The sequence below is a fragment of the Elioraea sp. genome, assembly GCF_022842375.1.
GTDB lineage: Bacteria > Pseudomonadota > Alphaproteobacteria > Acetobacterales > Acetobacteraceae > Elioraea_A.
Genome location: NZ_JALHPR010000005.1, coordinates 111,939 through 167,587 on the forward strand (window position 1 = coordinate 111,939; position 55,649 = coordinate 167,587).

General features: G+C 68.7%; 54 protein-coding genes (2 of these 54 cut by a window edge). 24 read left to right on the forward strand and 30 right to left on the reverse strand.

Annotated features, from left to right (window positions below):
* The 4 genes in view from Q0C38_RS06575 to Q0C38_RS06590 are tightly spaced (at most 30 nt apart) and all read right to left on the reverse strand, a layout consistent with a single transcriptional unit that may run on beyond the window.
* A protein-coding gene (locus tag Q0C38_RS06575) for a TRAP transporter large permease subunit (RefSeq protein ID WP_291296272.1) crosses the window boundary here: on the reverse strand, window positions 1-263 show its 5' portion. Its footprint begins 1,051 nt before the window's first position; only the first 263 of its 1,314 coding nucleotides appear in the window; it begins with the start codon at window positions 261-263; its stop codon lies off the left edge, out of view.
* The gene (locus Q0C38_RS06580) at window positions 264-743 is read right to left on the reverse strand and encodes a TRAP transporter small permease subunit (protein ID WP_291296273.1); all 480 of its coding nucleotides are present in this window, start codon (window positions 741-743) and stop codon (window positions 264-266) included. It abuts the gene before it with no gap.
* The gene (dctP, locus tag Q0C38_RS06585) at window positions 740-1,750 is read right to left on the reverse strand and encodes a TRAP transporter substrate-binding protein DctP (protein ID WP_291296274.1); all 1,011 of its coding nucleotides are present in this window, start codon (window positions 1,748-1,750) and stop codon (window positions 740-742) included. The genes Q0C38_RS06580 and dctP overlap by 4 nt, the downstream gene beginning before the upstream one ends.
* 30 nt (window positions 1,751-1,780) lie before the next feature.
* On the reverse strand, window positions 1,781-2,662 hold the full coding sequence (locus Q0C38_RS06590; RefSeq protein ID WP_291296275.1) for a 3-keto-5-aminohexanoate cleavage protein: 882 nt from the start codon (window positions 2,660-2,662) through the stop codon (window positions 1,781-1,783).
* Window positions 2,663-2,829: 167 nt separating this feature from the next.
* Between Q0C38_RS06590 and Q0C38_RS06595 the strand changes: the two genes are divergently transcribed.
* Complete coding sequence (locus tag Q0C38_RS06595) at window positions 2,830-3,666, forward strand: PAS domain-containing protein (protein ID WP_291296276.1); 837 nt, start codon at window positions 2,830-2,832, stop codon at window positions 3,664-3,666.
* Here Q0C38_RS06595 and Q0C38_RS06600 read toward each other — a convergent pair whose 3' ends face one another.
* The 4 genes from Q0C38_RS06600 to Q0C38_RS06615 form a co-directional block, all read right to left on the reverse strand.
* Window positions 3,667-5,043, reverse strand: coding sequence for an LLM class flavin-dependent oxidoreductase (locus tag Q0C38_RS06600; protein WP_291296277.1), 1,377 nt, complete (start codon window positions 5,041-5,043; stop codon window positions 3,667-3,669). It abuts the gene before it with no gap.
* Window positions 5,040-5,528, reverse strand: coding sequence for a Cu(I)-responsive transcriptional regulator (gene cueR, locus Q0C38_RS06605; protein WP_291296380.1), 489 nt, complete (start codon window positions 5,526-5,528; stop codon window positions 5,040-5,042). Before cueR ends, Q0C38_RS06600 begins: the two co-directional genes overlap by 4 nt.
* A 19-nt stretch (window positions 5,529-5,547) precedes the next feature.
* The gene (locus tag Q0C38_RS06610; protein ID WP_291296278.1) at window positions 5,548-7,836 is read right to left on the reverse strand and encodes a heavy metal translocating P-type ATPase; all 2,289 of its coding nucleotides are present in this window, start codon (window positions 7,834-7,836) and stop codon (window positions 5,548-5,550) included.
* A 96-nt stretch (window positions 7,837-7,932) separates the two neighbouring features.
* Complete coding sequence (locus tag Q0C38_RS06615; protein ID WP_291296279.1) at window positions 7,933-8,919, reverse strand: tripartite tricarboxylate transporter substrate binding protein; 987 nt, start codon at window positions 8,917-8,919, stop codon at window positions 7,933-7,935.
* Window positions 8,920-9,000: 81 nt separating this feature from the next.
* On the opposite strand from Q0C38_RS06615, the gene Q0C38_RS06620 reads away from it, so the two are divergent.
* Genes Q0C38_RS06620 through Q0C38_RS06630 form a run of 3 tightly spaced genes read left to right on the forward strand, consistent with a single transcriptional unit; the run spans window position 9,001 to window position 12,109 of the window.
* Window positions 9,001-10,275, forward strand: coding sequence for a M20 family metallopeptidase (locus Q0C38_RS06620; protein ID WP_291296280.1), 1,275 nt, complete (start codon window positions 9,001-9,003; stop codon window positions 10,273-10,275).
* A complete protein-coding gene (locus Q0C38_RS06625) occupies window positions 10,275-11,096 on the forward strand; it encodes a D-glutamate cyclase family protein (protein ID WP_291296281.1) in 822 nt (273 codons plus the stop codon). Before Q0C38_RS06620 ends, Q0C38_RS06625 begins: the two co-directional genes overlap by 1 nt.
* 32 nt (window positions 11,097-11,128) lie before the next feature.
* On the forward strand, window positions 11,129-12,109 hold the full coding sequence (locus tag Q0C38_RS06630; RefSeq protein WP_291296282.1) for a tripartite tricarboxylate transporter substrate binding protein: 981 nt from the start codon (window positions 11,129-11,131) through the stop codon (window positions 12,107-12,109).
* Window positions 12,110-12,118: 9 nt separating this feature from the next.
* On the opposite strand, the gene Q0C38_RS06635 is transcribed toward Q0C38_RS06630, so the two are convergent.
* The 4 genes from Q0C38_RS06635 to Q0C38_RS06650 are packed head-to-tail and all read right to left on the reverse strand — an operon-like array spanning window position 12,119 to window position 16,216.
* Window positions 12,119-13,213, reverse strand: coding sequence for an ABC transporter ATP-binding protein (locus Q0C38_RS06635; RefSeq protein WP_291296283.1), 1,095 nt, complete (start codon window positions 13,211-13,213; stop codon window positions 12,119-12,121).
* Window positions 13,210-14,001 carry a BtpA/SgcQ family protein gene (locus tag Q0C38_RS06640; protein ID WP_291296284.1) on the reverse strand — a complete coding sequence of 264 codons (792 nt, stop codon included), beginning with the start codon at window positions 13,999-14,001 and terminating at the stop codon, window positions 13,210-13,212. Before Q0C38_RS06640 ends, Q0C38_RS06635 begins: the two co-directional genes overlap by 4 nt.
* On the reverse strand, window positions 13,998-15,062 hold the full coding sequence (locus tag Q0C38_RS06645; protein WP_291296285.1) for a carbohydrate kinase family protein: 1,065 nt from the start codon (window positions 15,060-15,062) through the stop codon (window positions 13,998-14,000). The genes Q0C38_RS06640 and Q0C38_RS06645 overlap by 4 nt, the downstream gene beginning before the upstream one ends.
* Window positions 15,059-16,216 (reverse strand): SIS domain-containing protein, encoded by a 1,158-nt coding sequence (locus tag Q0C38_RS06650; protein ID WP_291296286.1) that lies wholly within the window; start codon window positions 16,214-16,216, stop codon window positions 15,059-15,061. The genes Q0C38_RS06645 and Q0C38_RS06650 overlap by 4 nt, the downstream gene beginning before the upstream one ends.
* A 236-nt stretch (window positions 16,217-16,452) precedes the next feature.
* Here Q0C38_RS06650 and Q0C38_RS06655 point away from each other — a divergent pair, with 236 nt between their 5' ends.
* From Q0C38_RS06655 to Q0C38_RS06670, 4 genes are read left to right on the forward strand one after another with little or no spacing between them, the layout of a single operon-like run.
* Window positions 16,453-17,454, forward strand: coding sequence for an isopenicillin N synthase family oxygenase (locus tag Q0C38_RS06655; protein ID WP_291296287.1), 1,002 nt, complete (start codon window positions 16,453-16,455; stop codon window positions 17,452-17,454).
* Window positions 17,455-17,510: 56 nt separating this feature from the next.
* Window positions 17,511-18,551, forward strand: coding sequence for an extracellular solute-binding protein (locus tag Q0C38_RS06660; protein WP_291296288.1), 1,041 nt, complete (start codon window positions 17,511-17,513; stop codon window positions 18,549-18,551).
* Window positions 18,548-19,381, forward strand: coding sequence for an ABC transporter permease (locus Q0C38_RS06665; RefSeq protein ID WP_291296289.1), 834 nt, complete (start codon window positions 18,548-18,550; stop codon window positions 19,379-19,381). Before Q0C38_RS06660 ends, Q0C38_RS06665 begins: the two co-directional genes overlap by 4 nt.
* Window positions 19,378-20,175 (forward strand): ABC transporter permease, encoded by a 798-nt coding sequence (locus Q0C38_RS06670; protein WP_291296290.1) that lies wholly within the window; start codon window positions 19,378-19,380, stop codon window positions 20,173-20,175. The genes Q0C38_RS06665 and Q0C38_RS06670 overlap by 4 nt, the downstream gene beginning before the upstream one ends.
* A 4-nt stretch (window positions 20,176-20,179) precedes the next feature.
* On the opposite strand, the gene Q0C38_RS06675 is transcribed toward Q0C38_RS06670, so the two are convergent.
* The 8 genes from Q0C38_RS06675 to Q0C38_RS06710 form a co-directional block, all read right to left on the reverse strand.
* Window positions 20,180-21,772 carry an amidohydrolase gene (locus Q0C38_RS06675; protein WP_291296291.1) on the reverse strand — a complete coding sequence of 531 codons (1,593 nt, stop codon included), beginning with the start codon at window positions 21,770-21,772 and terminating at the stop codon, window positions 20,180-20,182.
* Between the two features lie 15 nt (window positions 21,773-21,787).
* Window positions 21,788-23,380 (reverse strand): ABC transporter substrate-binding protein, encoded by a 1,593-nt coding sequence (locus Q0C38_RS06680; protein WP_291296292.1) that lies wholly within the window; start codon window positions 23,378-23,380, stop codon window positions 21,788-21,790.
* A gap of 136 nt (window positions 23,381-23,516) precedes the next feature.
* Window positions 23,517-24,275 carry a sulfur oxidation c-type cytochrome SoxA gene (gene soxA / locus Q0C38_RS06685; RefSeq protein ID WP_291296293.1) on the reverse strand — a complete coding sequence of 253 codons (759 nt, stop codon included), beginning with the start codon at window positions 24,273-24,275 and terminating at the stop codon, window positions 23,517-23,519.
* Window positions 24,272-24,595 carry a thiosulfate oxidation carrier complex protein SoxZ gene (gene soxZ, locus Q0C38_RS06690; protein ID WP_291296294.1) on the reverse strand — a complete coding sequence of 108 codons (324 nt, stop codon included), beginning with the start codon at window positions 24,593-24,595 and terminating at the stop codon, window positions 24,272-24,274. The genes soxA and soxZ overlap by 4 nt, the downstream gene beginning before the upstream one ends.
* Window positions 24,596-24,597: 2 nt before the next feature.
* On the reverse strand, window positions 24,598-25,044 hold the full coding sequence (locus Q0C38_RS06695; RefSeq protein WP_291296295.1) for a SoxY-related AACIE arm protein: 447 nt from the start codon (window positions 25,042-25,044) through the stop codon (window positions 24,598-24,600).
* A 9-nt stretch (window positions 25,045-25,053) separates the two neighbouring features.
* A complete protein-coding gene (gene soxX / locus Q0C38_RS06700) occupies window positions 25,054-25,503 on the reverse strand; it encodes a sulfur oxidation c-type cytochrome SoxX (protein WP_291296296.1) in 450 nt (149 codons plus the stop codon).
* Entirely contained in the window at window positions 25,500-27,653 is a 2,154-nt protein-coding gene (locus Q0C38_RS06705) for a molybdopterin cofactor-binding domain-containing protein (RefSeq protein ID WP_291296297.1), read from the reverse strand. Before Q0C38_RS06705 ends, soxX begins: the two co-directional genes overlap by 4 nt.
* A 50-nt stretch (window positions 27,654-27,703) precedes the next feature.
* The gene (locus Q0C38_RS06710) at window positions 27,704-28,174 is read right to left on the reverse strand and encodes a (2Fe-2S)-binding protein (protein WP_291296298.1); all 471 of its coding nucleotides are present in this window, start codon (window positions 28,172-28,174) and stop codon (window positions 27,704-27,706) included.
* Between the two features lie 243 nt (window positions 28,175-28,417).
* Between Q0C38_RS06710 and Q0C38_RS06715 the strand changes: the two genes are divergently transcribed.
* Together Q0C38_RS06715 and Q0C38_RS06720 are read left to right on the forward strand one after the other, a co-directional pair.
* Window positions 28,418-29,323, forward strand: a complete 906-nt coding sequence (locus tag Q0C38_RS06715) for a DUF3445 domain-containing protein (RefSeq protein ID WP_291296299.1) — start codon at window positions 28,418-28,420, stop codon at window positions 29,321-29,323.
* Window positions 29,324-29,331: 8 nt separating this feature from the next.
* Window positions 29,332-30,966: a phosphoenolpyruvate hydrolase family protein gene (locus tag Q0C38_RS06720; protein ID WP_291296300.1), complete on the forward strand. Its 1,635-nt coding sequence runs from the start codon at window positions 29,332-29,334 to the stop codon at window positions 30,964-30,966.
* On the opposite strand, the gene Q0C38_RS06725 is transcribed toward Q0C38_RS06720, so the two are convergent.
* A complete protein-coding gene (locus Q0C38_RS06725) occupies window positions 30,930-31,544 on the reverse strand; it encodes a phosphoenolpyruvate hydrolase family protein (protein ID WP_291296301.1) in 615 nt (204 codons plus the stop codon). The two genes, Q0C38_RS06720 and Q0C38_RS06725, sit on opposite strands and share 37 nt — an antisense overlap.
* 128 nt (window positions 31,545-31,672) lie before the next feature.
* On the opposite strand from Q0C38_RS06725, the gene Q0C38_RS06730 reads away from it, so the two are divergent.
* The 8 genes from Q0C38_RS06730 to Q0C38_RS06765 all read left to right on the forward strand — a co-directional run bounded on the left by Q0C38_RS06730 (window position 31,673) and on the right by Q0C38_RS06765 (window position 39,395).
* Window positions 31,673-32,548, forward strand: coding sequence for a branched-chain amino acid ABC transporter permease (locus tag Q0C38_RS06730; RefSeq protein WP_291296302.1), 876 nt, complete (start codon window positions 31,673-31,675; stop codon window positions 32,546-32,548).
* On the forward strand, window positions 32,541-33,539 hold the full coding sequence (locus tag Q0C38_RS06735; RefSeq protein ID WP_291296303.1) for a branched-chain amino acid ABC transporter permease: 999 nt from the start codon (window positions 32,541-32,543) through the stop codon (window positions 33,537-33,539). Before Q0C38_RS06730 ends, Q0C38_RS06735 begins: the two co-directional genes overlap by 8 nt.
* Window positions 33,540-33,608: 69 nt before the next feature.
* Complete coding sequence (locus Q0C38_RS06740; RefSeq protein WP_291296304.1) at window positions 33,609-34,892, forward strand: ABC transporter substrate-binding protein; 1,284 nt, start codon at window positions 33,609-33,611, stop codon at window positions 34,890-34,892.
* A gap of 66 nt (window positions 34,893-34,958) precedes the next feature.
* Window positions 34,959-35,720, forward strand: coding sequence for an ABC transporter ATP-binding protein (locus tag Q0C38_RS06745; protein WP_291296305.1), 762 nt, complete (start codon window positions 34,959-34,961; stop codon window positions 35,718-35,720).
* Window positions 35,720-36,427, forward strand: a complete 708-nt coding sequence (locus Q0C38_RS06750) for an ABC transporter ATP-binding protein (RefSeq protein WP_291296306.1) — start codon at window positions 35,720-35,722, stop codon at window positions 36,425-36,427. Before Q0C38_RS06745 ends, Q0C38_RS06750 begins: the two co-directional genes overlap by 1 nt.
* 11 nt (window positions 36,428-36,438) lie before the next feature.
* Window positions 36,439-37,635: a Tm-1-like ATP-binding domain-containing protein gene (locus Q0C38_RS06755; RefSeq protein WP_291296307.1), complete on the forward strand. Its 1,197-nt coding sequence runs from the start codon at window positions 36,439-36,441 to the stop codon at window positions 37,633-37,635.
* A 1-nt stretch (window position 37,636) separates the two neighbouring features.
* Complete coding sequence (locus Q0C38_RS06760; RefSeq protein ID WP_291296308.1) at window positions 37,637-38,467, forward strand: phosphoenolpyruvate hydrolase family protein; 831 nt, start codon at window positions 37,637-37,639, stop codon at window positions 38,465-38,467.
* A gap of 10 nt (window positions 38,468-38,477) precedes the next feature.
* Window positions 38,478-39,395, forward strand: a complete 918-nt coding sequence (locus tag Q0C38_RS06765) for an SRPBCC family protein (protein ID WP_291296309.1) — start codon at window positions 38,478-38,480, stop codon at window positions 39,393-39,395.
* A 40-nt stretch (window positions 39,396-39,435) separates the two neighbouring features.
* Here Q0C38_RS06765 and Q0C38_RS06770 read toward each other — a convergent pair whose 3' ends face one another.
* Window positions 39,436-40,722 (reverse strand): amidohydrolase family protein, encoded by a 1,287-nt coding sequence (locus tag Q0C38_RS06770; protein WP_291296310.1) that lies wholly within the window; start codon window positions 40,720-40,722, stop codon window positions 39,436-39,438.
* 321 nt (window positions 40,723-41,043) lie between these two features.
* On the opposite strand from Q0C38_RS06770, the gene Q0C38_RS06775 reads away from it, so the two are divergent.
* From Q0C38_RS06775 to Q0C38_RS06785, 3 genes are read left to right on the forward strand one after another with little or no spacing between them, the layout of a single operon-like run.
* Window positions 41,044-41,775: a peptide deformylase gene (locus Q0C38_RS06775; RefSeq protein WP_291296311.1), complete on the forward strand. Its 732-nt coding sequence runs from the start codon at window positions 41,044-41,046 to the stop codon at window positions 41,773-41,775.
* An 8-nt stretch (window positions 41,776-41,783) separates the two neighbouring features.
* A complete protein-coding gene (locus Q0C38_RS06780; protein WP_291296312.1) occupies window positions 41,784-43,349 on the forward strand; it encodes an ABC transporter substrate-binding protein in 1,566 nt (521 codons plus the stop codon).
* Between the two features lie 5 nt (window positions 43,350-43,354).
* Window positions 43,355-44,764, forward strand: a complete 1,410-nt coding sequence (locus tag Q0C38_RS06785; RefSeq protein WP_291296313.1) for an amidase — start codon at window positions 43,355-43,357, stop codon at window positions 44,762-44,764.
* Here Q0C38_RS06785 and Q0C38_RS06790 read toward each other — a convergent pair.
* On the reverse strand, window positions 44,761-45,441 hold the full coding sequence (locus Q0C38_RS06790) for an RraA family protein (protein WP_291296314.1): 681 nt from the start codon (window positions 45,439-45,441) through the stop codon (window positions 44,761-44,763). The genes Q0C38_RS06785 and Q0C38_RS06790 overlap by 4 nt on opposite strands.
* 148 nt (window positions 45,442-45,589) lie before the next feature.
* On the opposite strand from Q0C38_RS06790, the gene Q0C38_RS06795 reads away from it, so the two are divergent.
* Window positions 45,590-46,465, forward strand: a complete 876-nt coding sequence (locus Q0C38_RS06795; RefSeq protein ID WP_291296315.1) for a TauD/TfdA family dioxygenase — start codon at window positions 45,590-45,592, stop codon at window positions 46,463-46,465.
* Complete coding sequence (locus Q0C38_RS06800; protein WP_291296316.1) at window positions 46,465-46,839, forward strand: RidA family protein; 375 nt, start codon at window positions 46,465-46,467, stop codon at window positions 46,837-46,839. Before Q0C38_RS06795 ends, Q0C38_RS06800 begins: the two co-directional genes overlap by 1 nt.
* Window positions 46,840-46,851: 12 nt before the next feature.
* Here Q0C38_RS06800 and Q0C38_RS06805 read toward each other — a convergent pair whose 3' ends face one another.
* The 3 genes from Q0C38_RS06805 to katG form a co-directional block, all read right to left on the reverse strand.
* Complete coding sequence (locus Q0C38_RS06805) at window positions 46,852-47,604, reverse strand: SDR family NAD(P)-dependent oxidoreductase (RefSeq protein ID WP_291296317.1); 753 nt, start codon at window positions 47,602-47,604, stop codon at window positions 46,852-46,854.
* Window positions 47,605-47,631: 27 nt separating this feature from the next.
* Window positions 47,632-48,702, reverse strand: a complete 1,071-nt coding sequence (locus Q0C38_RS06810) for a serine hydrolase (protein WP_291296318.1) — start codon at window positions 48,700-48,702, stop codon at window positions 47,632-47,634.
* Between the two features lie 110 nt (window positions 48,703-48,812).
* A complete protein-coding gene (gene katG, locus Q0C38_RS06815) occupies window positions 48,813-51,020 on the reverse strand; it encodes a catalase/peroxidase HPI (RefSeq protein ID WP_291296319.1) in 2,208 nt (735 codons plus the stop codon).
* 316 nt (window positions 51,021-51,336) lie between these two features.
* On the opposite strand from katG, the gene Q0C38_RS06820 reads away from it, so the two are divergent.
* Window positions 51,337-52,242: a LysR substrate-binding domain-containing protein gene (locus Q0C38_RS06820; protein ID WP_291296320.1), complete on the forward strand. Its 906-nt coding sequence runs from the start codon at window positions 51,337-51,339 to the stop codon at window positions 52,240-52,242.
* Window positions 52,243-52,255: 13 nt separating this feature from the next.
* Here the strand turns inward: Q0C38_RS06820 and Q0C38_RS06825 are convergent, their stop codons facing one another.
* From Q0C38_RS06825 to Q0C38_RS06840, 4 genes are all read right to left on the reverse strand, one after another.
* Entirely contained in the window at window positions 52,256-52,639 is a 384-nt protein-coding gene (locus Q0C38_RS06825) for a c-type cytochrome (protein ID WP_291296321.1), read from the reverse strand.
* A gap of 85 nt (window positions 52,640-52,724) precedes the next feature.
* Window positions 52,725-54,107: a molybdopterin-dependent oxidoreductase gene (locus Q0C38_RS06830; protein WP_291296322.1), complete on the reverse strand. Its 1,383-nt coding sequence runs from the start codon at window positions 54,105-54,107 to the stop codon at window positions 52,725-52,727.
* 157 nt (window positions 54,108-54,264) lie between these two features.
* The gene (locus tag Q0C38_RS06835) at window positions 54,265-55,635 is read right to left on the reverse strand and encodes a sigma-54 dependent transcriptional regulator (protein WP_291296323.1); all 1,371 of its coding nucleotides are present in this window, start codon (window positions 55,633-55,635) and stop codon (window positions 54,265-54,267) included.
* Window positions 55,601-55,649, reverse strand: the final stretch of a protein-coding gene (locus Q0C38_RS06840) for a HAMP domain-containing sensor histidine kinase (RefSeq protein WP_291296324.1). The gene runs 1,385 nt beyond the window's last position; the window shows 49 of its 1,434 coding nt (coding positions 1,386-1,434); the start codon falls outside the window, past its right edge; it ends in the stop codon at window positions 55,601-55,603. The genes Q0C38_RS06835 and Q0C38_RS06840 overlap by 35 nt, the downstream gene beginning before the upstream one ends.

The window sequence follows — 55,649 nt, forward strand, 5'->3', positions numbered from 1 at the left end:
AAGGCGGTGTAGAGATCCCGCGCCAGCCCGCTGCGCTCCAGGATCGAGGCCATCAGCACGAACAGCGGCACGCTGACGAGAACGTAGCTGTCGAGGAACGAGTAGGTGCGCGATGACAGCAGCATCAGCGCATCGGGCCCGAAGATCCAGAGCGTCAGCGCAACGGCGATCGCGCCCGAGGAGAAGGCGAGCGGAACGCCGATCAGCAACGTGACGAGGATGCCGCCGATGATCAGCAGCGTGACGAGCTCGATCGGTGGCATTCAGCGCCGCCGCACCAGGCGCTGGGCGACCACGAGGAGGAACAGGAACGCGCCCACGGCGAGCCCTGTCCGCACGATGGCCGGCAGCGGCCAGTTGGGCGGACCGGCCGTCAACTCGGGTGCCCACGACCCTGCCTCGAACCGCCACACCGCCTCGATCGCCTGGCCGAGTGCCGCGTGGAACAGCCCGGCGAGGTAGATCACGCCAACCACGAGCGCGATCACCTCGCACGCCGCCCTTCCGCGCGCTGGCAGGCGATCGACCAGCACGGTGATGCGGATATGCTCATTCCGCACGAAGGCGTAGGCACCGCCGAGAGCGAAGCCGACTGCACAGAGCGTGGTGGTCGTCTCATGGGCCCAGCGCGTCGGCGCGCCGAACAGGTAGCGGGCCGTCACCTCCCAAACGGTCACGGCGACGGCGGCGAGGAACACCCAAGCCGCCGCCCGCCCGATCGCGAGCGTTGCGCGATCGATCATGCGCGCGCGCGGAACGCCCGGAGACTGTCGAGAATCTGCTTCGCCTGCGGGCTGCGCGGCGCGTAGGTGTCCTGCACCGCGGCGGCGATCGCGGCGAGCTTGTCGATCTCGGCGGTGGGCCACTCGATGATGGTGATGCCATCGGCCCGCATCTTCGCGAGCGCCTCCGCATCGTCGCGCTCGATCGCTGCCTTGTGCGCGGCCGACATCTTCTTCACCGCCGCGCCGATCGCCTGGCGCGCGTCGGCCGGAAGCCCGTCCCAGCGCCGCTTGGAGAAGGAGACCTCGCAGGTCGGCATCGAGTGGTTGGCCGCGACGCTGAACCGCGCGTAGCGGTAGAGGCCGACGGCGAAGTTGAGCCCGGGGTTCGCCTGGTCCGCTGCGTCGACCACGCCGGATTGCAGCGCGTTGAACAGCTCCGGCAGCGGCAGGTTCACCACTGATGCGCCTGCACGCCCGAACACCTCGGCGATCATCCCGGGCGGGCAGCGCACCTTCAGCCCCCTGAGGTCCTCCACCGTATTCAGCGCGCGGCGCGAGGGGATGTGCTCGCCCGGCCAGTAGAACTGGTCGACATAATACAGGCCGAAGCGGTCATAGAGGGCGCGGCCGAGCTCGACGCCACTGCCCTCGCTGAACCACCGGTCGCGGGCATCCACTGACGGGAAGGTGGCGCCCGTGTCGCCGAGGATGACGAAGCCAGCATCCTTGCTGGCGAACCACGACGGGGCGGCGAACTGGCCATCGAGGATGCCGTTGCGCACGGTGTCGAGCAGTTCCGTTGGCGCAACGACAGCGCCGCCGGGCAGGACCGAGATCGTCACGCGCCCACCGGTTGCCGCGCGCACATCCTCGGCGAACTGGGTGGCGACGATGTGCAGCGCCGAGTTCGTGCCGAGGAAGTGCTGCATCCTGAGCGTGGTGCCCTGGGCCAGCGCCGGTGGCGCGACATAGGGCAGGGCGAGGGTTGCGGGTGCTGCGGCGAGCAGCGTGCGGCGCTTGAGCATTGTGACGTCTCCCACGTGTCGGTGTTGCGATCAGCGCATGCCGAGGATGGCGCGCGCCTCTTCGGGTGTGGCGACCTCGCGGCCGAGGTCGCGTGCGATCTCGCCGATGCGGCGGATCAGGTCGGCGTTCGTTGGCTGGCCGAGCTCGCTGTAGGTGTAGTCGCCGAGGCCGATGGCGATGTGGCCGCCCTGGGCGATGATGGCAGCGGCAAGCGCGAAAAGGTTTCCGCCGAAATTCACCACCGTCCATTCGATGTGCCGGCCTTCGGGCAGGAAATCGAGATGCGCCTGGAGGCCGCGCAGCGTGCCGGGGTGGCCGCCGAGGAAGGTGTTGTCGGTCAGGCAGAGGCAGAGGAAGCCGGGCTCGTCGAGCAGGCCCATCTCCATGAAGGCGCCGACATAGCGCGTGAACCCGACGGTCCACGAGACGAGGTAGGGCTTCAGCCCCGCACCACGGATTTCCTTGGCGAAATGCATCAACGTGCCGGTCGAGTTCCGGTAGACGAGCTCGGTCGTCTCGAAGCGGCGTCCCTGGGCGTTGTAGCGATCGACGTTGACCGAGCCCATGTCCATCGGCGCGAAATGCGGCGCGGTTGCGGGGTCCTTGGCCATCGCGATCACGTGCGCGAGCCGCGCTTCGGGCGTGGCGTCGAGCGTCACGTACCCGAGCGTCGGGTGCACCAGGATGTCGGATGCCGCGCGGATGCGGCGAACCGTCTCGGCGTAGCTCGCGGCCTCATGGTCGGGCGCGCCGTCCGGCTTGCGGGCGTGGAAGTGCAGGATGGAGGCACCCGCATCGCGGCAGGCGACGGCATCGCGGGCGATCTCCTCCGGCGTGTACGGCACGTGCGGGTTGCCCTGCTCGCGCAGCATGTACTCGTTCACGCGCGCCTCGATGATCAGCTTGCGCATCGGCTGTCACAAATTGATATGGCGAAAGGCATATCATAGGTCCCCGGAATCATTTCTTTCCCCGAGTACATGACAGGTTTTGGAGGACCCATGTCAACGCTGTTGCCGTGCGGCGCAGCAATTTCAGCGGACTGGCGCAAATATGCTAAAGTGCATATCATGAACCGATGCAAGCCGCTAACCGCCCCCCCGCCCGCCCCAATCTCCACTCGGTGCTCGAGCATGTCGGCGCGCTGTTTCCCGGCCACGCCATGCGCCGGCTTCGATTGCCGGACGGAACGTTCCGCTACACCTATGCCAGCCCACATCTGCGGCAGAGCTTCGGGCTCGACGTCGCTGCCATCGTCGCGCAGCGCCCGGCCGAGCACGAGTGGATCCATCCCGACGACCGTGAGCGCTTCGTCGCTGCACTGCATCGTTCGGCTGACGAGCTGTCACCGTTCGATGAGGAGGTGCGCGTGCTGACGCCCGATGGCGGTGTGCGATGGGTGCGCAGCATGAGCCAGCCGGCCTGCCTGGCGGATGGGACGATCGCGTGGGATGGGATCGCGCTTGACGTGACAGAACGGCGAGAGGCGACCGCAGCACTCGAGCGGGCGGTGGCGCTTGCGCGCGCGGCCGAGGCGCGATCGTTCCGACCCGGCCCGCCTCTGGAACCAGACCTCATCGGCGCGATCGCCGATGCAGCCCGCGTGCTGGCCGGCGAGGTGAGGACGCGGCGGGGCAAGGAGGCGGCCGAGCGCCTGCGATCGCTCCTCGCCAGCATCCCGGCCGATCAGCCGGCCCCGCCACTCGCGCTTGCTCCTCTGATCGCTGCGCTGTCGCCGCGGCGGCGCGCTGTCGCGGCGCTGCTGGCAGAGGGGCTGTCGAATCGTGACATCGGCCTTCGGCTGGGCATCACCGAGGGCACTGCTAAACTGCACGTTACAGCCGTGCTGCGACACCTCGGCGTAACGCGGCGTGCTGCTGTTGCGGCGTTGCTCGCGAAAGCGTCGGCGCGCTGACTACGGCCAGTGTCGGTGCCTTGCCGCGACGTGGCTCTCGGGCAGGCGAGGGCCCGCGCGGAACAGCTTCTCCCGATAGCTGCCTTCGGCGTATGACGATTTGTATACACCACGCTCCTGGAGCACGGGCACCACGAGGGCGATGAAGGCCTCCAGGCATTCCGGCATCACCGTGCGCGACAGGTTGAAGCCATCGACGTTGGCCTCATCCACCCAGGCCTGAAGCGCATCGGCAACCTGGTGCGGATCGCCGACGATGGGCGGCTGGCGGCTGCCGAGCACGGATTGCGCGAGCAGCGTCCGCTTGGTCCAGGCAGGCCCGGCGACCTTCACCATCGCATCGACGTTCGAGCGGATCGCCTGCGTCGGCGCGGCCGCGATCGGCTCATCCATCCCGTAGCGGGCGAAGTCGATGCCCAGCGATGCCGAGGCGTGGGCGAGCGTGGCCTCCGCGCTCGCATGCGCCGCGTAGTCGGCGAGCAGGCTCTGTGCCTCCCGCTCCGTCCGGCCGACGACCACGGTCGCGCCGACGAAGACGAGGATCTGGCGTGGTGCCGCGCGCGCCCTGAGGTCATCGACCAGTGCGCGCACGACGGAGGGCTTGCTGCCGTTGACGAACACGCATTCGGCATGGGTCGCGGCGAAGCGCCGGCCACGATCGCTCGCGCCGGCCTGGTAGAGCACCGGCGTTCGTTGCAGTGACGGTTCGCAGAGGTGGATCGCGTTGATCCGATACTGCCGGCCCTCATGCACGACCGCGCGCACGCGGGTTGGGTCCGTGTAGCCATTCCCCGCGGCATCGCGCCGAACGGCATCGTCCGCCCAGCTGCCTTCCCACAGCGCGTACACCGCCTCCATGTACTCATCGGCAAGGTCGTAGCGATCGTCGTGCTGCATCTGTCCGTCATAGCCGAGCGCGCGGGCAGCGCTGTCGAGATAGCCGGTGACGATGTTCCAGCCGACGCGACCGGCAGTGAGATGGTCGAGCGTGCTCATCCGCCGCGCGAACAGGTAAGGCGGTTCGTAGGCGGTGTTCGAGGTGACGCCGAAGCCGAGCTCTGTCGTGACCGCCGCCATCGCAGGAATGGTGAGCATCGGGTCGAGCAACGGCACCTGCACGCCGCCGCTGAGCGCCGCATCGCGGTTCCCGCCATGGACATCGTAGACGCCAAGCACATCGGCGAGGAACAGCCCGTCGAACAGCCCGCGTTCGAGCCTGCGCGCAAGGTCGGTCCAGTGGCCGATCGTCGTGTAGCCGCGGCTGTTGTCGCGTGGGTGCGTCCACATCCCCTGCTGGATGTGCCCCGGCGTCGCCATGTCGAACGCGTTGAGGCGGATTTCCCGTGGCTGTCGGTCCGGCACTGTTCGCTCCGTCATCGCGCCGTGCTGCGCTGTGCGCGCCTGCGTGCCGGCATGTCCCGCGTCATCGTCGCTGCTCCTTCCTCGTGTCGCGTGGTGTCGTGAGGCTGTGTCCCGCTTTCTGCAAGGTCCAGCAGGATCGGGCAATCGGGACGCTGGTCGCCGTGGCAATGCGTGGCGAGTGCCGCGAGGGTCGCTGCCATCGCCTCGAGGGCCGCGATGCGACCGCGCAGCGCTGCGACATGCCCGAGCGCGATCTCTTTCACATCGGCGCTGTGGCGGGAACGGTCATGCCACAGCGCGAGAAGCTCGGCGATCGCATCCGTTGTGAAGCCGAGGTCGCGGGCGCGGCGGATGAAGCGGAGCGTGTGCACATCCGCTTCCGTGTAGTGACGGTAACCCGCACCCGAGCGCGTCGCCCTGGCGATCAGCCCCGTCGTCTCGTAGTAGCGGATCATCTTCGCCGAGACGCCTGATGCTGCCGCAGCCTCGCCGATCGTCATCGCCATTCCTGCCACCCCCTCACGCAGCGCCAAGGCGCACGCGGCGAAGCCTGAGCGCATTGGCGACGACGAACACGCTCGACAGCGCCATCGCGGCCGCGGCCAGCATCGGTGACAGCAGCACGCCCCAGAGTGGATAGAGGATGCCTGCGGCAACCGGGATCAGGGCTGCGTTGTAGGCGAAAGCCCAGAACAGGTTCTCGCGGATGTTGCGGATCGTTGCCTGCGACAGCGCGACGGCGGTGACGACACCGGCGAGATCGCCCGAGATCAGCACCACGTCGGCTGCCGCGATGGCAATGTCGGTTCCCGTGCCGATCGCGATGCCGACATCGGCTGCCGCAAGCGCCGGCGCATCGTTGATGCCGTCACCCACGAAGGCGATCGCGCCGTGGCGGTCGCGCAAGCCCTGCAAGGCGTCGACCTTGCCGCCAGGCAGTACCTCGGCCACCACGGTGTCGATGCCGAGCTCCCGCGCGATCGCCCCTGCTGTGCGCGCATTGTCGCCGGTGATCATTGCGACGGTGAGGCCGAGGCCGCGCATCGCATCGATGGCCGCGCGCGTCGTTGGCTTCACCGCGTCCGCCACCGCGATCACGGCAGCGAGCCTGCCGTCGACCGCGGCGTAGAGCGTCGTGCGCCCAGCATCGGCGAGACGCTCCGCCTCCGCGCCGAGATCGCCAAGTTCCACGCCCACGCTCGCCATGAACCGCGCCGTGCCGATCTCGACGCGCGCTTCCCCAACCATGCCGCGTACGCCCATGCCGGGGAGCGCGGTGACGGCGGTGGCATTGGGCACGGTGATGCCGCTCTCGCGGGCTGCGGCAAGGATGGCCTTGGCGATCGGGTGCTCCGATCGGGCCTCGACCGCCGCCACCTGGGCCAGCAGCGCTTCACGCACGATGCCATCGGCGAGGATCAGGTTGGTCATCTCCGGATGGCCCTTTGTGAGCGTGCCGGTCTTGTCGAGTGCGATGATGCGCGCATCCTTCAGCGCCTGCAGCGCCTCGCCCTTGCGGAACAGCACGCCAGCCTCTGCCGCCCGCCCTGTGCCGACCATGATCGAGGTGGGCGTCGCGAGGCCCATCGCACAGGGGCAGGCGATGATGAGAACGGCGATGGCGTTGACGAGCGCGAGCGCGAACCCACCCTCCGGCCCGAGCACGAGCCACAGCACGAAGGTTGCGGCTGACATTGCCATGACGGCAGGAACGAACCACAGCGTCACGCGATCGACCATCGCCTGGATCGGCAGCTTCGACGCCTGTGCGTCACCGACCATCCGGATGATCTGCGCCAGCAGCATGTCGGCGCCCACCTTGGTGGCGCGGAACGAGAACGCGCCACTCTGGTTCACCGTGCCGCCGACCACCGCCGCCCCTGGCCCCTTCGCCGCCGGGATCGGTTCGCCGGTGATCATCGCCTCGTCGACGAAGCTCTCCCCCTCGATCACCTGGCCATCGACCGCGATGCGCTCGCCAGGCCTCACCTCGACGATGTCGCCACGCTGCACGTCAGCGATCGGCAGATCAGCCACGATGCCGTCGCGGCGGACACGCGCGGTGTGCGGCTGCAACGCCACGAGCCGCCTGATCGCCGCAGATGTCCGCCCCTTCGCGCGTGCCTCGAGCAGGCGGCCGAGCAGGATCAGCGTCACGATCACGGCGGCCGCCTCGAACCAGACATGCGCCGTTCCCTCTGGCAAAATGGAGGGGGCGAGCGTGGCGACCACGGAGAACCCATAGGCCGCGCCCGTGCCGACGGCGACGAGGGAGTTCATGTCGGGCGCGCCGTGCAGCAGGGCCGGGATGCCAATGCTGAAGAATCGCCGACCGGGGCCAAGCAGCACGATCGTCGTGAGCGTGAGTTGGATCAGCCGGTTCGCCTGCTCGCCGATCGTCTCGCCGATGAGGTGATGGACCGCCGGCACGAGATGGGCGCCCATCGCGAGCACGAACACCGGCAGCGTGAGCACGGCTGCGATGATGAGCGAGCGCGTCAGCGCCGCCATCTCCGCTGCGTGCCGCTCATCCGCCTCGTCGGATGCTTTCTCCGGCGAGACGATCGGTGCGGCGCCGTACCCCGCCCGCTCGACGGCGGCGACGAGGGCAGTGGGCGCGACGCGGCCCGCGGGGAAGGTGACGGTCGCACGCTCGGTCGCGAGATTGACGATCGCGTCCGACACGCCCTCGACCGCCCGCAGGGCCCGTTCGGCGCGGCCGACGCAGGAGGCGCAGGTCATTCCCGTAATTGTGAGGTCGACGCTGTCGCGCCGCGTCGCGTCACGGATCTGTGCAATGGCGTTCACGGCGCTCTCCACGATCGTTCAAGGACCGCGAGAACAGATGAGGCTTCCCATGATGGGAAGGTCAAGCCTGCGATTGCTCCCTTTCCGGGGGAGCGGTCAATTCGCCTTGATGCCGCGCTCCTGGATCAGCCTGCCCCAGGCCTGCATCTCGCCTGCCATGAACCGGGCCAGGTCGTCGGGGGTTCCCGGGGCTGCCTGGATGCTGAGTTCGGCGAACTTCGCCCGGACCGAGGGGGCATTGAGCGCCGCACCGAACACCGTATTGAGCCGCGCGACGACGGCATCCGGCGTTGCTGCCGGGACCACGAGCGCCGACCACGCGACGGCGCCGTATCCGGGCACGCCGGCCTCGGCGATGGTCGGCACGTCCGGCAGTGCCGTCGAGCGCTCGGCCGAGCTTACGCCAAGCGCCTTGAGGCGGCCGCCCTGGATGTGCGCGAGTGCCTCCGGCACGCTGACGATCATGGAATCGACCCTGCCGCCGATGATGTCGGGCAGCGCGGCGGTGGAGCCGCGATACGGCACGTGCTCGATCCGCACATCGGCCATCGCCTTGAACATCTCGCCCGCGAGGTGCGAGGCGGAGCCGACACCGGAGGACGCCATCGTCAACCGCCCCGGCGTCGCGCGGGCCAGCGCCAGGAAGGCCGCGACGGAGGTGGCATCGACGCTCGGGCCGATGACGAGCACGTTGGGAACGATGCCGGCCATGATCACCGGGCGGATGTCGGTGCGCGGGTTCCAGCCCAGGTTGTCGATCAGGAACACGTTCGATGCGCAGCCGAGCGTGCACATCAGGATGGTATGGCCATCGGGCGTGGCCCGTGCGCCAGCCTGCATGCCGATGTTGCCGCCGGCGCCGGTGCGGTTCTCGACCTGCACGGGCTGGCCGAGCATCGGTGCAGCCTGCTCCGCGAGCAGGCGGGCGACGATGTCGGGTGCGCCGCCCGGTGCGAAGGGAACGATGATGCGCAGCGGTTGCGTCGGGAAGCCCTGGGCCTGCACCTGGGCCTGCACCGGCGCGGCGCCGGGCGCGAGCACCGCCGCGAGGCCGATGAGTGCTGCCATCACACGCTGTCGCATCCGCACTCTCCCCGACTTGCTGCCCAGAGTGTTGCTCCGCCGGCACTTCACAGCGCGACGGAAATCACTGAACATTGCGCGATGAACACGGTCAAGGGGGACGGGATGGACGTCGGGGCGATGTCGGCGCGCGCGCGTGCGGCGATCGACACGGACGGGATGGTCGACCTCCTGCGCAGCATGATCGCGATCCCGAGCCAGCATTTCGAGGAGGCGGCGGTCGCTGCCTTCATGACCGCGCGGATGCGCGAGGTAGGCTTCGCGATCACCGAGATGGACGTGCACCACCCGCTGCAGGAAGGCCGCGTGACGCGCCAGGCGATCGGGCGCCTCGCGGGTACAGGCGGCGGGCCGACGGTGATGGTCAACGGGCATCTCGACGTGAACGTGCTGATGCCCGGCTGGACGGTCGATCCGCATTCCGCACATTTCGAGAACGGATGGATCTGGGGCCTCGGCGCGCAGGATGACAAGGGCGGGCTTGCCGCTGCCTTCTGCGCCATCCTCGCCATCCAGCGCGCCGGCATCGCGTTGCGCGGCGATGTGCTGTTCTGCCCCGTCGCTGCCCACAAGGTGGGCGGAACCGGCACGCGCACCCTGGTCAAGCAGGGCGTGACGGCGGATTACTGCATCAACCTCGAACACTCCGCCAACACGATCGGCTCCGTCATCGTCGGCTCCGTTCGCGTGCGCCTCCGCACGCGCACGCCGGGCCTGTTCTTCCGCTTCACAGAGGAGGCGCGGGCCGGCTACTTCAACCCGATCGAGCAGCATGCCGTTCTCATCGGCGCGTTCGGGCCGAGCCTCACGCCGCTGCCCCACAACGGCTGGGCGCGGTTCCGCCCGCACCCGCAGCTGCCGGGCTTCCCGATGATCCGCTACGATGCCGTGACGAAGGACCATTACGGCACGGCGGCCGACCTCGTGTTCCAGGTGCGCACGGTGCCAGGCATGACGCTCGAAAGCGTCACGCAGGACGCGCTGGCCGTCGTCGCCCGGCTGAAGGAGCAGTATCCGGCTCTCGACTGCGAGGTGATCGTGCCGGCGAACGGGCCGAACGACCCATTCTTCATGGAGCCGACGGCGCTCGAGAACGACCATCCCCTCGTTGCCGCGATGATCGATGGCTACCGCCACGCCACGGGGCAGGAGCCGCAGGTGGGCGGCGTCGAACGCATCGGCAATTTCGGCGATGGCAACGTGCTTCAGGCCGCCGGCATCCCCTCCGTCCAGTTCGGGCCGGGCGACATCAAGCGCTATCCCGAATGGCCCGCACCCGATGAGCGCGTGCATGTCGATGAGCTTGTGACGACGGCGCGCACGGTAGCCCACACCCTCGTCGCCCTCTGCGGATGATGGACGGGGTGCCGCCCGTGCTGGACCGCGAGGCGCTGAGCCGGGCGCCGCCGCACGCGGTGCGCGAAGCGATCCGCGAACGGCGGTGGACGGGCAACACCAAGCGCCTCGCGCTCGGCTTCCACCAGGCGAACGTGACGATCGTGCCCGAGCGCCATGCCTTCGACTTCATGCGCTTCTGCCAGCGCAACCCACGCTCGCTTCCCCTCCTCGACGTGACCGATCCTGGGGATCCTTCGCCCCCGATCGCCGCACCGGGCGCTGACCTTCGCACCGACATCCCTGCCTTCTGCATCTATCGCAACGGCGTGCTTGCGGAACGTGTCACCGATCTCAGCGCCGTATGGCGAAGCGATCACGTGGCGTTCCTCACCGGCTGCAACCTCTCCATGGACCAGGTGCTGATCGAGGCCGGCATCGCGTTCCCGCATCTCGTGCGCGAGGATGCATTCCCCGCGCAGTATCGCTCCAGCCTCGCGGCACGCGCGGCGGGCGTGTTCCAGGGGCCGGTGGTGCTGAGCTATCGCCCGGTGCCGGAGGCGCAGCTTCTCCGCGTGATCGAGCTGACCTCGCGCTTTCCGCTCTGCCATGGCGGGCCGGTGCATATCGGCGACCCATCACGCGTCGGCATCACCGATCTCGCCGCGATCGACTGGGGCCGGCGGCCCGACCCCGCACCCGGCACCGTGCCCTGCTTCTGGGCGTGCGGCATCACCGCCCAGGCCGCAGCGGAGGCAAGCGGCATTCCCGAAATGATCACGCACGCCCCCGGGCACATGTTCGTGACCGACCTTCCCGTATCGGACCGCAGCTTCGGCTGAGCGGCAGCGACGCGCTGCACAGGAGAGAGCCCATGTTGAGACGCACAATCCTCGCCGCTTCGCTGGCAGCCCTTGCCGGCGCTGCTCCCGCACCGGTGCTGGCGCAGGCCGAGCCATGGCCAACGCGGCCGGTGCGCCTTGTGCTTCCCTTCGCCGCCGGCGGGGCGGCGGACGTGGTGATCCGCATCGTCGGTGCTGCCGTCGCGGAGCGCACGGGACAAAACATGGTGGTGGAGAACCGCACGGGCGGCAGCGGCAATATCGGCACCGAGGCCGTCGCGCGCGCGCCTGCCGATGGCTACACCTTTCTCGTCGGCAGCCCGGGGACGCTCGCGATCAACCCGCACATGTTCCAGCGCCTGCCGTATGACGTGCGGCGCGATTTCGTCGCGGTGTCGCACGTCGCGAGCTTCCCGCAGGTCCTCGTCGTCCACCCGGGTGTGCCGGCGACGACGATCGAGGAGTTCATCGCGCTGGCCCAGCGCTCTCCGGGAACGATCAACTATGGCTCGGGCGGCAATGCATCGACCGGCCATCTCATCACCGAGATGTTCCGCAGCCAGGCCGGCATCCAGATCGAGCATGTGCCGTTCCGGGGCGGCGCGCCGGCCGCACAGGCGCTGATCGCCGGCACCGTGCAGATGGTGATCGATGGCTTGCCGACCTGGCTGAGCTACATGGGTGGCAACCAGATCAGGATCCTGGCTGTCACGTCGGGCCAGCGCTGGCCTGGCCTGCCCGACGTCCCCGCGATCGGTGAACGCGCCGTTCCCGGGTTCGACCTCGGCTCATGGGTGGTGCTCGCCGCTCCCGCCGGAACGCCGCCCGCCATCCTCGCGCGCTTCGCCGCCGAGATCGACCAGGCACTCGCGCGCGACGACGTGCGCCAGCGCCTCGCCCAGGCCGGTGCGCTGCCCGCTGGAGGGACGCCGGAGGTCGCGCAGGCCTTCCATCTCCGAGAGCTCGAGAAGTGGAAGCGCGTGGTCGAGGTCTCGGGCGCGACGATCAACTGAGCTGGGCGTTCAGCCAGCAGCGCCGGCTGGGAACACGAGCGTATCGACTGCCGGCCATGACAGCGTGACCGTTTCGCCGGACGCCGCCTCAGCGTCGGCGGCATCGAGCTCTGCCAGCAGCCGTTCACCCGGTCCTGCCGCCAGCGTCATGACGAGGCGGGAGCCGAGGAAGATCCGGTCGGTCACGGTCGCGGTGATGCTGTTCATGCCGCCATCCGATCCGCGCCCGAGGCGCAGCGCCTCGGGCCGGAGGCCGATCTCGACCGCGGCACCGCTCATGAATGACCCAGGTGCCTGGATGCGCCCGTGCGCCGTGTCGACAGAGACCAGGCCCTCTGCTGTTCCGACGACACGGCCTGCGATCAGGCATGACCGACCGACGAAATCGAGAACGAAACGGCTGCGTGGCTTGGCATAGAGCTCGCGTGGTGCCGCGAGCTGCTCGAGCCTGCCCTGGTTCATCACGCCGATCCTGTCGGCGAGGATCAGCGCCTCCTCCTGGTCATGCGTGACGAACACTGTCGTGATGCCCAGGCGTCGGATGAGCTGGCGAAGCTCGACCTGCACGCTCTCGCGCAGCTTGCGGTCGAGCGCGGCGAGGGGCTCGTCGAGCAGCAGCAGGCTCGGCGCGAAGGCAAGCGCGCGGGCGAGAGCCACGCGCTGCTGTTGTCCGCCCGAGAGGGCGCTGATGCGCCGGGCGGCATAGTCCTCCATCTGCACCAGTCGCAGGGCCTCGGCCACGCGCGGCGCCCGGTCCGCCCGCGCGACGCGGCGGACGGCAAGGCCGAACCCGACATTCTCCGCGACGGTGAGGTGCGGAAACAGCGCATAGTTCTGGAACACGACGCCGATGTTGCGCCGGTGCGGCGGCAGGCGAGTCACATCCTTGCCCGCGAGTATCACCGTTCCCCCATCCGGCTGGACGAGACCGGCGATGATCCGCAGCAGCGTCGTCTTGCCGCAGCCGGAGGGGCCAAGCAGCGCGATGAACTCGCCCTTGTCGACGGCGAGATCGACCCCGTCGAGCACCACGGCTGCGCCATAGGCCTTGTCGACCTGCGTGATGCCGAGATACGCCGCAGCGGGCTGGCTGGCGGCGCTCACGCCGGCCTCGCGCTGCGTGCTGCGTCCATGAAGGCGCGGCAGCGTGCCGCGTCCCAGAGAACGTTGCCCTTCGCCTGCCTGGCGCGAAGCGATGTCGAGACGATCACGCCGTCTGCGGTGCCGAGTGCGGCGCCGACATTCGTTTCGTCGACGCTGCCGCCGATCACGATCGGCCGCTTCGTACCTGCCGCGCGTGCCACTGCGATCCGCGCGAGGGTGTCGGCGAAGTCCGACCCGGTGATCACGAGCGCATCGGCGCCAAGCCCCTCGTTCCAGAGTGCTGCGCGTTCCGCGGGCACGTCGCCGAGCGGAACCGATGTTCGGTCCTGCACATCGGCGAGGATGGCGATGTCAGGCCGGCCCAGGGCGGCGCGATAGGCGGTTGCCGTTGGGCCGAGCGCCTGGCGCGTTCCCTCTGCCGTCACGGCCGCTCCGGCGAAAACCTTCAGCCGCACGAAGCTCGCGCCGGCCGCGTGGGCGATGGCGAGCGGCGCGGCGGCATCGTGTGCCTGCACGATGATGCCGACGGCAAGGCCAGGAAAGCTGCGGCGGACGAGGGCGGCGAGCATCGCCGTGACGGCGATGGTCTCTGCGGTCGCCTCCGCCGGCACGCGCGTCTGGTCCTGGATCTTGACGGCCGGGATGCCGGCATCGTGGAACACGCGCGCGTTGGCGAGCACGTAGTCCTCGAGTTCAGCGATGTCGCGCGCACCGCCGGGTCCGAGCGCAGGCAGGTGCAGCGCAGCGATCACCAGCGGTGGCGCCGAGAACAGTGGATGCGCGGTCATGCGGCGACCCTTGCGGCAGTGGTGAGTGTGGGGGGACGTGCGATCCCGAGTGTGGCAAGCAGTGCCGCGAGCCGATCCGCCGCGACCGGGCGATCGGCGTCGAGCACGGTCTCGACCCCGAAGCCTTCGACGGCGAAGGATGCAGAGACACTGCCGCAGCAGGCGGCGAGCACGGCATCGCCGGTCGCAGCGAAGGCAGCGAGGAAGCCGCCGCAGAAGGCGTCGCCGGCCCCGGTCGGGTCGCGCGGCGTGACAGGAACGGCAGGAACGGCGAGCGGGGTATCCTTTGCGCGGTCCCAGACAAGGCAGCCGCGGGGCCCACGCTTGACCACCAGGGTTGCCGTGCTGCGCGAGGCGAGGGCCGCGAGCGCATCCTCTGCCGGCAGGCCTGGCAACAGCGCGGCAAGCTCGCGCTCGCTCGGCGCGAACACATCGATGAGGGCGAGCAGTTCATCGACCCGCGCGGGCGCCCAGGCGGCGCGGCCCATGCCGGGATCGAGCGAGATGCGCGCACCACCTTCGCGGAACATGCGCGCGAGCATCGCCTGCATGCCGGGCAGGTCAGGCGCGAGGTGGATGGCGCGCGCGGCAGGGAAATGCGGCGGGACCTGCTCCTCCGTCACCGGGTTGGCGCGGCGGAAGGCGCCGTAGGAGTGTGCTGTGGAAGGGGTGGCGCGCAGCGCATCTTCGAGCGCGGCGATCCCTGCCGCGTCCAGGCGGTCGCGCGGCAGGCCGAGGCGATCGAGGATCGCCGCCGGCGCGTCGACATGATCGAGGCGCGATCCATCGGCGCGGTGAACGAGCCAGCCCGGCGCGTCGATCGCGGCGGCAACGGGGACGATGCCGCGAAGGTCCATCCCCGCCGCCGCAAGACGCGACAGCCAGGGCTTCGGGTAGGCTTGGGGGATGCGGCCCAGCAGCCCGATTGAGGGTGCCCAGAGCCGCGCGCCCGCGGCCGCGTAGGCGGCATTGCCCCCCATGACGTTGAGCCCGAGCGTGCCGTCGAGACCGACGACGCAGTCGATCGTGAAACCTCCGGCGACGACGATGCCGGGGCTCACGGCGCCGCCGTGCCCTCGGGGAACGCGCCGGGATAGCCGAGGCCCTGCGCGAAGCGTGCGATCGCGAAATGATAGGCGAACAGGTGAAGCGGCACGGCATGGATGAGCGGGGCGATGATGTCGGGTACGACAGGCAGGCGCACCACGTCATCGGCGAGCGCCGCGATCTCGGTCTCGCCTTCCGGCAGCAGGGCGACGAGCCGGCCGCTGCACCCGCGCGACATGATCGCGGTATCGAGCGCGCGCGCATGGCTCGCCGCATCGGGCGCGACCATCACCAGCACGTCGCCGGGCTTCTGGGAGCGGTAGTGGTGATACTCCTCGAGTGGCATGGCTGCCGCGTGGATCGGCGAAAGCTCACGCACCTTCGCGGCACCGAAGGCAGCGGCGGCGAGATGCGGCCCGGCACCGGTGAATTGCAGGTAGCGCACCCGCGCGAGCGAGGCGGCCAGCGCCGCCATCGGAGCGTCCGTCGCCGCTGCGGTCGCGTCCATCAGGCCGGGCAGGGCTGCCAGCGCCTGCCGCGCCGGGTCTGCGGCAGAAGCGCGCCCGCGCGAGGCTGCCAGGGCGGCCGCGATGGCGATCAGCAGTGCGGCGGCTGCGGTGCTCGACTGCGTCGGCCAGCCCTTGCGGGTGGCCTTGATCAGGAAGCCATGGTCGTAGTCGGTCAGCAGCGGGCGGTCGGGCGTGTTCGAGAGGCCGATCGTCATCGCCCCGCGTGCCTTCGCCTGGTTCAGCGCCTCCTGCACCGGCGGCGTCGCGCCGCTCGCGCTCAGCCCGAACACGATCGTGCCCGCATCGGCCGTCACAGCGGCGTAGTGCGCCCAGTCGAAGGCCTGCGCGGGTTCGAGCGGGACCCCGAGGCAGCGCTCCCACGCCAGGCGCACGGCGGTGCCGACGATCCACGAATCGCCGCAGCCGACGACGACGGCCCGGCGCAGGTCCCGCCCCGCGGCGGCCGCGGCGAGGTCCGCGATGCCGGGTGCGGCGGCGGCCAGCGTCTCGCTGATCGCCGAGCCCTGCACGAGCGCTTCCTCGCGCGTTCTGTCCACCCTGGCGCGGCGATGGGGGTCATTGCCCTCGTCGGTCGAGGGTTCCGCGCGCAGGGCCCGGAACCGCTCGATCAGCGCGGGGGGGAGCTCATCCTTGGTCACGTGGCCACTGCCTCTCTTTTTGCCGCCGCTGCACACGCGATAGCCAGTGCTCGCCCGGCAGCGCCGCAGCGCCCTGCCGTCTCAGCAGGCCGTGCCACGGTGAATTCTCCTGCCATCCCGTGTCGCTTGGTGGTGAAGCAATTGGTCTGCCAGGGCAAGGCTGTGCCCGCTGGCGATGGCATGCGGCTTGCCAATCGCAGGGGGCGTTGCCGGCAGATCGCCGGGAAGGGGGGGCAATGTCCGGGTACGTTCCGCTGATCGATATCTCAGGTTTCGCACGTGGCGACGCCGCTGCGAAGGCGGCCGTGTCGGCAGAGGTCGATCGTGCGTTCCGCACCTCCGGCTTCCTCGTCCTCACCGGCCATGGCGTTCCGGGGGAGGTGATCGATGCCGCCTTCGACCGCGCCCATGCCTTCTTCGCCCTGCCGGTCGAGGAAAAACTCCGCGCGGCGCCACCCTCCGTCGACATTTTCCGCGGCTACAATGGCATCGCGAGCCAGCGCAGCGGCAATGACTATACAAAGGCGCTGCCGCCGGACCTGCGCGAGAACTTCATGATGAGCCGGATCGATGTCGCCGATCCATATTTCCGAATGCCTGGCTTCGGGAAGACCTATGCTCCCAACATCTGGCCTGCGCGCCCGGATGACTATCGGGAGGTGTGGGAGCGCTTCTACCGCGAGATGGACGGGCTGGCGAAGCGGCTGATGCGCATTGCCGCGACGGCGCTGTCGATGCCGGAGGGTTTCTTCGAGGCGTCGCTCGACCGCTGCTCCTCCACCTGCGTGGCCAACCACTACCCTGCCCAGCCGGAGGAGCCATTGCCCGGCCAGGTGCGCGCCGGCGCGCATTCCGATGTCGGCAGCGTCACGCTGCTTCTGCAGGAGCGCAGCCGAAGCGGGCTGCAGGTGCTCGGCCGCGACGACACGTGGCATGACGTGGTTGCCGCCAGGAATGATGTCATCGTCAATGTTGGTGACCTGCTGGCACAGTGGACCAACGACGTGTGGGTGTCGACGCGCCACCGCGTCGTGAACCCGCCGAGGGAGCAGGCGAACACCGCGCGGATGTCGCTCGCCTTCTTCCAGCATCCGAACTACGACGCCGAGATCGCGCCGATCTCGAGTTGCGTGACGGCGGCGCGCCCGGCGCGCTATGCACCCATATCCGCCGGCGAGCACATGCACCGGCGCATGATGCAGGCACGGACCTGGACGACCGACGCTGCTGCCGATTGATCGACCACCCCCGCGTGCTGATGCGCGCGGCTCATGTTCAACCAAGGGGGCTCCGCATGATGTTCCGTCCCAACCGCCGCAGGCTTCTCGGCCTCGGCACCGCTGCCGCGGCGGCATTGGCCGCTCCGTCGCTCGTGCGTGCGCAGGCGCGTGAGATCGTCGTCGGCGGTCCCGCCGGGATGGCTGGCCTGATGCGCGACGAGGTGATCCCGCCCTTCGAGCGGGCGAGCGGAATCCGCGTCCTCTATGAAGGCTCACGCTCGGCCGTGAACCTGCAGAAGCTGCAGACGCAGAAGGACCGGCCGCAACTGTCGGTTGTCATGATGGACGAGGACATCATGATGCGGGCTGGCAACGAGCAGTTGCTGACAGCCGCGGCGACGGCAGGGGTGCCGGAGATGGGCCGCATCATGCCTGCCTCGATCGCGCGCGACGGGCTCTGGATCCGCTACAAGACCCCGCGCTCGGCGATCGCGTACAACACCCGCCGCGTGCCTGGCGGCATCGCCTCGTGGGCGGCCGTGTGGGGGCCTGAGTTCCGCGGGCGGCTGATGGTGCCGCACATGAGCATCACCAGCACGGTGCAATTGCTGTGCGTCGCGGCCCATCTTGCCACCGGCAAGCCATTCCAGGAGGCGCAGTACGAGGTCGACGCCGGCTTCCGCAAGCTGCGCGAGATCAAACCGAACGTGCTCGGCTTCTACACGGCCGGCCAGCAGGCGCAGACGTTGCTCGAGCAGGGCGAGGCCTTCGCCGTGCCGGCCGAAATCTCGTCCTACGTGCTCATGCGGAAATCCGAAGGCGTGCCGATCGACCTCAACACGCCGACGGAGGGCTCCTTCGCGCTTCCCTCCGCCATCGCGCTGGTCAATCGCGGGCCGCAGCAGGATGGCGCGCAGGCCTTCGTCAACCACATGCTGACGGTGCCGATCCAGCGCCTCTGGGCGACCAGGCTGTTCGACAGCCCCGCCCACCCGGGCGTCGATGCCGGCCCGGGTATCCTGCCCGCGGATCGGATGTTCAACATGGACTGGGAGTTCGTCTCGACCAACCGGCCTGCCTGGATCCAGCGTTTCGACCGCGAAATCGCTGCGTGACGCAACAGAGGATCGATCCCGTCGCCTGGCTCGCGGCACCTGCCGCGGCCTACTTCCTCGTCGTTCTCGGCCTGCCGCTGGCGCTCCTGCTGGCGGCGAGCTTCAGGACGGGCGACGGCATCGGCCTCGCGCACTACGCGCGCATCCTCGGCGATCCGTTCGAGCGCGGCGTGATCCTGGCGACGCTGCGCTACGCAGCGCTCGTCACCCTCGCCTGCGCGGTGTTCGGCTATGTCTACGCCTACGCGATGGCGCGTGCCTCCGCTGCCGTGCAGGCGCTGCTGCTGGTCGCCATCGTGCTGCCGATGACGGTGTCGGTCATCGTCAAGACCTTCGGGTGGACGATCCTGCTCCGCTCGAACGGGCCGGTGAACAGCGCGCTGCTGGCCATCGGCGCGATCGACGAACCGCTGCGGCTGCTGTTCACCGAGACGGGACTGGTGTTCGGCACGGCATCGATCCTGCTGCCCTACATGGTGCTGCCGGTGTTCGCCGTGCTGCGGCAGATCCCGCCCGAGCAGCACGACGCGGCGGCAACCCTCGGCGCGGCACCGGTCGAGGCGTTCATCCGCGTGGTGCTGCCGCTGACGCTGCCTGGCGTGATCGCCGGTGTCGCGATCGTCTTCTCGATGACCGTCTCCGCCTACGTGATCCCGAGCCTGCTGACGGGGGCCGGCTACAAGACGCTGTCGAAGGCGATCGCGAACGCATTCCTCGTGATCTACAACCCCGGCCTTGGTGCGGCGGCTGGCGTGATCCTGCTCGCCATCGCGATGGCAATCGTGATGGCCGCTGGTGCGGCCGCCGCGCGGCTGGGCCGCACGGCATGAAGATGGCCAACCCGTTCACGCCGCTGCTCTGGGCGGTGACGCTGCTGATCGTCATGATCCAGATCGCGCCGCTCGTCGTGGTCGTCCTCGTCTCCTTTGCCAACTCGCCCGTGTTCGAGGTGACGTTCGGCAACTGGTCGCTCCGCTGGTGGGAGAGGATGGCGACGGCCCGTGGCTTCTGGGCGGCGATGGAGCTTTCCGCCCGGCTCGCCGCTCTCTCGACGGCCGTGGCCCTCGTGCTCGGCACGGCGGCGGCACTTGCCATCCACCGCGGGCGCTTTCCCGGCGCGGCGCTGCTCGGCACCATCCTGCTGTCGCCGCTGATGCTGCCCGGCATCGTGCTCGGCATCGCCGTGTCGCAGATGTTCCGCGCCTATGGCGTGACGGATGCGTTCACCGCACTCGCCATCTCGCACGTCGTCGTCGTCATGCCGTTCGTCGTGCGCATCATGCTGTCGAGCCTGGCGCTGTTCGACTTCACGATGGTGGAGGCCGCGCGCACACTCGGCTGTTCCTATGGCTCGGCGATCCTCCGCGTCGCCGTGCCGAACCTGGCACCCGGGCTCGTCACGTCGGCGGTGTTCGGCTTCATCGCCTCGTTCGACAACTACCCGATGTCGATGTTCCTCGTCGATGCGCGCACCAAGACGCTGCCGATCCAGATGTTGGAGTTCCTGGAGGAATCGCCGAACCCGACGATCGCTGCCGTCTCGACGCTGCTGCTCGTGCTGACGGCGATGCTGCTGCTCATCATCCACCGCGCCAGCGGGTTGCAGCGCGCCGTCATCCGCTGAACGATCAGAGAGCCTCGCCCATGCCTGTGCCCTCGGCCGGTGTCGGGATGCACCATTCGCGACCACGTGCGGTAGTCACGTATTCCGGCCACCAGAGATCGACCGGCGGAGCGATATCGCGCGGCAACAACGGCGGCACCCACTTCGTGCCGCCGACGCCGCCGCCGGTGCGCTCGCGGAACTCGCCCTGCGCGGCTGCCAGCACCTCGGGCCGCGTTGCGAGGTCGACGAGCGTCAGCGCCATCGTCCTGGCCGCGACGAACATGCCAGGGTCGACTGCCGCGGGAAGCCCGCCGATCGCGTTGTAGGCCCAGTTCGGATAGGCGTAGCCGGGCGAGGGCGGCCGAAGTCGGGGGCGCGCGGCCAGCAGCCGGACGGTCGGTGCGTGCCAGCAATATTCCACGTAGTCATCGGCGCTCAGATGCTTCTGCCACGGCGGGAGGCCTGAGCGCAGCCGCGCCTCGTTCTCCTCGGGCGGCATCAGGCGTGTCACGTTCTCGATGAACGGATCATCCATCGGTGCGAGGCCGAGCTCACGCTGGATCGCCCGGCCGAAGGCAAGCGCCTCCTCGCCATAGCGCGGCGCGCCGACGGCCTGGAGGTTCGCCCAGGTGAGGTCGGTCATCACCGTGTTGGGCAGGCCGACGCGCGTCTTCGTCACCCAGCGCACGAAGGCGCGGCAGCCGGTGGTGGCAGCCGCATGGCGCGCGTTGTTGGCGAGCACGCGCCAGATCTGCTCCTGGATGCCAAGGGAGGAGGACCGCCAGGCGTACTGGATCTGGGAGAAGCGCGGGGGCAGGTTGTCCGATGTCGCCCCGCCGTCGCCCAGCACGAACTCGTTCAGCGTCCACGATCCGGCGTGGGGGAACATCGCCTCCTTCGTGTACTTGGTCATGGTGTACATGAGGCAGAGTGCGTCGAGCGCGCCTGGGCAGCGCGCCTGGGCATGTGCGCCCTCGATGGGCACCAGCGTGGGGTCGATCCATTCCTCCGGCGTGTCGGCCTCGAAGGTGATCACGGCACTCCAATAGGCGCCGAAATGCGTCTCGCCGGTGACGGTGTTCGCCGGCCACGGGTGCCACACGACGGCGGCATCGAGCCCGTCATAGTAGCCCTTCGCGGCGTGTATCGGCTTCGAGCCGCAGACCTTCTCGGCGGGTTCGCCAAACAGCTTCAGCGTGCCGGCGATGCCGTTGCCCGCCATCGCCGCCTTCGCCGCGAGAATGGCCGCGAGTGCTGCGGTCCCCAGCACCGAGTGCGGGTCGGTGTGGCCGGCCGCGTACGGATGAACCCCGTCGCGCGGGGCGCGCCGCGGGACTACAGCCTGCGCGTTGCCCGGCACGGCATCGTATTCGGCGAAGCTCGCCAGCACCGGGCCGCCCTTGCCCCACGTTGCGACGAAGGCCGTCGGCATCCCGCCAGAGCCTTCCTCGACCTCGAACCCCTCGGTCCGCAGCAGCGCGACATAGTCACGCACCGAGAGGTACTCGCGCCAGGCGGGCTCCGCATGCGCCCAGATGCCGGCGTTGAACGCCGACATGCGGGCCTCGTTCGCGGCGATCCAGCCGAGTGCGGCCGCGCGCGCCGTGTCGTTCACGTTCACTGCCTGTCCCTATGTCCGCCGCACGTTCCAGAAGGTCGCGAACCCATCGAGGATGCCGGTGAGGTTGCTGCGATGCGCCGTTGGCTGCAGGTACTGGCCGATGGGATAGTAGGGAACCTCGCGCATCGCCTCGAGCTGGATCTCGCGGCAGATCGCCTTCTGCGCCGCCTCGTCGGGTGCGCGGAACCAGTCATCGCGCAGCGACTCGATGCGCGGCATCGTCGCCCAGCCGGCGAAGCCTGCCTCGCCATTGCCGCGCAGCGCGATGTGGCCTGCTGGGCTCAGCCAGTCGGACCCCGCCCAGTTGGTGATGAACGCGCTCCACCCGCCCTCGGACACGGGGCCCTTGCGGTTGCGCCGCTGCAGCATGGCGTTGAACTCGACCGAGAAGACCTCGACGTTCATCCCGGCACGCTTGAACTGGTCCTCGATCACAGGGCCCATCATCGCGTTCGGCTGCGAGGTCGAGGGGATCATGAACACGATCTTCTCGCCGTTGTAGCCGGCCGCACGCAGGTCGGCGCGCACCTTGTCGTAGTTGCGCGGGCCGACGAAGGGTTCGAGCCCGTCCGTCGAGGCCATCGGCGTTCCGGGCGCGAAGAAGCCGAGCGGCACGTGATAGAGGCCGGTCTCGGCGGGGCCGACGAGGGCCTGCATGCACTGCGTCTGGTCGATCGCGCCGATCAGCGCGCGGCGGATGGCGGGGTTGTTGAAGGGCGGCTGCAGGTGGTTCACCCGCACCATGCCGACAAAGCCTGTCTGATCGAGCACGCGGACGGTGACGTTGCGCGCACGGCGCAGGACAGAAAGCAGGTCATGGTAGGCGTATTCCTGCCAATCCTGCTCGCCGGCGATCAGCGCGTTCGTCGCGGTGCCCGTGTCGGGCATCACCTTCCACTCGACCCTGTCGAAATGCACCACCTTCGGCCCCGAGGTCCAGGCCAGCTGCCCGTCGCGCCGCGGCACGTAGCGGTCGAACTTCGTGTAGACGATCTGTGCGCCTGCGATGCGCTCATCCGCCTTGAACCGGAACGGTCCGCTGCCGATGAGCTCGGGCACTTGGCGGAACGGGTCTGTCTCGGCCAGCCGCGCCGGCATCATCGCGCAGACGGGAACCGAGGCTTTGCCGAGCGCGATCGGCAGCAGGGGGAAGGGGCGCTTCAGCCGGAAGCGGATCGTTCGGTCATCGGGGGCGGAGAGTTCGTCCGTCGCGTCCATCAGCGTCTGGCCGAACGGGTCGCGCCGCGCCCAGCGGCGGATGCTCGCCACGCAGTCACGCGCCAGCACACGCTCGCCATCGTGGAACAACAGCCCTTCGCGGAGCGTCAGGTCCCAGCGCCTGCCGTCATCCTCGATGCGGTGGCCGTCGACCATCTGCGGCGTCGCCTGGTAGTTGGCGTCCATGCCGTAGAGCGTGTCGAACACCATGTAGCCGTGGTTGCGCGAGACGTAGGCCGTGGTGGTGACCGGGTCGAGCGTGACGAGGTCCTGCTGCGGCGTGAAGCGCAGCGTCGTCGCCGCCTGGGCGCGCAGGAGCGATGGCCGTGCAACGCTCGCCGCGAGCCCCGCGCCGGCAGCCTGGAAGAGGGTTCGACGTCGCATGGGCGGTGCTCCTTAGGGAAGGCGAGGGCGCGCGCCAGCAGATCGCCCCCGCATCGTTTCGCCGCCAGCATGGGGGACAAATCCGCGCTCGGGCAATCCCCTTTCGGAAACCGTTGCGCGGCCGTGGCGGCGCGGCTCAGGGCCTGACGGCTGGCGTCTCGACGGGCATGCCGGCGGCGCGCGACATCAGGTAGGCCTCGAGCGCGATGGCATCGTGCGAGCCGGGGGCGAAACTCTCCGCCCGCACGCCCGTCGTGCAGCCGCGCAGCCGCCGTTGGAGCGAACCGAGACCCTGCCACTCCAGGCGGTAGAGCGGATAGCCCGTGGGGTGGCCCTGGGGGATCACGCTGCCGGCGAGCCGCCGCCCGGCATTGTCGTCATGGCACTGGGCGCAGGAGAGGTTCAGTTGCCCACGCCGCATGCGATAGAGTGCAGCTCCCTCCGCTTGCAGCAGGGCGATGCGCGGATCATCGGGTGGGGCGATCGGCAGGCCGCGCGACTGGTGCGCCACGAAGGCCGTGAGCGCGAGGCTCGCCTCGCTCTCGCGTGGCGCCGGGGTCGCCTCCTGGTGGCGGGTCTGGCAGAGGGCGATGCGCCCGGCGAGGTCGACCGCCTCGCCGCGCTCGGCATCGATCGCCGGATAGCGGGCGGCGACGCCGCGCATCGATGCCGCCGCCTCGCCGTGGCAGTCGGCGCAGGACCGCTCTGTCCGCCCGGCCTTGCGCGACCATCGCCCCTCGCCATCGAGAACCCACAGCATGCCCGGGTTGGCTGCATCGTCGGCCTGCATCGCCTGCGTCGCCGCGCTCATGTCGGCGAAGCCAGACCGCCGCTCCTCCGCGCCCGCCGCCGGCATCGCCGCAAGCAGGAGCGCGGCAAGCACGGCAGCCCTCATGGGGTGACGGTGATGCGGCGCGTCTCCGTCTGCGCGAAGCCGTTGTCGCCTTTCCACGTGAAGGTGAGTGTGCCGCTCTCTGTCGCGATCGTGGTGAAGGCGAGATAGGGGTTGGCGGCGATGGCGGGGTGCAACTCGGCGCTGAACACCTCCTCGCCGTCCCACGCGCAGGCGAAGCGGCGGATGATGTCTCGCGGCAGCACCTCGCCGCTCGAGCCGGGGCGGAAGCCTGTCTCCATCGGGTGCTGGATCAGCGCGCGAAGCTCGATCACGCTCCCGCGCACGGCGGTGGCCGGCACCTGCAGGATCACGCGCGCCATGCTCAGCCCTCCACGCAGGCAGCGAGGGTGACGACCACCTCGGTGCTCTCCGACCAGAACGAACCATCGCTCATCGCCGCGATCGCGATGATGCGCTGCGACGTCGCGAGCCGCATGCGCGTGGTGATGGCCGCGCGCCCCGCACGCGGCCCGAGATGGGCGACGATCACCTGCGGCAGGGGGTTGCGCTCGGTGAACACGCCGATGCGCTGCACGTGGTCCTGCGGCGTCATCGGGCTCTCTACCGTGATGGCGATGGGCACGGTATTGCCGTTCTCGACCAGCGGCGGGATGTCGATCGCCACGCGCCCCTCGCGCAACGTGCCGCCCTCCCCGAGGAAGGCCGCGATCGCGTCGCGCATCGTCGCCGGCGTGGCCGAGGCCGGGCGCGTGGCGCTGAGCGCGAGGAGGGCAGGGGCGGCGGCCAGCATGGCGCGGCGTGACGGCATGGGCTGCTCCTACTCCTTGAGCGTCACGAGGAAGGCCACCACGTCCTCGACCTCTCCGGCGGTCAGCACCGGCCTGCCGCGCCAGGCGGCGCCGACGGCGGAAAGCCCCTCGGTGCGGTGATAGGGTGGCATGATCGTGTCCGGGTTCACCCGCGCACTGTCGACGATACGAAGCCGCAACTGTCCCTCCGAGAGCCTGCTGCCGGCGCCGGCGAGCGAAGGGGCGAGGTTGCCCTGGAACCGCTCCTCCGGGAACGGCCCGGCATGGCAGAGCAGGCAAAGGCCCCGCTGCCTGTCGGCGACGATGGCACGGCCCCGCGCCGCGTCGCCCGGCCTGCCGGTGAGCGATGCCGCGATCGCGTCGCCGCCGATCATGACAGGCCGTGGCTCGTCCGCCGCGGCGGGCATCGTGGCCAGCAGCATGGCCACGATGGCGCCACGACGGAGCCCCCCGCTCACGCGCGCCGAAGGTCCGCGTGCTTGAGCGGGAGCGAGCGCACCCGCTTGCCCGTGGCGGCGAAGATCGCATTCATCACGGCCGGTGCGGCCACCGCGATCGTCGGCTCGCCGACGCCGCCCCAGAACCCGCCGGACGTGATGATGATGGATTCCACCGCCGGCATCTCGGCCAGCATCAGTGACGGATAGGTATCGAAGTTCTCCTGCTCGACACGCCCGCCCTTCACCGTGATCTCCTGGTGCAGCGCCGCGCCCAGGCCATAGACGAACGAGCCCTCGATCTGCGCCTCGATCTGCTGCGGGTTCACCGCATGGCCGCAATCGGTCGCAGCCACGATGCGGTGGATCGAGAGCTTGCCGTCGTTCGAGACCGAAACCTCGGCGCAGGCAGCGACGTAGCTGCCGAAGCCGTGCGTCTGGGCAAGGCCGCGGAAGCGCCCGGCAGGCGCGGGCGTTCCCCAGCCGATGCGCTCCGCCACCGCGTTCAGCACCGCCAGATGCTTCGGATGGTTGGTCATGAGCGCGCGGCGGAAGGCGAGCGGGTCCTTCCCGGCCGCGTGGGCCAGTTCGTCGATGAAGCACTCGAGGTAGATCGCGTTCTGGTTCAGGTTCACCCCGCGCCAGAACCCTGGCGGAACCGATGGGTTCCGCATCGCGTGGTCGATCAGCAGGTTCGGGATCGTGTAGCCTATATCGGCTTCGCCGCCGCTGGCGTTCAGCCCCTGGAACACGACCGGGTCGCGCCCGTCGCGGATGTTCTGCGGGAAGGTGCCAGCGACGATCGACTGCCCCGAGATGCGCATGGTGAGGCCGACGAGGTTGCCCTGCGCATCGAGCCCGCCGACGAGCTTGCACTGCGTCACCGGGTGGAACCTGCCCTGCAGCATGTCCTCCTCGCGCGACCAGATCATCTTGATCGGCGTTCCCGGCATCTGCTTGGCGATCAGCACCACCTGGGTCACCCAGTCATGCACGGCGCCGCGCCGGCCGAAGCCGCCGCCGAGGTGGATCTTGTGCACGTCGCACTGGGTCGCCGGAAGGCCTGATGCCGCCGCGGTTGCCGCGAGCGCCGCCTCGCCGTTCTGCGTCGGCGTCCACACCTCGCAGCGATCGGCCGTCCAGAGGGCCGTGGCGTTCATCACCTCCATGCACGCATGGTTCTGGTGCGGATACGCGTAGACAGCCTCGATCCGCTTCGCCGCACCCGTGATCGCTGCGCGCGCATCGCCCGCACGGTTGCCGACGACAGCCTCCGGCGCATCGAGCCCTTCCTTGAGCCAGGCAGCGACGGCCTCTGAGGAGGCGTTCGCGTTCGGCCCCTCGTCCCACACGATCGGCAGCGCATCGAGCGCCTTCTTCGCCCGCCACCAGGTATCGGCCACGACCGCGACCGCGTTGTCGCCCACCGGGACGACGCGCTTGACGCCCGGCATCCCTTGCACGGCCGCGGCGTCGAAGCTCCTCACCTTGCCGCCGAAGATGGGGCAGGCCCGCACGGCGGCGTTGAGCATGCCCGGCAGGGTGAGGTCCATGCCGTAGACCTGCGAGCCGTTCGTCTTCTCGACCGTGTCGAGGCGCGCGACCGACTTGCCCGCGATCTTCCACGCGCGTGGATCCTTCAGCGGAACGTTCTCCGGCGGCGTCAGCCTGCCGGCCGCCTCGGCAACGCGGCCATAGGTGGTCGTCCGCCCCGTCGGGGTGTGGGTGATCACGCTGTTCGCGGCCGAGCATTCAGCCGCCGGAACGTTCCACGCCGTGGCGGCTGCCTGGACGAGCATCATCCGCGCCGCCGCACCGCCCTTGCGCACGTAGTCCTGGCTTTCGCGGATGCCGCGGCTGCCGCCGGTGGAGAAGTTCCCCCAGACGCGGCGTCGGGCGAGGTTCTGCCCCGGCGTCGGATACTCCGTCGTCACCTTCGCCCAGTCGCACTCGAGCTCCTCGGCCACGAGCTGCGCCAGCCCGGTGAGCGTTCCCTGCCCCATCTCCGACCGGGCGATGCGGATCACAACGGTGTCGTCGGGCCTGATCACCACCCAGGCATTGACCTCCGGCGGGATTGCGGGTGCGGCGCCCTGCGCGACGGCGCTGCGCGTCAGCGGCACGTGGAAGCCGAGGGTGAAGGCGCCGGCAGCAGCCGTGGCTGTGGCCATCAGGCCGCGGCGGGAGAGTGTGCTCTCTGTCGTCATGTGCCCGTTCCCCCTCAACCGCTCGTCGCCGGGCCGCCCTCGGCGGCCCGCTTGATGCCCGCGAGCACCCGGTTGTAGGTGCCGCAGCGGCAGATGTTGGTGATCTCGGCGCGGATCTGGTCCTCGGTCGGCTTCGGCGTCTGCGCGAGCAGCGCGGCCGCGGCCATCAGCATGCCCGACTGGCAGAAGCCGCATTGCGGCACGTCGAGCTCGACCCACGCCTTCTGCAGCGGATGCTGCGTCCCCGCGGGCGCGAGGCCCTCGATCGTCACGATTTTCTGCGCCTCGGTGAAGGCGGAGACGGGCGTCGCGCATGAGCGCACGGCCACGCCGTCGACATGCACGGTGCAGGCGCCACAGGCGGCGACGCCGCAGCCATACTTCGTTCCGGTCAGCCCGATCTGCTCGCGCAGCACCCAGAGGAGCGGCGTGTCGTCCTCGACCGCCACGTCGATCGTTCGTCCATTGACGTTCAGCTTGGCCATGTCGCTCCCCGTTCGTTGGGCCTTGGGTCGTAGCCCCCGGCACGTCCCTTCGCTCCCAGCGGCCTTGGGCCGTCTTGGCAGGGGCGCAACCGGTTGGTGCAGCCAGCCTACGCTATACGCCGGGAGAGGCAATCCCAGAGGGCAATGCGCGCCTCATGATGTTGTGACCGGCTTCGTGCGATGCTGCGCTGCGCTGCCGCAGCCCGAGGAAGCGGCCGTCGCATGACCGGAGTGATGCCACCGATGACCATGGCCAGCCTGCCGGACGAAGCCGTCCACCTGCCTTTCGATGACGGACCGTTCCGCATGGCGATGGGCCTCGTCGCCTGTCCCGAGGATGACTGGCTCGAGATCGACGCTCGCTACCATGAGGAGATGGCAGAGCGTCGCGACCTGCTGGCCGCGCGCCATGCCGAGGTCTTTGCTGCCTGCCCGGGCTCTGAGCCGGCGCGCGTGGAGGTGCTGGAAGTTGTCGCCGCGCATCTTGTGCGGCGATACCCCGCCTGGTTCATGCGTGAGTGCGACACGCTGCATAACGCGTTGACGGGCGAGACGTGGACGCTCACGGCCCCGCACTGCGATCCGCTCGCGCTCGCTGGCCTGCTGGTGCAGGAGGATCTATGCCTCATCCGCCCTGGCGCGGACGCGGCCGTGCTCGAAGCAGCGGTGGTGTGCGCGCCGAGCCGCTGGCGGCTTGCGGAGAAGATCGGTCGACCGTTGATGGCGGTTCACGCACCGGTGCCGTTCTACGGAGACAGGCTCGGCAGCCCGGTCGATCGCTTCATGCGGCAGCTGAAGCCCGGGCGGATCGCTGTCAGGATGAACTGGTCGATCGTCGATGATCCTGCGCTGTTCCAGCCACATGCTCCATCGCGCCACGAGGCCTGCTCACCGATCACTTCGAGCAATGCCGGCGAAACACTGCATTTCCGCATGGAACGGCAAGGGTTCCGCCTGATGGAGCGATCAGGCTCGGTGCTGTTCACCATCCGCGTCCACAGCTATCCGCTGGCCCGTGTCGTTCGTCTCCCCGGCGTCGCGGCGCGGCTCGCCGGGGCGGTGCGAGCACTGCCGCCCGAGATGTCCGCATACAAGGCCCTCGTGCCGTTCCTCGATCCGCTGCACGCCTATCTCGCGGCGGTGGCGTGATGCGGCGGATGGCGAAGCGGCCCGATATCCTCGTCGGTGCCGCGATCGGCCTTGGCATGACGGCGCGCGCGGCGGCCGACGGGGGTGCGGATTTTGTTCTCGCGCTCAACGCCGGCCGGTTCCGCGTGATGGGTGCGCCCTCGCTCGCCGCGATGCTGCCGATCAGCGACAGCAACGCCTTCACTGACGGCTTCGCCCGATCCGAGATCCTCGACCGCGTGGCCATCCCCGTCTTCTTCGGTGCGGCGGCGTGCGACCCGCGCGTGGATGTCATGGCCCTCGTCACGCGAATCCGGCGTATCGGCTATCGCGGCATCGCCAACTTCCCGACCGCCATCCATCATGACGGGCCGTTCCGCGCGGCGCTGGAGGCAGCCGGCCTCGGCTTCGCGCGCGAGGTCGAGATGCTTCGCGCGGCGCGCGGAATCGGGCTCGCCACGCTCGGCTATGCCAAGACGCGCGCGGAGGTCGATGCCCTGCTCGATGCCGGCGTCGAGCATCTCTGCCTGAACTTCGGCTGGAACGCCGGCGGCAGCATGGGCGTTCCGGGCGGCGTTCCGCTCGATGATGCGGCCGAGCGTGCGCGGCGGATCTTCGCCCATGTGCGACGTATCGCACGCGGCACGCTCTGCCTGGTCGAGGGCGGGCCGATCGTCGATCCGACGCACATGATCCGCGTGTGCGATGCCTCGCGCGCCGATGGCTATGTCGGCGGCTCGACGCTCGATCGCCTGCCGCTCGAGATGTCGGTGATGCAGACCACCTCGGCCTTCAAGACCGCGCGGCTGTTGCGTGACGACCGCGCCGGCGGGGAGCAGCGGATTGTGGGGCTGCTTGGCGGGTCGCAGGCAGCGCGGACGCTCGCCGAACGGATCGCGAGGCTCGTCGCGACCGACCTGCCGATCGTCATCGAAGGCGAGGCCGGTGCCGGCCGCACCTCCGCGGCGCGGGCGATCCATGCCACGAGCCGCCGTGGTGGCAGTGTCGGGTTCATCGATGCGCGCGAGGACATCACGGGGGCATTGTTTGGCGAGCGGGGCCGAAACATGCTGGGTGCGGCGCAGAACACGGTTGTCATCGAGCATGCCGATGCGCTGGCGCCGACGCTTCGCGCACGGCTCGCGGAATGGATCGAGCGCGGCACGTTCGATCGTTTCGCCCGGCCAGACGAACGGCGGCCACGCGCGCGCCTGCTGTTGACGCACCCACCTGGCGGCGAGGCGCTCGCCCGCGCCCTCTCGGCACAGCGCCTTGCCGTTCCGCCGCTGCGCGAGCGGATGGAAGACCTTCCAGTCATTGCCCGCGCGATGCTGGGTGCAACGGGAAGGCCTGTGCCGGCCCTTCAGCCCGCCGCGCTCAGGCTGCTGATGGCACAACGCTGGCCCGGCAACCTGCGCGAACTGCAGCACGCCCTGGCACGCGCGGCGCTCGAGGCCCGTGACGGGCGGATCGATGCCGTGGTGATCGAGCGCGTGCTCGGCCCCGCCCAGGTTGGCGCTGTCACGGAAGCGATGGATGAGCGTGCCTGGATTCTTGATGCGCTGCGTCGGCATCGTTTCCGACGTGGCGAGACGGCAGCGTTCCTCGGCATCGCTCGGAAGACGCTCTACAACCGGATGCGGCGGCTTGGCCTCGACAACTGAGAGTCTGCCGCATCGCGCCAGGCGAATGGCTCTCCTCCTTCGATCAGCACGTGGCTTGCCTGCTCTGGCCATGGCCGCGCCGGGCCCTCCCCGAGGCCGGGGTGGAGCAGGATCCGCCGCAGCCCGAGCGATAGCGCGATCGTTGCCGCATCGTCCGAGACGGCGCAGGCGATCGGCGCCATTCCATGCTCGGCGAAACGCAGCAGCATGCGGAACTCGGCTTCCGCGCGCATGCCAACCGAGGCCAGCGCCGCTGACGTCTCGGGACCGAAGAACTGGATCGTCGGGAAGTTCACCACCTCGGTAATGCCAGCTTCTGCCAACGCCGCCGCGACATCAGCGACGCGGAGGAAGGGGTCGCTTGCGAACACGCCCGCCACGGGTGCGCCCGCCCGCAGCCGGGCCCGCCCACGGCAGGCGGCAAGCAGGGCGCCGTTGATGTCGAGCACGGGCAGCAGCGCGACGAGGGGCCACCGCGCCGGCGGAAACTGCGCGAGCGCCGGCAGGAACACCCCGTCGCGCCGACGCTCGGGCCTGACACCGGCGAGGGAGGCGAGGGGATGCAGGGTTCGCACCATACCCAATATTACCCGTTAATGACGCGCAATCCACCTTGCGACGAGCATGCCTGATCAGGCACACCCATGGTGGGAGCGGCCAGCCGAACAGATGCGGCCGAGGGAGACACAAGGGAGACGGGCCGGGGATGGACCTCGCCGCGACCATCGTGCTGAACGGGCTCACGCTCGCTGCGCTTTATTTCATCGTCGCGAGCGGCTTCTCGCTGATCTTCGGCCTCATGCGCGTGGTGAACATGGCGCATGGTACGCTCTATCTGGTTGCCGGCTATGTCGGCTACCGCGTCTTCGAGCCGCTCTATGACGCTGACGTCTGGTGGGCATGGTATGCCGGGCTCGCGGCCGGCATTGTCGCGGCGGCGGTGGCCGGCGCCCTGTTGCAATGGGTGCTGCTGTCGTGGATGCAGGGCCAGGAACTGCGCCAGGCACTCGTCACGATCGGCGTCTCGATCATCGTGGCTGACCAGGTGCTGGCGATCTTCGGCGGCACGCCGCGGCAGTTCTTTGCCCCAGACGCGATCTTCGGTTCGACGCGCGTTCCCTTCGTCGGCGGCTACCCGACCTTCCGCCTCGTGCAGATCGGCATCGCGATCGCCGTCGGGATTGCGCTTTGGCTCGTCCTCAATCGCACGCGCCTCGGCATGATGATCCGCGCCGGTGTCGATGACCGCGAGATGCTCGGCGCCTGCGGGGTGAACGTGCCGCGCGTCGGCATCGCGGTGTTCGCGCTGGGCGCGGCGCTCTGCGGCCTCGGCGGCGTGATCGGCTCGACGGCACAGCCGCTCGCGCTTGGCCAGGACGGACGCTTCCTGCTCATCTCGCTCGTCGTCGTCATCGTCGGCGGCATGGGCTCGATCACCGGCACGGCGATCGGCGCGATCCTCGTCGGCCTTGCCGAGCAGATCGGCCAGGCGATGTTTCCGACCTACTCCGTCATCCTCACCTTCGTGATCATGGTGGCGGTGCTCGCGCTCCGGCCGCAGGGGATCCTCGGCCGTGCGTAGCGCTGCCTTCCGCGCGATCGGTGCGCTGCTGCTCGTCGCAGCTCCCTTCCTGCTGCTCGTCGTGCTGCCGCAGAACCAGGCGCTGTTCTGGACGGCCAACGTGCTTGGCAGGGCGATCGTGTTCGGCATCATCGCGCTGTCGCTGAGCTTCCTCGCCACCTATGGCGGGTTCATCTCGCTCGCGCAGATGATGGTGGCGGGCTCGGCCGGCTACGCAGTCGCGATCCTGGTCGATGGTGCGGTGCCGACGATCGTGGGCGGCGTTCCCTATGCACTCGCGATGCCGATCGCGCTCGTCGTCGCCACGCTGATGGGGCTTCTCGTCGGCGCCGTGGCCGTACGCACGCGCGACATCTACCTGCTCATGATCACGCTCGCGGTGGCGATGGGCGTGTTCCGCTTCGTCGAGACCAACATTGCTTGGTTCAACGGCTACGAGGGCATCCGCAATGTCGTGGGGCCGCAGCTGTTCGGCACGGATTTCCGGAATCCGTACGTATTCTATTACGTCTCGCTCGTGGTCGCCGCGCTGCTCTATGGCGGCGTCCTCTACCTCGTGCGGACACCGTTCGGGCTCGTGCTCCAGGGCATCCGCGACAATGACAGGCGTGTCGCTGCACTCGGCTACTCGGTGAAGCTTCACCGCATCGCCGCGTTCGGCGTCGCCGGCTTCATCGCAGGCGCTGGCGGGGTGCTGGCAACGATCTACAACATCGGCATCTCACCCGGCACCATCGGGCTTGGGCCGACGGTGAACGTGCTGATCATGAGCGTGATCGGCGGGCTCGGCCATCCAGCCGGCGCCTTCATCGGCTCGCTGATCTTCACTGTGTTCGACACCTTCGCGGCCAACATCTACGACCGCGACCGCTTCAATACGCTGATCGGCCTCGTGTTCCTGGTGATCGTGCTCGTCTCTCCCGACGGCATGGTCGGTCTTGGCACGCGGCTCCGCAGCCTGCTCGGGGCACGCCGTGCGCCACAGCCCTGAGGAGCGAGGCCCCCGGCACGGTGCCGGACGCGCCACCAACGAAAATCAACACAAAACAGGAGGAACATCATGACGACGACACTCACGCGCCGGCGCGCCCTGCTCGGCACGGCAGGCATTGCAGCGGGGCTGGCAACGCCGCTTGCGGCCCCCGCGATCGCACAAGGAGCGCCCATCCGGCTCGGCGGGTTGACCACGCTCGAAGGCCCCTTCGCAACGGGTGGCCAGGATGCCTTCCGCACCGTTCAAATGGAATTGGAGCGGATCAACTACACGGTCGGCGGCCGCAGGATCGAGTTCATCCGCGAGAGCTCGAACGCACAGGCCGATGTCGCGCTGGCGCGTGCACGCAAGCTGATCGAGCAGGATAACGCCGACATCATCCTCGGGCCCCTCTCGGGTGCAGAGGGCATTGCGCTGCGCGACTATTCGCGCACGCTTACCGGGCGGACGATCGTCAATGGCAGTTCCGGGGCGTCCGACACGACGCTGCGCAACCCTTCGCCGAACTTCTTCCGCTTCTCCACCGATGGTACCCAGTGGATGGCCGGTCTCGGCCGTTACGTGTACGAGACGCTCGGCGTGCGCGAGGTCGCGGTGACCGCCGGTGACTACGCCTTTCCGTACGCTCAGGTGTTCGGCTTCAACATCGAGTTCTGCCGGCTCGGCGGCCGAGTCACGCAATACTGGGCGCCGCTCGGCACGACGGATTTCGGCGCGCAGATCGCACAGATCAACCGCTCCAGCGCCGGCGCGCTCGTAATCGTGCATGGCGGAACCGACGGGCTCGCCTTCATGACGCAGTATGCCCAGGCGGGCGGGCAGAAGCCGCTCATCGCCGGCTCGATCATGGCTGACCAGACGATGCTCGCCGCACGCGGCCCGCATCGGCGCGTGATGGTCGGCATGGTCTCCGGCGGCCCGATCGCGGATGTGATCGACGATCCCGATTGGCGCGAGTTCGTCGAGCGCTACCGCCGCCGTTGGCTGAACGAGGGCGGGTTCCCGTCACCCTCGATCCACGCGGTCAACTACGCCACGAACCTCTGGGGCATCCTGAAGGCGCTGGAGGCCGTCCGCGGCGATCTTTCGAACAACCAGCAGGCGTTCCAGCGCGCGCTCGCCGCCGCCGAGTTCAAGGCGCCCACGGGCGCAAACGTGAAGCTTGACCACAATCGCCAGGCCATCTCCGACATCTTCCTCAATCGCGTCGAGGAGCGGGACGGTCGTGCGCAGGTGGTGGCCTTCGCCCGGGCCAATGCGGTGAACCAGACCCTCGGCCTGCCTGAGGCACAGTTCCTCGCCCTCGGCGCGCCCTCGCGCGACAATGCGGGCTGCGTGCGCCCATCCTGACGGCCTGACCTGTACCAGCGGGGCCGGCGAACGCCGGCCCCGCCCCTTGTCCTGGACCCCATAACCGTGACAGTCCCTGCCCTCAGCCTGCGGAATGTCAGCCGTCGCTTCGGCGCGCTGCAGGCCGTGCGCGATGTCAGCTTCGACGTCATGCCGGGCGAGCGCCGGGCCGTGCTCGGCCCGAACGGGGCGGGCAAGACGACGCTGTTCAATACGATCTGCGGCGACTTCCCGCCGAGCGCAGGCAGCATCAGCCTGTTCGGCCGCGACATCGCCAGCGCAAGCGCGCATGAGCGCACGCGGCTCGGCATCGGCCGCACCTATCAGACATCGCTGCTGTTCAACGGGCTCACGGTCCTCGATAACCTGTTCATCGCCGTGCGCGGATTGATGCCCAACCGTTTCTCATTCCTTCGGCCGCGCCGCGATGACACCGCGATGGCCAAGGCGCGCACCCTCGCTGACCGTTTCGGCCTTGCACCGCTGGTCGCCGAGAAGGTCGTCAATCTAAGCCACGGCCAGCGCCGGCAGCTCGAGATCGGGATGGCGCTTGCCGGCGACCCGAAGCTCCTGATGCTCGACGAGCCGGCGGCCGGGCTTTCACCTGGCGATCGCCCGGGCCTGCTGGCGATGCTGCACGCCCTGCCGCGCAGCGTCACGTTGATCCTGATCGAGCACGATATGGATATCGCGCTTCCCGCTGCGGACATCGTGACGGTGATGAAGGACGGCGAGGTCGTGGTCGAGGCGCCACCCGACAGGATTGAGGACAATCCGATCGTGCAGGCGATCTATCTCGGCAGCGGGCTGGCCGGGGGTGGGCACTGATGCTGTCGGTGACCGACCTTCATGTCCGCTTCGGCGAGGCGCATATCCTGCAGGGCGTAAGCATCGCGGTTGGCCGAACGCCGCTGGCAATCGTCGGGCGCAACGGCATGGGCAAGACCACGCTCTGCCAGGCGATCATGGGCCTGGTGCGGTCGAGCGAGGGCGCGGTGACGCTCGCCGGAACACCGCTGACCGGCAAGCTTCCCTACCAGGTCGCGCGCAGCGGCGTCGCGCTCGTGCCGCAGGGGCGGCGCACCTTCCCTTCGCTCTCGGTGCATGAGCACCTGCTGCTGGTCGCTCGCACGCGGGACGCGGCATGGACCATCGATCGTGTCTACGACACTTTCCCGCGTCTCGCCGAGCGGCGACGCAACGGCGGCACCGAGCTTTCGGGCGGGGAGCAGCAGATGCTCGCGATCGCGCGTGCGCTGCTGATGAACCCGACCCTCGTCATCATGGACGAGCCGAGCGAGGGGCTCGCGCCTGTGATCGTCGACCAACTGATCGGCGTGCTGCGCACGCTCGAGGGCGACGGGATGGGCCTCTTGCTCGTCGAGCAGAACCTCCGGGTCGCAACCGAAGTTGCGTCCGAGGTGTCGATCATGGTGACCGGCAGGATCGCCACGACCCTGCCTGCGCACGTGCTTGCTGCCGATACCGAGATCCAGCGCCGCTACCTGGGCGTCGCGGCTGGCGGACATCACTGAGGAGGAAGGCGATGGCGAAGGTCTATGTCATCGGGACGATGGATACGAAGGGCGAGGAGCTTCGCTTCGCGGCATCATGTGTGCGCCGTGCTGGCGCAGAGCCCGTGCTCGTCGATGTCGGAACGAAAGGCGCAGGCGTGGGGGCGGATGTCACCGCGGCCGAGATCGCCGCCCATCACCCTGACGGCGCTGCCGCCGTGCTCGGCCTCAACGATCGCGGCGTTGCCGTTGCCGGCATGGCGGAGGCGCTGACGCGCTGGCTCGTTGCGCGCACCGATATCGGTGCCGTGCTCGGCCTCGGCGGTTCGGGCAACACTGCACTCGTGACGGCGGCGATGCGCGCGCTGCCCATCGGCGTGCCGAAGCTGATGGTCAGCACCGTCGCGTCGAGCAACGTCGCACCCTATGTCGGGCCGGCCGACATCGCGCTGATGTACTCGGTGGTCGACGTCGCCGGGATCAATGGAATCTCACGTCGCGTGCTCGCAAACGCGGCGCACGCCGCCGCCGGCATGGCAATGAACCACCCGCCCGCGGCAACTGAGGCCGAGAAGCCTGGCATCGGCCTTTCGATGTTCGGCGTCACGACGCCCTGCATCACGATGCTGCGCGAGGTGCTCGAAGGGTCCTACGAGTGCTACGTGTTCCACGCCACGGGTGCCGGCGGGCAGAGCATGGAGAAACTCGCCGATTCGGGCCTCGTGTCGGCGCTGCTCGACATCACCACGACCGAGGTGCCCGATCATCTCTTCGGCGGCGTGTTTCCCTGCACCGAGGACAGGTTCGGCGCAGCGATCCGCACGAAGCTGCCCTATGTCGGCAGCGTGGGTGCCGTCGACATGGTGAATTTCGGTGCCAAGGAGACGGTGCCCGCCCATTACGCGGGCCGGACGCTCTACGTGCACAATCCGCAGGTGACGCTGATGCGTACGACGCCGGAGGAGAACCGCGAGATCGGCGCGTTCATCGTCTCGCGGCTCAACCGCATGGAGGGGAAGGTGCGGTTCCTGCTGCCGCTTGGCGGCGTCTCGGCGATCGATGTGCCGGGCATGCCATTTCATGATCCGGAGGCAGATCGTGCGTTGTTCGACACGATCCGTTCGCACTTCGTCACGACGCCCAATCGCCGGCTGATCGAGGTCGGAGCCGCCGTGAATGACCGCGCCTTCGTCGATGCCACCATCGCCGCCTTCAGGGAGATTGCCTGAGATGCCCCGCTTCACGCGCGCCGTGCTGCTCGAGAGGTTCAATGCCATGGTAGCGCGCCGCGAGCCGATCATCGGCGGCGGCGCGGGAACGGGACTGTCGGCCAGGTGCGAGGAGGCCGGCGGGATCGACCTGATCGTCATCTACAATTCCGGCCGCTATCGCATGGCTGGGCGCGGATCGCTTGCCGGGCTTCTCGCCTACGGCAACGCGAACGAGATCGTGAAGGAGATGGCACGCGAGGTGCTGCCCGTCGTCAAGCGCACGCCAGTGATCGCCGGCGTGAACGGCACCGACCCGTTCGCGATCATGGATCACCTGCTGGATGAGCTGAAGGCGCTGGGCTTCGCCGGGGTGCAGAACTTCCCGACCGTCGGGCTGATCGACGGAACGTTCCGCGCCAATCTCGAGGAGACCGGCATGGGCTTCGGGCACGAGATCGACATGATCCGCCTCGCCAATGCGAAGGACATGCTCACCACGCCCTACGTGTTTAACGCGGATGAGGCAGCCGAGATGGCAAAGGCGGGGGCCGACATCCTCGTGCCGCATCTCGGGCTTACCACGGGCGGAGCGATCGGCGCCCACACCGCACTGAAGCTCGAGGACTGCCCCGCCCTGATCGACGAGTGGGCGGAAGCCGCGCGCCGCGTGCGGCCGGACATCATCGTGCTCTGCCATGGCGGTCCGATCGCGACACCAGAGGATGCGTCCTACATCCTCCGCAACACGAAGAACATCAACGGCTTCTACGGCGCGTCATCGATGGAGCGGCTGCCGACCGAGATCGCGCTCACCGAACAGACGCGCAGCTTCAAGTCCATCAGTTTCTGAAGGAGCCACCATGGCACGCGCCTATGCCTCCACCGTCCTCGACGCGCCGATCGAGACCGTCTGGGCAACGATCCGCGACTTCAACGGGCTGCCGTCATGGCACCCGGCGATCGCGCGGTCGGAGATCGAGGATGGGCTCGATGCAGACGCGGTCGGCTGCATCCGCCGCTTCTGGCTGCAGGATGGCACGATGGTGCGCGAGCGCCTGCTGTCGCTCGATGACCGGATGACGAGCTTCACCTACAATTTCGAAACGCCCGCCTTTCCGGTGAAGAACTACGTCGCGCGCATCCGGCTCATGCCCGTCACGAAGACCGATCAGACCTTCGCCGAGTGGGAAGCGAATTTCGACGAGGCGCCGGAGGACGAGGGCAAGTATGTCGATATCGTCTCGAACGGCGTGTTCCAGGGCGGGTGGGATGCGCTGAAGAAGGCGCTCATCGTCCGCGCCAAACCCGAGGGTGCGAGGCGCTGGGCGGGCTTCCCGCCGAACAAGGTCTGGTGCAGCACGGTGATCGACGCGCCGGCCACGAAGGTGTGGGGCGTGATCCGCGACTTTGCCGGCATGGGCGCGTGGCACGAGGCGATCACGAAGATGCACATGCTTGGCGGCGTCCGCAGCGACAAGGTGTCGGGTACGCGCGACTTCCTTTTCGGCGAGGGGCATCTCAACGAGAAGCTGCTGCATCTCGATGACAGCGAGATGAGCTTCTCCTACTGCATCACCAAGTGCGACATCCCGTGGATGAACTACATCAGTGGGCCGCGGCTCTGGCACGTCACGGACGGCAACCGCTGCTTCGGTGCGTGGACGGGCGACTGGATCGCCGCGCCGCAGGATGACGTTGCCCTGATCCCGCTCGCAACGAACGACGTCTACCTCAAGGCGTTCGACACCGTCGCGGAACGGATTTTCATGAGGGGCTGAGAGAAAGGGGGGCGGCGCCACCACGCCACCCCCCTCACCCTCATTCCGCGGCGATCGGCAGGCGCTCGCGCGCGATCGTCCGCCGCGGGTCCTTCCAGAGCCGCCCGTCGGTCATCACCATCGCGATCTTGTCCTTGTCCGCGAGCAGCGTGACATCGGCCAGCACGTCGCCTTTCACGAGCAGCAGGTCGGCGAGGAAGCCCTCGCGCACCTGGCCGAGTTCGCTCTTCATGCCCATCAGGTCGGCGCCGACACGCGTCGCGCATTGCAGCGCCTCGTTCGGCGTGTAGCCGAAGAAGCGGACGAAGTGGCTGATGTCGCGCGCGTTCTGGCCCTGTGGCGTGAAGGCGAAGCCATAGTCGCCGCCGATCACCACGCGGATGCCGCGCTTGCGCATCTGGTGATAGGTCTCGCAGCTGACGTCGAACGCCTTGTCGAAGCCGCGGGCGATCAGCCAGTCCTTGCTGATGCCGATCTTCTCGTGCTCGTACATCAGGTTGTAGAGCAGGCCGAAGGCCGGGCCGACGAAGTGCTTGTGCTTGTTCCGCTCGAGCATGTCGAGCGCTTCTGCGTCTGACTGGTCGCAGTGGTAGATGCAGTCGACCCCCGCCTCGACGCAACGCTTCACGCTTTCGGCCGACCGCGAGTGCGCCACGAGCATCTTGCCGAACTCATGCCCGACCTCGACGGCGGTGGTGATTTCCGCGCGCGACATCGGTGTGATGGAAGCCTTGGCGTGGGTAACGAAATCATCGCCGGAGACGTTGATCTTGAGGTTGTCCACGCCCTCACGCATGCAGAGGCGCGCGACCTTGCGCATCTCGTCAACGCCGTCGGCGATCAGCGCGAAGCTCTCGCGGTAGAGATGGACCCGCCGCTCGTCACCCAGCCCTGCTGTCGTGGTGATCTCCGGGCTTGCCGCGCGCATGCGTGGGCCGATGAAGTCGCCCGCATTGATGGCGTTGCGCGTGACGACGCCGAGGCGAAGCTTGGCCGAAGCCGCCTCGAACAGGCTGGTGAACCCGTGATCAAGCATCACCCGGGTGTTCTTGATTGTCATGAGCAGGTGCTCCTCGGGCGGAATTTCGCCGAGTTGCGCCGGCTCGCTCACCCCCGTGAAGGTTGGATGACTGTGCCCCTCCACCATGCCCGGCATGAGCGTATGGCCAGTGCCGTCAATCACGTCTGCCCCGATAGCATCGATCGTGCCGAGATCCGTCGCGACCGCGCGGATGCGGTTGCCCTCGACGAGGACATCAGCGGGATACGCGTCGGCGCCGCTGGCGTCGAACACGCGTGCGTTTCGGATCAGAATGCGTCCAGACATGAACTGACCTCCCTTGGTTCCGCGCGTTTTCCTCGCGCGATCCTCCATCTTCCCAAGGAGGGCATCGCGTTTCAACAGTGACGATGCGCTTCGTGCCGGGCAAATGCTGTCGGCGCAGCCGGCGTTGCGGGATGGGATGTGCGCCGTCCCTATGCTCCGTCGGAGAACGCCGTACTGTGCCATGCGCGCCCGGCACCATTGCGCTCGTGCAACACAAGGGAAGCGACAGGTCGACCCATGGGCGATCTGTCGGGCTCCATGTTGGGGAGTAGCGAAAGAAGCCCCGGCCAACCGCACGCGTGATCCGGACGGAGCCTGGCGTTGGCCCTCGCTGCGGTATCCCAACGAGGAGACCTGACGCTCAGTCACGCATGGGCAATGCCGGTCGCGTGCGAAATCGGGTTGCATCGGCGCCGCTGCTGGGCTCGACTTCGCAACGGTGATGTTGCGCAGGAAGACGAAAGGGGCCGACCGCTGCCAGTCCGCCAGATCCTGAAGCTTGGCAATCCCGTGTTGCGTGCCCGTGCTGCTGCGGTGGCTGATCCGCGCTCGCCCGAGATCGCCGCGCTGGTGGCGGATCTGCGCGATACGCTCGAGAGCATCGGCGGCAACGGCATCGCCGCGCCGCAGATCGGCGTCTCCCTCCGTGTGTTCCTTTACGCGATCCCGCGCTCACGCCTGCCCGAGTGCGATGCGTTCCGCCCGGTGCCGTGGTGTGCGCTCGTCAACCCCGAGATCGAGCCGCTCGAAGGCGAGCATCGCCCCATCGGGCTCGAACGCTGCCTCTCCATCCCTGGCCTGCATGGTGCGGTGCCGCGCCACACCGTGATCCGCGTCCGCGCCCCGTCGGCCGATGGCGAGGCGCTCGATTTCGTTGCCCGCGGCTACCACGCTCGGCTGATCCAGCACGAGAACGATCATCTCGACGGAATCCTGTTCCCGATGCGCATGGCCGATCTCGGTACGCTCGGCTTCAACGATCAGGTACCCGAAAAGGCTTTCCACATTCCCGAGCCAGACTGTCCCGACCCCTTTGCCGGAGACGACGAATGAACGCGCGCATGACCTGGGCCCTTTCGGCCGTTCTCAGCCTGAGCCTCGCCACGGCGGCAGCGGCGGAGGAGTTGCGGGCCGGCTTCTCGCTCGATCCCTCGTCGCTTGATCCGCACTTCCACAATTTCTCGCCGAACAACGCCGTCGCCCAGCATTTCTTCGATGGGCTGACCAATTTCGACCGTCAGAACCAGCCTCGTCCCGGCCTCGCCGAGAGCTGGCGCCCGATCGATGACACGACTTGGGAGTTCAAGCTGCGCCCAGGCGTGCGTTTTCACGACGGCGCACCGCTGACGGTCGAGGACATCGCCTTCAGCCTCGCGCGTGCGCCGGCGGTGCCGAACTCGCCATCGTCCTTCGCGATGTTCGTCGCCGGCATGACGGTCGAGAAGGTCGATGACCTGACACTACGGATCATCACCGCAGCACCAAACCCGCTCGTGCCGAACAACCTCGCCAACGTGATGATCGTGCGAAGGGCGAAGGCCGAGGGGGCGGGCACGCCGCAGTTCAACAGTGGCGATGCGCTCGTCGGCACCGGCCCCTACCGGTTCGTCTCGTTCACACCCGGGTCGCAACTGGTGATGGTCAGAAACGAGGCCTACTGGGGCGGCGTGCAGCCCTATACGCGCGTGACCGTCAGCTTCATCCGCAATGCCACCGCCCGCACCGCTGCATTGCTGTCCGAGTCGGTCGATTTCATCGACCAGCCGCCAACCGCAGACATCGGCCGCCTGCGCGCGGATCCGCGTTTCACCGTCACGCAAGGCGTGACGGCGCGGACGATGTACCTGCATCTCGACCAGTTCCGCGACGAGACACCCTTCGTGACCGGCGTGACAGGGCGAAACCCGCTGCGCGATGCGCGCGTGCGCCGCGCGATCAGCATGGCGATCAACCGCCAGGCGATCGTCGATCGCGTAATGGAAGGTGTCGCGGAACCGGCCGCGCAGATCATGCCGCCCTTCGCGTTCGGTGCGAGCCGTACGCTGCAGCCCGTACCGTTCGACCCGGAGGGAGCGCGGCGGCTTCTCGCCGAGGCGGGCTATCCGGATGGCTTCGGGATCACGCTGCATGGCACGAATGATCGCTACGTGAACGATGCCCGAATTGCCCAGGCGATCGCGCAGATGCTGACGCGCGTCGGCATCCGCACCGAAGTCGATACGATGCCCGGCAACGTATTCTTTACCCAGGCGACGACAGGCGGGCCGAACCGCACGCCGCGCTACAGCCTGATCCAGCTCGGCTTCGCCTCTGGCACGGGTGAGAACGGCTCGGCGCTGCGCTCGCTGCTCGGCACGTTCGATCCGGCGCGTGCCATGGGTGCGGCCAATCGAGGCCGGTACAGCAACCCCGTGGTGGATGACCTCGTGCTCGAGGCGCTGCGCACGGTCGATGACACGCGCCGTGCCGCGCTGCTCGAGCGCGCGACCAACATCGCGTTCGGAGAGGATGTCGGCGCGATCGCGTTGCATCACCAGCACGGCGTCTGGGCCGCACGGAAGCCCTACCGGGTTGAGCCACGCAGCTACGAAGGCACGCTGGTGATGGATGTGATCCGCGCTCCCTGACCGTGATGGACCTTCCGGCCGACAGCGCCACGGCCCTGCTCCACGCGTTCCGGCGTGGCACGCTTTCGCCCGTCGAGGCGACGTCAGCAGCGCTTGCCCGCATCCGCGCCTTCGAGCCTGCGGTGAACGCATTCGTGCTGGTCGACGAGGTCGGCGCGATGCAGGCCGCGCGGCAGAGCGAGGAGCGCTGGCGCGCCGGTCGGCCCCTGGGTGTTCTCGATGGCGTTCCGAGCACGATCAAGGACGCGACGCTGACGCGCGGCTGGCCGACACTGCGCGGCAGCCGCACGATCGCGCGTGACCAGCCATGGAATGACGATGCACCCGTCGTCGCGCGCATGCGCGAGGCCGGTGCCGTGCTGCTCGGCAAGACCACGTTGCCGGAGTTCGCCTGGAAGGGCGTGTGCGACAGCGCGCTCACCGGCACCACGCGCAACCCTTGGGATGTGCGCACCACGCCTGGCGGGTCGAGCGGCGGCGCTGCCGTCGCTGCCGCACTCGGCATGGGGTGGCTGCACCAGGGCTCCGACGGCGGGGGCTCGATCAGGATCCCGGCCGGCTTCACCGGCGTCGTCGGCCACAAGCCGTCCTTCGGCCGCGTGCCGCTGTGGCCGCCCACGGTGCAGGGCACGCTGTCGCACACAGGGCCGATCACGCGCACCGTCGCGGATGCCGCACTGATGCTGACGGCGATCGCGAGGCCCGATGCGCGCGACTGGATGGCGCTGCCGCATGACGCGCGTGACTGGCGGATGGGCCTCTCTGACGGGGTGCGCGGCTGGCGGATCGCGGCGAGTGCCACACTTGGCTACGTGCGCGGGCTTGATGACGAGGTCGCTGCCGCCTTCGCCGATGCCGTGTCCGCGTTCGAGGCGCTGGGTGCGACGGTCGAGGGGGTCGCCCCTGGTTTTGCCGACCCGCACGACGCCTTCCGCATCCTCTGGTACGCGGGTGCTGCGCAGAACCTCAGGCCCATGGCGCCGGACCTGCGCGCCCTCGTCGATCCTGGCCTGCGCGAGATTGCCGAGGAGGCTGAGCGCTTCTCGGCTTCCGACCTGATCGAGGCCGGCATGGTGCGTGCGCGCATGGGCGTTTCGATGAAGGCGCTGCATGAGCGGTACGACGTGCTGCTGACGCCGACGCTGCCCATCCCCGCCTTCATGGCCGGGCAGGAGGTGCCAGACCCCGCGCGCCAGACGCGCTGGACGGAATGGTCGCCCTATTGTTTCCCGTTCAACATGACGATGCAGCCGGCGATCAGCGTTCCCTGCGGCCTCACGCGGGCGGGATTGCCGATCGGGCTGCAGATCGTCGGGCCGGCGCATGACGACGCGCTCGTGCTCCGCGCCGCCGCCGCGTTCGAGGCGGCGCGGCCCTTCGCGCGGATCGACGCCCCTCGCGGCAGCGCAGCTTAGCCCCGCGCGGCCTGTGCGGCGAGAAGCTCGGCGATGCGCGCGTTGGTGCCGTTGATGTCTGGCATCCTCTCGCCCGCGGCGATGCGCGCGAGCGTCGTCTTCTCCGCCTCCTGCATGCCGATGGCGCGTTCCGCCGCCTCGGTGATCTCGGCGGCCTTCAGCACGAGAACGCCGTTCTCGTCCGCCAGGACGGCATCGCCGGGCTCAACCGCAACGCCGCCGCAGGAGATGGGCACGCAGAACTCGCCATGCGTGAATTGCCGCTTGCCCGTCACTGCGGAGAGGCCGCGCGCCCAGACCGGAACGCCATAGTCGCGCAACTCGCCGATGTCGGTTGCCATGCCGTCGATGATGATGCCGGCGCATCCAGCCTCGCGCGCGGCGAAGGCGACGCCGCCGCCGCAGGAGGCGTGGCGCATGTCGCCGGCACGGTCCATCACCAGGACATCGCCAGGGCGGAGCTTGCCGAGTGCGTAGTGGACGATCGTCGTATCGGAGCCGTGGCAGCGGATGGTCACGGCCGTGCCGGCGATGCGCCGATCGGGCAGCAGGCCGCGGATTTCCGGCGCCATGAAGCCGGTGTGGCGGAAATGGCCGATCGTTGCCGGTTCGGCGCGACGGAGCAGGTCGAGCAGGGCAGGCGGCACCGGTGCTGGCAGGTCATTGATGGTGAACATCGGCAGGGGTCCTCGATTGCGGGCGCAGCGCGACAAGGATCGTAGTCCGCAAAAGGTCGCTGCACATCAGCGATCGCAGCGGCGTTGCGTTCGCGCCGGGAGCCGTTACGATCAGCGTACGCAGCGGAACGACCTGGAGGACGATGCGATGGCACTCGCGATCACGCCGCTCACGCCATCCGGTTTCGGTGCCGAGGTGACCGGCATCGATCCGACGCTTCAGCTCGACGAGGAAACGTTCCGTGCCGTCGAGCAGGCGTGGCACGATCATGCTGTGCTGGTGTTCCGCGATCTTGCGATGACGCCGGAGCAGCAGATCGCGTTCACGCGGAGGCTCGGCCCGCTGCACATCATGGTGCCGCTTCAATACAATCTCGATGGTCACCCGGAGATCTTCGTCGTCGGCAATGCCGAGGAGGGGGGCAAGGCCGTCGGCATGCGCCGCGCCGGGATGGGGTTCCATAGCGATGGCGAGGACAAGGCCATCCCGAATGCCGGGTCGTTCCTCGCCGCAGTGCAGGTTCCGCCCGAGGGAGGCGACACCATCTTCGCAGACACGCGGGCAGCGTGGCATGCCCTACCGCGCGAGACGAAGGCGCGGCTGGCGGGGCGCCGTGCGCGGTTCAGCAGGATCACGCTGCACCACGTCCACTATCCGCACCTGCCGGCATTGACGGATGAGCAGAAGCGCGACCGCCCTGATGTGTGGCACCCGATCGCGCGGCTGCACCCGCGCAACAGTCGTGTGGCCCTCTATATCGGGCGATGGGCTGTCGAGATCGAGGGTATGGCGGAGGCGGAGGGAACAGCGCTGATCGCCGAGCTCTGCGATGTCGCGCACCGGCCAGAGTTCCTCTATCGCCACAGCTGGCGGCCCGGCGATGCCGTGCTGTGGGACAATCGCTGCACGCAGCATTGTGCCACGTCGTTCGACGAGGAGCGCTACACGCGGCGCATGCATCGCACGACGCTGGAGGGCGAGGCGCCGGTGCTCGCCTCCGTTGCCGCGGCGGTCGCTGCTTGATGGAGATCCTTCACCCGCCGGCGCCGGGCGAGAAGCGCCCCTTCAGTCGCGCGGTGAAGGCAGCCGGCATGGTGTGGGTGTCGGGCCACTCGGCACCGCATGACCCCGCGCACGGCATCCATCGTGGTGCGACGCCGGGCGAGGAGGTCGACAATGCGCTCGCCTTCGTCGCCGCGATCCTCGCCGAGGCAGGCAGCGGGCTCGACCGCGTGGTGCAGGTGACGATGCTGATCAGCGACAGGGCGGACTATGATGCCTGCAACGTGGCCTATGTGAAGCACTTCCCCGGCGGCCTGCCGGCACGCCACACTGCGCTGTTTGGCGTGCCGACAGAGGCGCGCGTCGGCTTCGCCTGCGTTGCGTTGGCGGACTGAACCTTCGGCCGATCAGTGGAACACGCGGCCTGAATCGATCACCACCGTTTGTCCCGTCATCGTCTCGGTGCGACACATCGCGACGACCATTCCGGCGCAATCATCCTTGTCGGCTGGCTTCTTGAGCAGCGAGGCTGACGCTGAGGCCTCGACCAGCTCAGGCCTGAGATTGGCCGTCGCGCGCGTGCCTTCGAGCAGCCCGGGGGCGACGCAATTGACGAGCGTATGGGGTGCCATCGCCACCGCCATGCAGCGCGTGAGATGAATCAGCCCTGCCTTCGATACGGCATAGGCGATCGACGAGCCTGATGGCCCGAGCCCGGCGACGGAGGCGATGTTGACGATGCGCCCACGCCCTTGCGCCTTCATCACGGGTGCAGCCGCCTTCATCAGCCGCATCGGGCCGGTGAGGTTGATGTCCATGATCTTCCCCCACTCCTCCATCGTCATCGCATCGAGGTCGGGGAAAGGGATCGAGATGTTGTAGGCGGCGTCGTTGACGAGGATGTCGAGCCGCCCGAAGCGGCGCACGACGTCATCCACGAGCGTGGCGACGGCTGCGGCATCCGTCAGATCGCAGCCGAAGGCAGCGGCGTTCACCTGGTGCCGGGCGGCGATGTCGCGTGCCACACCCTCTGCCTGTTCGCGGCTCCGCGCATACACGACCGCGACATGCACCCCCTCGCGCGCGAGGGCGTGGCAGATGCGCTGGCCGAGCCCGCCATTGCCGCCCGTGACGAGGGCGACGGCACCGGAAAGTTCCATGGCGTATGCTCCTGCTGGTGTTCGCGTTCAGCCGGTGATCGCCGCGACAACGCGCGCGGCATAGGTGGGGAACGCGTCAGGGTCGAGCCAGCGCGTGACGGAAACGATCTCGTGGTCAGGATCGATCCACGTCGTATTGCCGCCGGCACCGCGGGCGAAGACGCTGCGTGCGGAAGCGGCGGGTGCGGCCGCCCGCGCGGTGTTGAGCCACCAGAGGAGCCCATATTCCGGCTTCAACGGGCAGGGTGCGGCGATCGCCTCGATCCACGCGGCCGGGATCAGCTGCCGGCCGTCCCAGGTGCCGCGCTGGAGCACGAGCTGGCCCAGCAGCGCCTGGTCGTCGGCGCCGATGAACACGCCGCCGCCCCAGTGGCCACCGCCCGGAACCGACGGCATCTCCGTGCCGTCGATGGTGACCAGCGCCGTGTCGTAGGCGTGCCAGGACCATCCGGTGCTCGCGCCGATCGGGTCCATGATGCGCGCGCGGAACACTTCTGGCAGCGGCGTGCGGAACAGGTGCAGCAGTGCCAGCGACAATGCATTCACCCGCACATCATTATACTCCCAGAACGTTCCCGGGTCGCGCAGCGGGCGTGCCTCGCCCTTGCGGGCCTTGCCCTCGCGGAGGAGATCGCGGTTGCGGTCGATCAGGTCCGACTTGCCCCAGAGCGTGCCTTCCCACTCCGAGGTGAGGGTGAGCAACTGTCGCCAGGTGACGATGCCGTTGCGCGGGCCGGCGAAGTGGGGGCTCGCGACGCGGGCCGAGACCGGCTCGTCGAGCGAGGCGATCAGCCCGTCATGCTGCGCGAGGCCGGCGAGCAGCGAGAGGTATGACTTCGCTACCGAGAAGGTCATGTCGGCGCGCGTCGTGTCGCCCCAGGCAGCGATGCGCTTGCCGCGATGCATCACCACGCCCGCCGGGCCGCCGCGCGGTGCGACGGGGCCAATGATCGCGTTGTCGGGCGGCGGCTCGAAATAGCCGCTGTCGAGATGCGCGCGGAGGTCGCGCGGCCAGCCGATTTCGTTGGCTGCGGCAAAGGCCGCGGCGGTCGCAATGGCGGCAGCGAGCGTCGGAGACGAGGGAGAGGTCGTTGCCATCATGCGGCGATAGCAGACATCGCCGCACCTGGCCACGGCGCGATGCAGGGGGCAGACCAGATCCGGGCGCGGCTGATCGTCAGCCGCGCCCGGTCCTCAAGGGGTCAATTTCAGGCGAGGTCGAAGCGGTCGAGATTCATCACCTTCGTCCACGCGGCGACGAAGTCGTGCACGAACTTCTTGTGCGAGTCGCTGCAGGCATAGACCTCGGCGAGCGAACGCAGCACCGAGTTCGACCCGAAGACGAGATCGACGCGCGTGCCCGTCCACTTCAGCTCGCCCGTGGTGCGATCGCGGCCCTCGAAAACGCCCTCGGTGCCGGCGGGCTTCCACACCGTTGCCATGTCGAGCAGGTTCACGAAGAAGTCGTTGCTCAGCGTGTCGGCCTTCTTGGTGAACACGCCGTGCGCGCCGCCGCCCACGTTGGTGCCGAGCATCCGCATGCCGCCGACGAGCACCGTCATTTCCGGGGCCGTCAGCGTCATCAGCTGCGCCTTGTCGACGAGCAGCTCCTCGGCCGAGATCGTGTAGTCGGTCTTGAGGTAGTTGCGGAACCCGTCGGCGAACGGCTCGAGGACCGAGAAGCTCTCCGTGTCCGTCTGCTCCTGCGACGCATCGGTCCGGCCAGGCGTGAAGGGAACCGCGACGTCAACGCCGGCATTCTTCGCCGCACGCTCGACCGCCGCCGTGCCGCCGAGCACGATCAGGTCGGCGAGCGAGACCTGCTTGCCGCCGGCAGCGGAGGCATTGAACGCCGATCGGATGCCCTCGAGAACGCCGAGCACCTTCGCGAGCTGGGCAGGCTGGTTCACCTCCCAGTCCTTCTGCGGTGCGAGGCGGATGCGGGCCCCATTGGCGCCACCGCGCTTGTCCGAGCCGCGATACGTTGCGGCAGAGGCCCACGCCGTCGTCACCAGCTCTGAGAGCGAGAGGCCGGAGGCGAGCAGCTTGCCCTTCAGCGACGCGATGTCGGCGGCGTCGATGACCGGGTGCGTCACCGGCGGGATCGGGTCCTGCCAGATCAGCTCTTCCTTCGGCACGAGCGAGCCGAGGTAGCGCACGCGCGGGCCCATGTCGCGGTGGGTCAGCTTGAACCAGGCGCGCGCGAAGGCATCGGCGAACTGGTCGGGATTCTGGTGGAAGCGGCGCGAGATCGGCTCGTAGATCGGGTCCATCCGCATCGCCATGTCGGCAGTCGTCATCATCGGCGCGTGGCGCTTCGTCGGGTCATGCGCATCGGGCACGAGCGTTGCTGCCGCAGGATCGGTCGGGATCCACTGCGAGGCTCCGGCGGGGCTCTTGGTCAGCTTCCATTCGAAGCCGAACAGCGTATCGAAGTAGCTGTTGTCCCAGGTCGTCGGCGTCGGCGTCCACGCGCCCTCGATGCCGGAGGTGATGGCATGCGCGCCAACCCCGGTGCCGAAGCTGTTGCGCCAGCCGAGGCCCTGCTCCTCGATCGCGGCACCCTCGGGCTCGCGCCCGACATGCTCGGTCGGGCCAGCGCCGTGGCACTTGCCGAAGGTGTGGCCGCCGGCGACGAGGGCGACGGTCTCCTCGTCGTTCATCGCCATGCGCGCGAAGGTCTCGCGGATGTCGCGGCCGGAGGCGAGCGGGTCGGGGTTGCCGTTCGGACCTTCGGGGTTGACGTAGATGAGGCCCATCTGCACGGCGGCGAGCGGGTTCTCGAGCTGCCGGTCACCGGCATAGCGCGCATCGCCGAGCCAGGTGGTCTCCGACCCCCAGTAGATGTCCTCCTCCGGCTCCCAGATGTCGACGCGGCCGCCGCCGAAGCCGAAGGGCTTCAGGCCCATCGATTCGATCGCGCAATTGCCGGTGAGGATGAACAGGTCGGCCCAGGAGAGCTTCGCGCCGTATTTCTGTTTCACCGGCCACAGCAGGCGGCGCGCCTTGTCGAGGTTGCCGTTGTCGGGCCAGCTGTTCTCGGGCGCGAAGCGGTGCGCGCCGGTCGAGGCGCCGCCGCGGCCATCGCCGGTGCGGTAGGTGCCGGCGGCATGCCACGCCATGCGGATGAAGAACGGCCCGTAATGACCGTAGTCAGCCGGCCACCACGGCTGCGACATGGTCATCAGCGCAAAGATGTCCCGCTTCACCGCCTCGAGGTCGAGCGTCTTGAACGCCTCGGCGTACGCGAACCCCTTGTCCATGGGGTTGGACAGCGCCGAGTGCTGGTGGAGGATCCTGAGATTGAGCTGGTTCGGCCACCAGTCGCGGATCGACCTGCCACCGAAGGTCGCGTGCTTGGGAGCACCATGCATCACCGGGCACTTGCCGGCACCCTGGCCACCTAATCCGTCCATCTCTCGCTCTCCGTTCCTGGCTGTCTTGACCGATCGTCTCAGTGCGTTCCGACCGCGACGCTTCTCTCCGGCGAATCGGTTAACTGTTCGCCGCAAGGTTGTGTTTGGGCACAGCAAGCGTTGGCCCTCCGGGCGTTTCCGGTTGGGCGCTTCACCCCGTTCTCACTCCACCGATCGGGTAATGTTCTGTCGGGTCGTACGTTAGCGGGTTTCCGATGATGAATGGAAGCGTGGCACGCTAACGAATGTGATAGATGACATCTATCAAGCCTGGGTGGCCGACCTGGCCATCCACGCGTCCGGGTAGGTCCGATCCATGAACCTGAGAGACCTGCGCTACATCCTCGCCATCGCGGAGCACAGGCATTTTGGCCGCGCTGCTGAGGCCTCCGGCATCAGCCAGCCGACGCTCTCGGTGCAGCTGCGCAAGCTCGAGGAGCTGCTGGGTGTCGCGCTGTTCGAGCGCAGCAGCAAGGCCGTGGTGCCGACCGCCGCCTGCGAGCGGCTGATCGGCCATGTCCGCGCTGCCGTGGCGGAGGCTGACGCGATCCTCTCCGTTGCACTCACGCTGCGCGACCCGCTGGCCGGGCGCTTCCGGCTTGGCATCATCCCGACGCTCGCACCCTATCTGCTCCCGCTGGTGTTCGCGCCGCTGCGCGAGGCGCTGCCCGCGCTCGAGGTCGAGCCGTGGGAGGACCAGACGTCAGCCATCGTCGACCGGCTGCGGGCGCATGAACTCGATGCCGCACTTCTCGCCACCGATCTCGACGGGCCCGACCTCGCGAGCCGGCCGCTCTTCGCCGAGCCGTTCCTTGCGGCCCTGCCGCCGGAGCATCCGCTTGCCGCCCGCGCCGTCGTGGAGGAGGGCGAGCTTGCGCGCGACATCCTCGTGCTGGCCGAGGGGCATTGCCTGCGCGACCAGACGCTCGCCGCCTGTGGGCAGAGCGGGGCGCTCGGCGGCACGCTGCGCGCCGCGTCCCTCTCGACGCTGCTGAACATGGTGGCCGCCGGCTACGGCACGACGCTGATCCCCGGGCTCGCTGCCGGTGCGGCGCAGGATGCCGGCATCGTGCTGCGCCCGCTCGCCGCGCAGGCGGGGCGGACGGTGCGCATCGTGTGGCGCGCGCGCTTTCCTCGCCGCGGTGCCGTGGATGCGGTGGGCGACGTGATCGCCGCGCGCCTGCGCGGGTTTGCGACCGGCGGCGCGACGGGGGCGGTTTGAGCGCGCGCGGCAGCTACTTGATCGCGATTGCAGCCGCGGCGGCGGGCGCGAGTTCGGCGGTTGGCGCGATCGTTCCGTGGTTGGCCAGCATGTACGCGCTGATCGCCCACTTGTCCTCGTCGCTGAGCTTCGTCGGGTCGTCGAAGGGCATCATCATCTGGTTGTATTCGAACAGGCCCATCGCGTTCTCGAAGCGCGCGATCTTCGCTCCCTGGCCCCAGATCGGTGTCTGATAGCCCGCACCCGCGCGGCCATCGTCGCCATGGCAGGCAGCGCAGTAATCGGCGAACAGCCGCGCACCATGGCCGACCTGTTGGCTGCGCGGCGCATCGGCCGATGCGAGGGAGACGAAGGCGACAGTGACGCCGGCGAGAGCGGCAAATACAAGCGAACGCATCGTGGCAGCATGCTCCGGGTTGGTTCAGCGGGAGGGAGCGGCCGGCCCCCGAACGCAGGGGCCGGCACCTGGAGGCAGGGTCGTCTCAGACCACCTCGACCCTGAATTTCGGGATGGCCCAGTTCGCCATGCCGAGCGTGTTGAGCGGCACCTTCTCCGGCTGCTGCGTCCCGGCAGTGTCGGTCGCGCGCGTCTCGATCACGTGCTGGCCCGCCGTCGCGTTCCACGGCACGTCGAACCTGACCCAGGTGTACTTGCCGAGATTGGGAGGCCTGATCGCCGCCTGCTGCCAGGCGCCGCCGTCGATCCGCACCTCGACGTTCCGCACGCCGTGCTGCGGCGCCCAGGCATAGCCGCGCAGCGTCTGCTGCCCGGCCGAGAGGCGCGGGACCTGGCCACGCTGCAGCGGGTAGTTCGCCGGCACCGACGGCGACTTCTCGAGCACAAGCGGCACGGTGATGAAGGATTTCGGCGGCATCCAGGTGACCATGGGCCCCTTGATGTCGTCCGCCGTCACGCCGATGAACTCGTCATCGGCGCTGAACTCGGGCCGCGCGTAGCTGGGCCCGATATAGACCTCGCCTCGCGTGTTCAGCCGCGCCCAGACGCGCTTGTCGGTGACGCGGATCTCGGTGAGCCACTTGATCGAGGCGGTGCCGCCCCAGCCGGGCACGACCATGCGCACCGGTGCGCCGTGATCGGGGATCAGCGGGTTGCCGTTCATCGCGAAGCAGACGCCCATGTCGTGCTGCAGCGAAGCGACGTCGCTGTAGGGCATCGGCCTGCCCATGTCATTGCCGTCGACGCCCGACCAGAACAGCACCGTGCGTGCGCCTGGCTTGATACCGACGCGGGCGAAGATCTCGCTCATCGGGACGTACTGCCACTCGGCCTGGCCGACGGCACCGAGCACCCAGTTGCCGCCGGCAACCTCCTGCCCGGTCAGCCCGTCCTGCTCCCAGAACAGCGTGCGCCCGTTGCCGTGGCATTCCATCGTCGCGATGATCGTGCGCGACGGCATGGCGAGCAGGTCGTTGTACGAAAGGTCGACCGGCCGCTCGACGGAGGTGCCGTGGATGCGCAGCTTCCAGTTCTCGCGCGCAAGCACGGGGCGCTGTTCGACCGTCGGTGTCGGGTAGTGGTTGCGGACGTAGAATTCCTCAACCGGCGTCATGAACGTTTTGAAGTTCCAGTAATTGCCGGAACGAACCGTCGCGCCGATGTTCAAGACGCGGCTGTCGTCCTTCAGGATCGCCCTCCGCGGGGCTGGCGCCGGCTGCGCCGGTGCCTGTGCCGGTGCCTGTGCCGGGGCCTGCGCCAGGGCCTGGGTCGACCCGGTCCCGATCGCCGCCGCCGCCCCGAACGCCGCCGCCGAGACGAACAGCGATCGCCGCTGCGTGTTGGTGCCGTCCTTCAGGACGGTCTGGGCGATCTGGTCCGCTTCCGCACGCTGTTTTCGTTCCGACATCCGTCATCCTCCCCATCTTGCCCGGCCATCCGGGATGCGGACGGGAGATGAGCAACCTCCGTGCCGCGGCCCACGGGGCCGAACGAGTTGGACTATCAATGCGTTGCGCCAGACCGACAGCACCGCATGTCCGGATTTCCGGACGGCGGTCCATGGGTCAGTCCGAGATTTCGGATTGACTGGACCCTGTGCGCAGCGCGAAGCGGCGCACCTTCTCGAACATGGTCGAGCGCGAGACGTCGAGCCGTTCCGCCGCGCGCGCCACGTCGCCGTTGCAGGCGGCGAGTGCCGCGGCGATCGCGCGGCGCTCCGCCGCATCGCGCGCCGCGGCCAGAGTCCCTCCCCCATCGGCTTCGGGTGCGGCCAGGGCGCGCTCGGGGAACAGGTCGGCCGCGCCGATCCAGTCGCCATCGGCCAGGGCGACGGCCCGCTCCATCCGATTGCGCAACTCGCGGATGTTGCCGGGGAAGGCGTATGCCAGCAGCGCCGCCTCGGCGACACTCGTCAAGCCACGGCGTGGCCTGCCGAACGCGGCGGCGAATTCACCGAGGAAGCGGCGGGCGAGCGGCAGCACGTCCTCGCCTCTCGCCCTGAGCGGCGGCATCGCGACATGGATGACCGCCAGGCGGAAGAAGAGATCGGCGCGGAACAGGCCGGCCGCGACCCTTGCCTCGAGATCGGCATTCGTCGCGGCAACGATCCGTGCACGGAACGGCAGGTCGCTGCTGCCGCCGACGCGGCGGAAGCTCCGTTCCTGCAGCAGCCGCAGCAGCTTCGCCTGAAGTGCCAACGGCAGTTCGGCGACCTCGTCGAGAAACAGCATGCCAGCGCCAGCGCGGAACGCCAGCCCGTCATGCCGTGCGGCAGCGCCTGTGAAGGCGCCGCGCTCATGGCCGAAGATCTCGCTCTCCAGAAGGTCAGGCGGGATCGCGGCGCAGTTGACCGCGATGAACGGCGCTTCCGCGTGCGGTCCCTCCGCGTGCAACAGGCGTGCGGCAACCTCCTTGCCCGATCCGCTCGGGCCGGTGATGAGCACGGTCGAGGCGATCGGCGCGATGCGGCGCAGCAGTCGCTCGACCGCAGCGATCGACGGCGATGTGCCGAGGACAAGCCCGCCGCAGCGCTGCCAGCGTGGCGCGAGCAGCGCCTCAAGTCGTTCTAAAAGCGTATCTATATCGAAAGGCTTGGTCAGGTAGTCGGCGGCACCGGCCCGCATCAGCCGCACGGCCTGCGCGACGTCGCCGAAACCGGTGACGAACAGCATCGGCACCTGGCCGCATTGCTGCGCGAGCGCGCGATGGATGTCCTCGCCCGACATGTCGGGCAGCCTGATGTCGCAGATCACCGCGTCAGGGGGGCGCATGCCGAGCGCGCCGATCGCCTCAGCGCCGGTGCGAAACCATTGCGTGCGGTAGCCCTCGACCGCCAGCCAGTCGACCACGGATTGGCCCATCACCGGGTCATCCTCGATCAGCGCGACCAGGGGGGCTGTGTCAGGCTGCGTCGGCAAGGCGGCGTTCCGCGGCATCTGGAATCCTCACG

Coding starts and splice junctions, on each gene's coding strand:
- Q0C38_RS06580 (WP_291296273.1), bottom strand. CDS start 743: ATGATCGATCGCGCAACGCTCGCGATCGGGCGGGCGGCGGCTTGGGTG.
- dctP (WP_291296274.1), bottom strand. CDS start 1,750: ATGCTCAAGCGCCGCACGCTGCTCGCCGCAGCACCCGCAACCCTCGCC.
- Q0C38_RS06590 (WP_291296275.1), bottom strand. CDS start 2,662: ATGCGCAAGCTGATCATCGAGGCGCGCGTGAACGAGTACATGCTGCGC.
- Q0C38_RS06595 (WP_291296276.1), top strand. CDS start 2,830: ATGCAAGCCGCTAACCGCCCCCCCGCCCGCCCCAATCTCCACTCGGTG.
- Q0C38_RS06600 (WP_291296277.1), bottom strand. CDS start 5,043: ATGACGGAGCGAACAGTGCCGGACCGACAGCCACGGGAAATCCGCCTC.
- cueR (WP_291296380.1), bottom strand. CDS start 5,528: ATGACGATCGGCGAGGCTGCGGCAGCATCAGGCGTCTCGGCGAAGATG.
- Q0C38_RS06615 (WP_291296279.1), bottom strand. CDS start 8,919: ATGCGACAGCGTGTGATGGCAGCACTCATCGGCCTCGCGGCGGTGCTC.
- Q0C38_RS06620 (WP_291296280.1), top strand. CDS start 9,001: ATGAACACGGTCAAGGGGGACGGGATGGACGTCGGGGCGATGTCGGCG.
- Q0C38_RS06625 (WP_291296281.1), top strand. CDS start 10,275: ATGGACGGGGTGCCGCCCGTGCTGGACCGCGAGGCGCTGAGCCGGGCG.
- Q0C38_RS06630 (WP_291296282.1), top strand. CDS start 11,129: ATGTTGAGACGCACAATCCTCGCCGCTTCGCTGGCAGCCCTTGCCGGC.
- Q0C38_RS06640 (WP_291296284.1), bottom strand. CDS start 14,001: ATGACCGCGCATCCACTGTTCTCGGCGCCACCGCTGGTGATCGCTGCG.
- Q0C38_RS06655 (WP_291296287.1), top strand. CDS start 16,453: ATGTCCGGGTACGTTCCGCTGATCGATATCTCAGGTTTCGCACGTGGC.
- Q0C38_RS06660 (WP_291296288.1), top strand. CDS start 17,511: ATGATGTTCCGTCCCAACCGCCGCAGGCTTCTCGGCCTCGGCACCGCT.
- Q0C38_RS06670 (WP_291296290.1), top strand. CDS start 19,378: ATGAAGATGGCCAACCCGTTCACGCCGCTGCTCTGGGCGGTGACGCTG.
- Q0C38_RS06680 (WP_291296292.1), bottom strand. CDS start 23,380: ATGCGACGTCGAACCCTCTTCCAGGCTGCCGGCGCGGGGCTCGCGGCG.
- soxA (WP_291296293.1), bottom strand. CDS start 24,275: ATGAGGGCTGCCGTGCTTGCCGCGCTCCTGCTTGCGGCGATGCCGGCG.
- soxZ (WP_291296294.1), bottom strand. CDS start 24,595: ATGGCGCGCGTGATCCTGCAGGTGCCGGCCACCGCCGTGCGCGGGAGC.
- Q0C38_RS06695 (WP_291296295.1), bottom strand. CDS start 25,044: ATGCCGTCACGCCGCGCCATGCTGGCCGCCGCCCCTGCCCTCCTCGCG.
- Q0C38_RS06705 (WP_291296297.1), bottom strand. CDS start 27,653: ATGGCCACAGCCACGGCTGCTGCCGGCGCCTTCACCCTCGGCTTCCAC.
- Q0C38_RS06710 (WP_291296298.1), bottom strand. CDS start 28,174: ATGGCCAAGCTGAACGTCAATGGACGAACGATCGACGTGGCGGTCGAG.
- Q0C38_RS06715 (WP_291296299.1), top strand. CDS start 28,418: ATGACCATGGCCAGCCTGCCGGACGAAGCCGTCCACCTGCCTTTCGAT.
- Q0C38_RS06720 (WP_291296300.1), top strand. CDS start 29,332: ATGGCGAAGCGGCCCGATATCCTCGTCGGTGCCGCGATCGGCCTTGGC.
- Q0C38_RS06725 (WP_291296301.1), bottom strand. CDS start 31,544: ATGGTGCGAACCCTGCATCCCCTCGCCTCCCTCGCCGGTGTCAGGCCC.
- Q0C38_RS06730 (WP_291296302.1), top strand. CDS start 31,673: ATGGACCTCGCCGCGACCATCGTGCTGAACGGGCTCACGCTCGCTGCG.
- Q0C38_RS06740 (WP_291296304.1), top strand. CDS start 33,609: ATGACGACGACACTCACGCGCCGGCGCGCCCTGCTCGGCACGGCAGGC.
- Q0C38_RS06750 (WP_291296306.1), top strand. CDS start 35,720: ATGCTGTCGGTGACCGACCTTCATGTCCGCTTCGGCGAGGCGCATATC.
- Q0C38_RS06755 (WP_291296307.1), top strand. CDS start 36,439: ATGGCGAAGGTCTATGTCATCGGGACGATGGATACGAAGGGCGAGGAG.
- Q0C38_RS06760 (WP_291296308.1), top strand. CDS start 37,637: ATGCCCCGCTTCACGCGCGCCGTGCTGCTCGAGAGGTTCAATGCCATG.
- Q0C38_RS06765 (WP_291296309.1), top strand. CDS start 38,478: ATGGCACGCGCCTATGCCTCCACCGTCCTCGACGCGCCGATCGAGACC.
- Q0C38_RS06770 (WP_291296310.1), bottom strand. CDS start 40,722: ATGTCTGGACGCATTCTGATCCGAAACGCACGCGTGTTCGACGCCAGC.
- Q0C38_RS06780 (WP_291296312.1), top strand. CDS start 41,784: ATGACCTGGGCCCTTTCGGCCGTTCTCAGCCTGAGCCTCGCCACGGCG.
- Q0C38_RS06785 (WP_291296313.1), top strand. CDS start 43,355: ATGGACCTTCCGGCCGACAGCGCCACGGCCCTGCTCCACGCGTTCCGG.
- Q0C38_RS06790 (WP_291296314.1), bottom strand. CDS start 45,441: ATGTTCACCATCAATGACCTGCCAGCACCGGTGCCGCCTGCCCTGCTC.
- Q0C38_RS06795 (WP_291296315.1), top strand. CDS start 45,590: ATGGCACTCGCGATCACGCCGCTCACGCCATCCGGTTTCGGTGCCGAG.
- Q0C38_RS06800 (WP_291296316.1), top strand. CDS start 46,465: ATGGAGATCCTTCACCCGCCGGCGCCGGGCGAGAAGCGCCCCTTCAGT.
- Q0C38_RS06805 (WP_291296317.1), bottom strand. CDS start 47,604: ATGGAACTTTCCGGTGCCGTCGCCCTCGTCACGGGCGGCAATGGCGGG.
- Q0C38_RS06810 (WP_291296318.1), bottom strand. CDS start 48,702: ATGGCAACGACCTCTCCCTCGTCTCCGACGCTCGCTGCCGCCATTGCG.
- katG (WP_291296319.1), bottom strand. CDS start 51,020: ATGGACGGATTAGGTGGCCAGGGTGCCGGCAAGTGCCCGGTGATGCAT.
- Q0C38_RS06820 (WP_291296320.1), top strand. CDS start 51,337: ATGAACCTGAGAGACCTGCGCTACATCCTCGCCATCGCGGAGCACAGG.
- Q0C38_RS06825 (WP_291296321.1), bottom strand. CDS start 52,639: ATGCGTTCGCTTGTATTTGCCGCTCTCGCCGGCGTCACTGTCGCCTTC.
- Q0C38_RS06830 (WP_291296322.1), bottom strand. CDS start 54,107: ATGTCGGAACGAAAACAGCGTGCGGAAGCGGACCAGATCGCCCAGACC.
- Q0C38_RS06835 (WP_291296323.1), bottom strand. CDS start 55,635: ATGCCGCGGAACGCCGCCTTGCCGACGCAGCCTGACACAGCCCCCCTG.